The organism is Rhizobium sp. P1_E6, from assembly GCF_056405875.1.
Window position 1 is genome coordinate 1 of record NZ_JBFUBG010000037.1, and the last position, 54,141, is coordinate 54,141.

General features: G+C 60.6%; 44 protein-coding genes. 31 read left to right on the top strand and 13 right to left on the bottom strand.

Features of this window, described 5'->3' with window-relative positions; genetic code table 11:
* Both AC1D35_RS18580 and AC1D35_RS18585 read left to right on the top strand, forming a co-directional pair.
* Nucleotides 1-634, top strand: a 634-nt coding sequence (locus AC1D35_RS18580) for a lyase family protein (protein ID WP_477939429.1), incomplete at its 5' end; no start/stop codon positions are given.
* A gap of 62 nt (nucleotides 635-696) precedes the next feature.
* Complete coding sequence (locus AC1D35_RS18585; protein ID WP_113296859.1) at nucleotides 697-1,464, top strand: SDR family oxidoreductase; 768 nt, start codon at nucleotides 697-699, stop codon at nucleotides 1,462-1,464.
* A 287-nt stretch (nucleotides 1,465-1,751) separates the two neighbouring features.
* Here AC1D35_RS18585 and AC1D35_RS18590 read toward each other — a convergent pair whose 3' ends face one another.
* From AC1D35_RS18590 to AC1D35_RS18600, 3 genes are read right to left on the bottom strand one after another with little or no spacing between them, the layout of a single operon-like run.
* Complete coding sequence (locus AC1D35_RS18590) at nucleotides 1,752-3,431, bottom strand: ABC transporter permease (protein WP_477939431.1); 1,680 nt, start codon at nucleotides 3,429-3,431, stop codon at nucleotides 1,752-1,754.
* A gap of 11 nt (nucleotides 3,432-3,442) precedes the next feature.
* Complete coding sequence (locus tag AC1D35_RS18595) at nucleotides 3,443-4,402, bottom strand: ABC transporter substrate-binding protein (RefSeq protein ID WP_477939434.1); 960 nt, start codon at nucleotides 4,400-4,402, stop codon at nucleotides 3,443-3,445.
* Nucleotides 4,395-5,510: an ABC transporter ATP-binding protein gene (locus AC1D35_RS18600; RefSeq protein ID WP_477939435.1), complete on the bottom strand. Its 1,116-nt coding sequence runs from the start codon at nucleotides 5,508-5,510 to the stop codon at nucleotides 4,395-4,397. Before AC1D35_RS18600 ends, AC1D35_RS18595 begins: the two co-directional genes overlap by 8 nt.
* On the opposite strand from AC1D35_RS18600, the gene AC1D35_RS18605 reads away from it, so the two are divergent.
* Both AC1D35_RS18605 and AC1D35_RS18610 read left to right on the top strand, forming a co-directional pair.
* Nucleotides 5,509-5,916: a hypothetical protein gene (locus AC1D35_RS18605; RefSeq protein ID WP_477939437.1), complete on the top strand. Its 408-nt coding sequence runs from the start codon at nucleotides 5,509-5,511 to the stop codon at nucleotides 5,914-5,916. The two genes, AC1D35_RS18600 and AC1D35_RS18605, sit on opposite strands and share 2 nt — an antisense overlap.
* A gap of 102 nt (nucleotides 5,917-6,018) precedes the next feature.
* On the top strand, nucleotides 6,019-6,849 hold the full coding sequence (locus AC1D35_RS18610) for an MBL fold metallo-hydrolase (RefSeq protein ID WP_113296865.1): 831 nt from the start codon (nucleotides 6,019-6,021) through the stop codon (nucleotides 6,847-6,849).
* Here AC1D35_RS18610 and AC1D35_RS18615 read toward each other — a convergent pair.
* Nucleotides 6,831-7,598, bottom strand: coding sequence for a polysaccharide deacetylase family protein (locus tag AC1D35_RS18615; RefSeq protein ID WP_113296866.1), 768 nt, complete (start codon nucleotides 7,596-7,598; stop codon nucleotides 6,831-6,833). The two genes, AC1D35_RS18610 and AC1D35_RS18615, sit on opposite strands and share 19 nt — an antisense overlap.
* On the bottom strand, nucleotides 7,588-8,682 hold the full coding sequence (locus tag AC1D35_RS18620) for a glycosyltransferase family 4 protein (RefSeq protein WP_477939440.1): 1,095 nt from the start codon (nucleotides 8,680-8,682) through the stop codon (nucleotides 7,588-7,590). Before AC1D35_RS18620 ends, AC1D35_RS18615 begins: the two co-directional genes overlap by 11 nt.
* Before the next feature lie 192 nt (nucleotides 8,683-8,874).
* Here AC1D35_RS18620 and AC1D35_RS18625 point away from each other — a divergent pair, with 192 nt between their 5' ends.
* Together AC1D35_RS18625 and AC1D35_RS18630 are read left to right on the top strand one after the other, a co-directional pair.
* Complete coding sequence (locus AC1D35_RS18625; protein WP_477939442.1) at nucleotides 8,875-10,590, top strand: adenylate/guanylate cyclase domain-containing protein; 1,716 nt, start codon at nucleotides 8,875-8,877, stop codon at nucleotides 10,588-10,590.
* Nucleotides 10,590-11,468 (top strand): FkbM family methyltransferase, encoded by an 879-nt coding sequence (locus tag AC1D35_RS18630; protein WP_477939444.1) that lies wholly within the window; start codon nucleotides 10,590-10,592, stop codon nucleotides 11,466-11,468. The genes AC1D35_RS18625 and AC1D35_RS18630 overlap by 1 nt, the downstream gene beginning before the upstream one ends.
* Here the strand turns inward: AC1D35_RS18630 and AC1D35_RS18635 are convergent.
* Complete coding sequence (locus AC1D35_RS18635; protein WP_477939446.1) at nucleotides 11,465-12,370, bottom strand: NAD(P)/FAD-dependent oxidoreductase; 906 nt, start codon at nucleotides 12,368-12,370, stop codon at nucleotides 11,465-11,467. The two genes, AC1D35_RS18630 and AC1D35_RS18635, sit on opposite strands and share 4 nt — an antisense overlap.
* A gap of 136 nt (nucleotides 12,371-12,506) precedes the next feature.
* Between AC1D35_RS18635 and AC1D35_RS18640 the strand changes: the two genes are divergently transcribed.
* Complete coding sequence (locus AC1D35_RS18640) at nucleotides 12,507-12,962, top strand: Rrf2 family transcriptional regulator (protein WP_113307940.1); 456 nt, start codon at nucleotides 12,507-12,509, stop codon at nucleotides 12,960-12,962.
* 7 nt (nucleotides 12,963-12,969) lie between these two features.
* On the opposite strand, the gene AC1D35_RS18645 is transcribed toward AC1D35_RS18640, so the two are convergent.
* Complete coding sequence (locus AC1D35_RS18645) at nucleotides 12,970-13,449, bottom strand: class I SAM-dependent methyltransferase (protein WP_477939447.1); 480 nt, start codon at nucleotides 13,447-13,449, stop codon at nucleotides 12,970-12,972.
* 120 nt (nucleotides 13,450-13,569) lie between these two features.
* Between AC1D35_RS18645 and AC1D35_RS18650 the strand changes: the two genes are divergently transcribed.
* Nucleotides 13,570-14,745 (top strand): DUF3095 domain-containing protein, encoded by a 1,176-nt coding sequence (locus AC1D35_RS18650; protein WP_477939449.1) that lies wholly within the window; start codon nucleotides 13,570-13,572, stop codon nucleotides 14,743-14,745.
* On the opposite strand, the gene AC1D35_RS18655 is transcribed toward AC1D35_RS18650, so the two are convergent.
* Nucleotides 14,735-16,078, bottom strand: coding sequence for a nucleotide sugar dehydrogenase (locus tag AC1D35_RS18655; RefSeq protein ID WP_477939451.1), 1,344 nt, complete (start codon nucleotides 16,076-16,078; stop codon nucleotides 14,735-14,737). The two genes, AC1D35_RS18650 and AC1D35_RS18655, sit on opposite strands and share 11 nt — an antisense overlap.
* A 426-nt stretch (nucleotides 16,079-16,504) precedes the next feature.
* Here AC1D35_RS18655 and AC1D35_RS18660 point away from each other — a divergent pair, with 426 nt between their 5' ends.
* The 10 genes from AC1D35_RS18660 to AC1D35_RS18705 all read left to right on the top strand — a co-directional run bounded on the left by AC1D35_RS18660 (nucleotide 16,505) and on the right by AC1D35_RS18705 (nucleotide 31,166).
* Entirely contained in the window at nucleotides 16,505-17,845 is a 1,341-nt protein-coding gene (locus AC1D35_RS18660; protein ID WP_477939453.1) for an adenylate/guanylate cyclase domain-containing protein, read from the top strand.
* Between the two features lie 184 nt (nucleotides 17,846-18,029).
* Complete coding sequence (locus tag AC1D35_RS18665) at nucleotides 18,030-19,919, top strand: ABC transporter ATP-binding protein (protein WP_477939455.1); 1,890 nt, start codon at nucleotides 18,030-18,032, stop codon at nucleotides 19,917-19,919.
* The gene (locus AC1D35_RS18670) at nucleotides 19,919-21,823 is read left to right on the top strand and encodes an ABC transporter substrate-binding protein (protein ID WP_113296877.1); all 1,905 of its coding nucleotides are present in this window, start codon (nucleotides 19,919-19,921) and stop codon (nucleotides 21,821-21,823) included. The genes AC1D35_RS18665 and AC1D35_RS18670 overlap by 1 nt, the downstream gene beginning before the upstream one ends.
* Nucleotides 21,824-21,826: 3 nt before the next feature.
* Nucleotides 21,827-22,825, top strand: a complete 999-nt coding sequence (locus AC1D35_RS18675; RefSeq protein WP_477939457.1) for an ABC transporter permease — start codon at nucleotides 21,827-21,829, stop codon at nucleotides 22,823-22,825.
* The gene (locus tag AC1D35_RS18680) at nucleotides 22,825-24,000 is read left to right on the top strand and encodes an ABC transporter permease (RefSeq protein WP_162747080.1); all 1,176 of its coding nucleotides are present in this window, start codon (nucleotides 22,825-22,827) and stop codon (nucleotides 23,998-24,000) included. The genes AC1D35_RS18675 and AC1D35_RS18680 overlap by 1 nt, the downstream gene beginning before the upstream one ends.
* A 95-nt stretch (nucleotides 24,001-24,095) precedes the next feature.
* A complete protein-coding gene (locus AC1D35_RS18685) occupies nucleotides 24,096-25,304 on the top strand; it encodes a glycosyltransferase family protein (RefSeq protein WP_477939459.1) in 1,209 nt (402 codons plus the stop codon).
* 11 nt (nucleotides 25,305-25,315) lie between these two features.
* The gene (locus tag AC1D35_RS18690; RefSeq protein ID WP_477939460.1) at nucleotides 25,316-26,563 is read left to right on the top strand and encodes a glycosyltransferase family 4 protein; all 1,248 of its coding nucleotides are present in this window, start codon (nucleotides 25,316-25,318) and stop codon (nucleotides 26,561-26,563) included.
* Nucleotides 26,560-27,693 (top strand): glycosyltransferase family protein, encoded by a 1,134-nt coding sequence (locus AC1D35_RS18695; protein WP_477939462.1) that lies wholly within the window; start codon nucleotides 26,560-26,562, stop codon nucleotides 27,691-27,693. Before AC1D35_RS18690 ends, AC1D35_RS18695 begins: the two co-directional genes overlap by 4 nt.
* Nucleotides 27,694-27,887: 194 nt before the next feature.
* Nucleotides 27,888-30,602, top strand: a complete 2,715-nt coding sequence (locus tag AC1D35_RS18700; protein ID WP_477939464.1) for an ABC transporter transmembrane domain-containing protein — start codon at nucleotides 27,888-27,890, stop codon at nucleotides 30,600-30,602.
* A 96-nt stretch (nucleotides 30,603-30,698) separates the two neighbouring features.
* Nucleotides 30,699-31,166 carry a Crp/Fnr family transcriptional regulator gene (locus AC1D35_RS18705; protein ID WP_113296884.1) on the top strand — a complete coding sequence of 156 codons (468 nt, stop codon included), beginning with the start codon at nucleotides 30,699-30,701 and terminating at the stop codon, nucleotides 31,164-31,166.
* A gap of 72 nt (nucleotides 31,167-31,238) precedes the next feature.
* Here the strand turns inward: AC1D35_RS18705 and AC1D35_RS18710 are convergent, their stop codons facing one another.
* Nucleotides 31,239-32,570, bottom strand: coding sequence for an MFS transporter (locus AC1D35_RS18710; RefSeq protein ID WP_477939466.1), 1,332 nt, complete (start codon nucleotides 32,568-32,570; stop codon nucleotides 31,239-31,241).
* 374 nt (nucleotides 32,571-32,944) lie between these two features.
* Here AC1D35_RS18710 and cyoA point away from each other — a divergent pair, with 374 nt between their 5' ends.
* Genes cyoA through AC1D35_RS18735 form a run of 5 tightly spaced genes read left to right on the top strand, consistent with a single transcriptional unit; the run spans nucleotide 32,945 to nucleotide 37,980 of the window.
* Nucleotides 32,945-34,105 carry a ubiquinol oxidase subunit II gene (gene cyoA / locus AC1D35_RS18715; protein WP_477939489.1) on the top strand — a complete coding sequence of 387 codons (1,161 nt, stop codon included), beginning with the start codon at nucleotides 32,945-32,947 and terminating at the stop codon, nucleotides 34,103-34,105.
* A gap of 42 nt (nucleotides 34,106-34,147) precedes the next feature.
* A complete protein-coding gene (cyoB, locus tag AC1D35_RS18720; RefSeq protein WP_477939468.1) occupies nucleotides 34,148-36,151 on the top strand; it encodes a cytochrome o ubiquinol oxidase subunit I in 2,004 nt (667 codons plus the stop codon).
* 6 nt (nucleotides 36,152-36,157) lie between these two features.
* On the top strand, nucleotides 36,158-36,778 hold the full coding sequence (gene cyoC / locus AC1D35_RS18725) for a cytochrome o ubiquinol oxidase subunit III (protein WP_113296888.1): 621 nt from the start codon (nucleotides 36,158-36,160) through the stop codon (nucleotides 36,776-36,778).
* On the top strand, nucleotides 36,775-37,176 hold the full coding sequence (gene cyoD / locus AC1D35_RS18730; RefSeq protein ID WP_113296889.1) for a cytochrome o ubiquinol oxidase subunit IV: 402 nt from the start codon (nucleotides 36,775-36,777) through the stop codon (nucleotides 37,174-37,176). The genes cyoC and cyoD overlap by 4 nt, the downstream gene beginning before the upstream one ends.
* Before the next feature lie 45 nt (nucleotides 37,177-37,221).
* Nucleotides 37,222-37,980: an SURF1 family protein gene (locus AC1D35_RS18735; RefSeq protein ID WP_477939470.1), complete on the top strand. Its 759-nt coding sequence runs from the start codon at nucleotides 37,222-37,224 to the stop codon at nucleotides 37,978-37,980.
* Nucleotides 37,981-38,035: 55 nt separating this feature from the next.
* Here AC1D35_RS18735 and AC1D35_RS18740 read toward each other — a convergent pair whose 3' ends face one another.
* The 3 genes from AC1D35_RS18740 to AC1D35_RS18750 all read right to left on the bottom strand — a co-directional run bounded on the left by AC1D35_RS18740 (nucleotide 38,036) and on the right by AC1D35_RS18750 (nucleotide 42,570).
* Complete coding sequence (locus AC1D35_RS18740; protein WP_477939472.1) at nucleotides 38,036-39,961, bottom strand: hybrid sensor histidine kinase/response regulator; 1,926 nt, start codon at nucleotides 39,959-39,961, stop codon at nucleotides 38,036-38,038.
* A 58-nt stretch (nucleotides 39,962-40,019) separates the two neighbouring features.
* A complete protein-coding gene (locus AC1D35_RS18745; protein ID WP_477939474.1) occupies nucleotides 40,020-41,426 on the bottom strand; it encodes an FAD/NAD(P)-binding protein in 1,407 nt (468 codons plus the stop codon).
* A gap of 274 nt (nucleotides 41,427-41,700) precedes the next feature.
* On the bottom strand, nucleotides 41,701-42,570 hold the full coding sequence (locus tag AC1D35_RS18750; protein WP_477939476.1) for an aldose 1-epimerase family protein: 870 nt from the start codon (nucleotides 42,568-42,570) through the stop codon (nucleotides 41,701-41,703).
* Nucleotides 42,571-42,879: 309 nt separating this feature from the next.
* On the opposite strand from AC1D35_RS18750, the gene AC1D35_RS18755 reads away from it, so the two are divergent.
* From AC1D35_RS18755 to AC1D35_RS18775, 5 genes are all read left to right on the top strand, one after another.
* Nucleotides 42,880-44,733 (top strand): ABC transporter ATP-binding protein, encoded by a 1,854-nt coding sequence (locus tag AC1D35_RS18755; protein ID WP_477939477.1) that lies wholly within the window; start codon nucleotides 42,880-42,882, stop codon nucleotides 44,731-44,733.
* Nucleotides 44,734-44,756: 23 nt separating this feature from the next.
* Nucleotides 44,757-46,652: an ABC transporter ATP-binding protein gene (locus AC1D35_RS18760; protein WP_477939479.1), complete on the top strand. Its 1,896-nt coding sequence runs from the start codon at nucleotides 44,757-44,759 to the stop codon at nucleotides 46,650-46,652.
* 190 nt (nucleotides 46,653-46,842) lie between these two features.
* Nucleotides 46,843-47,148, top strand: a complete 306-nt coding sequence (locus AC1D35_RS18765) for a hypothetical protein (protein ID WP_112546130.1) — start codon at nucleotides 46,843-46,845, stop codon at nucleotides 47,146-47,148.
* Nucleotides 47,149-47,642: 494 nt separating this feature from the next.
* Nucleotides 47,643-48,683, top strand: a complete 1,041-nt coding sequence (locus tag AC1D35_RS18770; protein ID WP_477939481.1) for a LacI family DNA-binding transcriptional regulator — start codon at nucleotides 47,643-47,645, stop codon at nucleotides 48,681-48,683.
* A 20-nt stretch (nucleotides 48,684-48,703) separates the two neighbouring features.
* Entirely contained in the window at nucleotides 48,704-49,516 is an 813-nt protein-coding gene (locus AC1D35_RS18775) for an inositol monophosphatase family protein (RefSeq protein ID WP_477939483.1), read from the top strand.
* A 5-nt stretch (nucleotides 49,517-49,521) separates the two neighbouring features.
* On the opposite strand, the gene AC1D35_RS18780 is transcribed toward AC1D35_RS18775, so the two are convergent.
* Nucleotides 49,522-50,454: a LysR substrate-binding domain-containing protein gene (locus AC1D35_RS18780; RefSeq protein ID WP_113296896.1), complete on the bottom strand. Its 933-nt coding sequence runs from the start codon at nucleotides 50,452-50,454 to the stop codon at nucleotides 49,522-49,524.
* A 108-nt stretch (nucleotides 50,455-50,562) separates the two neighbouring features.
* Here AC1D35_RS18780 and AC1D35_RS18785 point away from each other — a divergent pair, with 108 nt between their 5' ends.
* The 3 genes from AC1D35_RS18785 (at nucleotide 50,563) to AC1D35_RS18795 (ending at nucleotide 54,097) form a co-directional block, all read left to right on the top strand.
* Nucleotides 50,563-51,723 (top strand): FAD-dependent monooxygenase, encoded by a 1,161-nt coding sequence (locus AC1D35_RS18785; RefSeq protein WP_113307952.1) that lies wholly within the window; start codon nucleotides 50,563-50,565, stop codon nucleotides 51,721-51,723.
* 13 nt (nucleotides 51,724-51,736) lie between these two features.
* A complete protein-coding gene (locus AC1D35_RS18790; RefSeq protein WP_477939485.1) occupies nucleotides 51,737-52,573 on the top strand; it encodes an alpha/beta fold hydrolase in 837 nt (278 codons plus the stop codon).
* A 63-nt stretch (nucleotides 52,574-52,636) separates the two neighbouring features.
* Entirely contained in the window at nucleotides 52,637-54,097 is a 1,461-nt protein-coding gene (locus tag AC1D35_RS18795; protein ID WP_477939487.1) for an MFS transporter, read from the top strand.
* Nucleotides 54,098-54,141 lie beyond the last annotated feature (44 nt).

Consider the following 54,141-nt stretch of genomic DNA (forward strand, 5'->3'; position numbering starts at 1 on the left):
GGCCGCCCTTGAGCGACAGTTCGGGAGCAATCGCCTGATGGGCCATACCCGTATGCAGGCCGCAATCCCCATCACTGCCACCGACCGTATTGCCGCCTGGCGGAAGCCGCTTGAGACCTATCGCGACCGGCTGACGGAGCAGACCTTCCCCGTCCAGTTCGGCGGCGCTGCCGGCACGCTCGAAAAACTCGGCCCCGAGGCATCCGCCGTGCGCGCCTCGCTGGCACAGGAACTGGGGCTGACCGACGAGCCACAATGGCAGAGCCAGCGGAGCCGCCTTGCCGATCTTGCCAATCTCTATTCACTGATCTCCGGCAGCCTCGGCAAATTCGGACAGGATATCGCGCTGCTCGCCGAAGCCGGCGGCGAGATCGAGCTTGCAGGTGGCGGAGCCTCCTCTGCCATGGCCCACAAGCAGAACCCTATTGCCGCCGAAACGCTGGTGGCGCTTGCCCGCTTCAATGCCACGCAGCTTTCGGCCATCCACCAGTCGCTTGTCCACGAACAGGAGCGCTCGGGGGCGGCCTGGACGCTCGAATGGCTGGTGCTGCCGCAGATGGTGATGGCCACCGCCGCCTCATTGCGTCTGGCGACGGAACTGACAGGCAATATCAAACGTCTAGGAACAGACTGATCGCCTTTGCGTGAAAGCGGTAAAACCGGCTATGCAGGGGCGTTGATTTCAGGAGTGATCCCTTGACCTTTCCGCTCTTCGATCTTTCCGGCCGCCGTGCTCTCGTGACAGGCTCGAGCCAAGGCATCGGCCACGCTCTGGCGCTTGGCCTTGCAGAACACGGGGCTTCCGTCATCATCAACGGCCGCAATGCCCAGAAAGCGGAGGCCGCCGCCAAGGCGATCCGTGAAAATAAGGGCCATGCCGTCAGTGCGGCCTTTGACGTCACCGACGCCGAGGCCTGCCGTTCGGCGATCGACTATATCGAAGCGGAAATCGGCCCGATCGATATCCTCGTCAACAATGCCGGCATGCAGTTTCGCACGCCACTGGAGGACTTCCCTGTCGAAAAGTGGGACGAGCTTTTCCGCACCAACGTTTCCAGTATCTTTTATGTCAGCCAGCCCGTCGCACGAGCAATGATCGGTCGCGGCCGCGGCAAGATCATCAACATCGCCTCGGTACAGGCCGAACTCGCCCGCCCAAATATCGCGCCCTATACGGCGACCAAGGGCGCCGTGCGCAATCTTACCCGTGGCATGGCGACGGACTGGGCAAAACACGGTTTGCAGGTCAATGCCATCGCGCCGGGTTATTTCAAGACGCCGCTCAACCAGGCGCTTGTCGATGATCCGAAATTTTCCGCATGGCTTGAGGCCCGTACGCCGGCCGGCCGCTGGGGGGATGTCAAAGAACTGGTGGGTGCCGCCGTCTTCCTGGCATCCGACGCATCGTCCTTCGTCAACGGTCACATGATGATGGTCGACGGTGGGATCACAGCGTCACTTTGAGGTTAATCGCCTCCGCCGTCACCACCGCCATCGCCGCCGTCAAAACTCGCTTCAAAACCGCCTTCGGCTTGGCCATGAACTGAACGCCCTGAGAAACGAAGGTGCACCCACCTGAGAGGGTTCCAGGACAAGAATGCGGCACCAGCGGAAATGATGAGGAAGACAACGACCGCAAGGCCGATGAAAATCCCTATGACTGGAGCCATGTTCACCCCAAAAGACTGCCTAACGGAGTTATCTCAACAATCTCGGCAAGAAACAAGAACCTGCCTAATTTGGAGTGCGCCTCAATCCGCGACCATATTGCCGCGCCGCATCAGCCCCATCAGGATCACTGGCAGCAACGTCGTGATGCAGATGGCGATGAAGGCCATGGCCATGCCGAGGCCGATCGAGCCCTGTTCGAACTGACGCCAGATGAAGGTCGCGATCGTCTGCATGCCGACCGGTGCGACCACGACAGAGGCAACGAGTTCACGCGAGGCGAGCGCGAAGACAAGTAGCATGGAAGAGGCAAGGCTCGGGAAGACGAGCGGCAGCAGGATGCGCCGGAAGGCGGTCACGCCGCTCGCACCACAGACGCGAGCTGCCGCTTCGAGATTATCGCCGATCTGCTGGAAGGCAGCCGTCGTGTAACGCACCGGCTGCGGCAACAGGATGCAGCAATAGGCAAGCAGCAGGATGAAGCCCGTATTATACGGCGTGAACGGCAGGCCCGGCATGTTCCAGGCGAGGATGAGGCCGACGGCGACGACGATGCCCGGCAGGGCGTTCGGCAGGATGGTCATCACATCGATCGCTGTGCGGCCTGAAATCTTGGTCTTCACGACAGTATAGGCGGCCGTCACGCCAATCAGGCCGGTGATCAGCGCCGTGCCGATGCCGAGTGAGAAACTGTTGATCAGCGCCGTCACTGCACCCGCGCTGTTGCCGAAGACCGCCACGAAATTGTCGAGGCTGATATTGTCGAGGGCAAGACCGCCGGAGATCGTGCGGGCCAGCGCGGTCGCAAGGATCGCGAGCAACGGCACGCCGGTTGCCAGGAAGGCGACGACGGCAAAGGCAATCATGACGGGCACCTTCAGCGCGCCGAGCGGCCGCTTGTCCTTTGCGGTCGGTTTGCCGCCGACCGTCTGGTAGGAGCGGCGCGCCAGAATCCAGCGCTGCAGCAGGAAGGTGACGAGCGACATGGCAACCAGCAGCAGCGACAGGATCGCTGCACCCGGCAGGTCGATCGGCCAGTCGGTGACGCGCAGGTCGATGCCGGTCACCAGCACCTGAAAACCGGCGCGGCGGCCGAGTGCTGCAGGCGTGCCATATTCCTCGATTGCGGCGGCAAAGACCAGCATCAGGCTCGCCGTCAGGCCGGGGGCCGAGAGCGGCAACGTGATCCGCCAGAAGGCGCGCGCCGGCGAGGCGCCGAAGACGCGGCCGACATCGGCATAACGCGCGCCGACGGCTTCGACCGTGCGCGACACGGCGAAATAGACAACCGGGAAGGTGTTGAAGGCCATGACCAGCGTCATGCCGAAAATCGAAAACAGGAAGGGTGCCAGATTGAAGCCGGCGAGCTGCTGCAGATAACCGCGCGGCTGCAGCGTCATGATCCATCCGAGCGTGGCGATATAGGGCGGGATCATGAAGGGGACGAGCAAAARCACGTCCCAGAGGGGCGCAAAGGGAATTCTGTAGAGGGCACGGAAAACGCCGAGCGGTACAGCGACGAGCGCCGAAGCAAACACCACGCAAGCACCCAGCAGGACGGTATTGCCACCCATGCGGATGAGCGAGCTGTCTGCAAGCGTCGCATAAAGCGAGGAGAAAGGGCTCGCAAACGAGCCCTGTCCGAGTTCGGGAAAGATGCCTTGCAAAACCACCGCAATGAAGGGAACGGCAACGACGATAACAAGACCGGCTGTTGCCAGCCAGGCGGCCGGAGCCGTACCGCCGATGCCGTTTCCTCTCATCAATCTGGACCTTACTTGGCGCCGTAGAGATCGGCGAAAGTCTTCAGCGTTTCCTTGCGCTTGCCGTAGACGGCAGCCGTGTCGTACTTCAGGAGCGTCAGGTCGCTGATCAGCGGACGGCTGGCGGCAACGTCGGTGCGCGACGGCATCAGCATTTCACCGGCAACCAGCGCCTGACCTTCGTCTGAGAGCATGTAGTCGATGAACTTCTTGGCGTCGTCCTGGTTCTTGGACGACTTCATGATCATGGCCGGACGCGGCGCGATGACCGTACCGGACTTCGGGAACACGACTTCAATGCTCTCGCCCTTCTTCTGGGCAGCGAGGGCGATATAGTCGACAGCGCCGAAGACGACGGCCTTTGCACCCTGCAGAACCGGGTTCAAAGCGTCGGCATTGGCACCGGCGATGATCGCGCCATTAGCCTGCAGACCCTTGAAGAGCTTCCAGTCGTCCTGCCCGGCAAGAGCAGCCGTCAGTTCGAAGGAGGAGCCGGACTGGGCCGGATCCGGAATGTTGACGAGGTCCTTGTATTCCGGCTTCATCAGGTCAGCCCATTCGGCCGGCTTCGGCGTGCCGCTCTTGGTATTCCAAACGATGCCGAGAGCCGAGATGCCCTGAGCAACGGCGCCTTCGGACTTCAGGAAATCCGGAACCTTGGCAGCGTTCGGGCTAGCATAGTTGACGAGCCAGCCGCGCTTGGCGAAGTCGTTGGCCGTATCCCAGGAAGCCGAGATGACGACGTCGACAACCGGGTTTGCGGCTTCGGCTTCGATACGGGCCATGACCTTGCCAGTCGTTGCCTGGAAAACATTGACCTTGACGCCGGTCTGCTTGGTGAAACCGGCCGACAGCTTGTCGATCAGGCTCTGCGGGCCAGCGGTGTAGACGGTAACGTCGGCATGGGCGACACCGGCCATCATGGCGGCGGCGACGACGCCAAGAGTGATGCTCTTCAATGACTTAAACATGTTCCAACTTCTCCTCTATGGATTGGGATATTTTCTGCTGAAACCAGCGGATCTGTGCTGAGTCGATCGCAAGGCCGATGGTCTCGCCGGCACGAAGCTTGGCGCGGCTCAGAACCTGCAATTCCAGGCCCGGCAGGCCGGAGAGCGAAACGCTCGCCAGATGCCCGTCGCCGCGGAACTGCGAGCGCAGTACGGTGGCGGCAAGGCGATTAGTAGAGGCTTCGCCGGCCGAGATGGAGGCGACGGGGATCAGTACGCGGGCGCTGCCGCCGGCAATGCCTTCAGCTTCGGTGAGCGCGATGTCGCTTCCCTTGAAATGCCAGGAGGGTCCGCGCCGCTCGATATCGGCAAGACAGCCAAGCCGCAGGAAGTCGGCAACCTCAGGCGTCGCCGGCCGCTCGATCAGGTCGTCGGGCGAGGCAAGCTGTTCGATCAGGCCTGACCGCATGACCGCAACCTCGTCGGCAAGCGTCAGCGCCTCGCTATGGTCGTGCGTCACATAGATCGCCGTCAGGCCGAGCGAGGAGATGAGCTCGGCGAGCTCACCCACCATGTTTTCGCGCAACTCGCGATCAAGATTGGAAAGTGGCTCGTCGAAAAGGATGAGCTGCGGCTCGGCGACGATGGCGCGCGCAATTGCGACGCGCTGCTGCTGGCCACCCGAAAGATCGCTCGGCCGCCGGTCGGCATAGGCCCCAAGGCCGACGCGCTCGAGCGCGCGTGTCGTCCGGGTCTGGCGCTCGGCCCTGCCGACACCGCGCATTTCAAGCGGAAAGGAGACGTTGCCGCCGACCGTGAGATGCGGCCAGAGCGCATAGTCCTGGAAGACCATGCCGAGGCCGCGCCGCTCCGGCGGAACGAAGGCGCCGGTCGCACCATCTGCAACGGTGGTCCCGGCAATCGACACGGAACCCCTGGTCGGCGCAAGCAGGCCRGCAACCAGCCTCAAAAGCGTGGTCTTGCCGCAACCCGATGGGCCAAGCAACGCCAGTGTCTTTCCCTTTTCCAGAGAAAAATCAATGCCTTTGAGAATCTGCGTCGGTCCGTAACTCAATGCCAGGCCCGCCGCGGCAACGGCAGAAGACGATCGAATTGAGGGGGCGTTCATGGGCAGACCAAATGTCGCTTTAAAAAAAGTATGGCGACATTTAGGCATCCCGAACGACAGCTTTGTGACGGATTTATTTCAATTTTATGACAATATCCTCCAGGGGATAACGTTAGCGTTTCGCGTCGGAATCCGTGACCGGAACAAGCAGTCCCTCCCGCAACCGCGCCTTGCCGCTGGCCGTCTTCGACGCAGTTTTCATGCCGTCTCGGTGCTTCAGCACCGCCAAAAGCAGGGGATTTGCATTTTCGGTCGCGCGCAACCATTTAAGATGCATGATACCGCGGGAAATGTCGCGACCTCGCATACGCCGGGACGTTTACAGAAAACGAACCATACCGGCTTGCATTCTGAGCCAAAAGCCGATTGCTTAGGAAAATCTACTTCTTCTTCGGCTAGCCGTTAGAAGAGTGCGAGGGGATATAGGCAAACCCGTGGAATTCTGCAGCTTCGCATCGGGATCGATGGTGACTACGATGACGAAGCGGGAAAGCTGGTTTGAAGGAAAATGAGTAACGATCTGTTTCAGGTGAAATTTTGGGGCGTTCGGGGAAGCATTCCCGTGTCAGGCCCGGAATTCGACCGATATGGAGGCAACACCTCCTGCATAGAAATTCGTTGCGACGAGCACCGGATGATCTTCGATGCTGGCTCGGGTCTGCGCGAGGCGGGCCTGTCGCTTCTTGCCGATGAGGTCCACGATGTCGACCTCTTCTTCAGCCACTGCCACTATGACCACATTATTGGCCTGCCCTTCTTCAAAGCGATCTACTACCCGTCGATCAACGTCAACATCTGGTCCGGCCACCTAGACGGCAAGATGAGCACGCGCGAGATGGTCGAACAGTTCATCAGCCCGCCCTGGTTCCCGGTGAAGACAGATATCTGTCAGGCAACGATGAACTTCCGCGATTTCCATGCGGGCCAGACACTGACCCCACACGCAGGCGTGGAGATGCAGACCTATATGCTGAACCATCCGGGCGGCGCGATCGGTTACCGCATTCGCTGGAAAGGCCGCGTGGTATCACTGATCTATGACATCGAGCACATTCCAGGCACGTACGATCCGGTCGTGCTTGAGATGATGAAGGACGCCGACCTCGTCGTCTACGACTGCACTTACAATGAAGACGAGATGCAGCGCTTCAAGGGCTTCGGCCACTCCACATGGCAGCACGGCACCGAACTTGCCACGATGGCCGGCGCCAAGCGCTTCGCCTTGTTTCACCATGCGCCCTCGCGCACCGATGAACAGCTCGCTGTCATGGAAAGCCAGGCGCAGGCCGTCTTTGCCGGCGCATTCGCCGCCCGCGACAATCAGGTCGTCGACATCTGATGCTGCACCAGCGCGCCTGCTGAAACCCATTCCACTGCGGGGTGGCCCGCAGTCGCCTCGAAGAGTTCGGCAAGGAACTCCCAGGCCGCCGCGTCATGCACCAGATGATGCCCGAGCACGCCGATCGGTTCGCTGCTACCCTCGAACCTGTCCTGCAACTCCGTGACCAGTGCGCCGATCAGGTCTGCCATCGGCCGCCCGCCGCGTGTGCCGTGCCAGTCCATGAGGTCGACATGGGAGTTGATGATGGCGATCGGGTTTTCTCCCTTGACGCGCCCGTAGGTCGAAAGGGATTCGAAACCGAGCGCCGGCAGCTTGGGAATGAGACCCTTGTCGATCCGGTTCCAGGGCGGAACCAGCATTGCCAGAAAGCGAGTCGGGTAGAGACCCTTGAGCTTCAGGACGCCTTCGTAGAGTTCACCGAGAATGGTTTCTTGCAGGCGTGATCCGCCGAGCTCCTGCTTCTTGTCGTCAGGGCCGGCATAATTATGATGCGCCCAGCCGTGAACCGCCACGCTGACATGCACCTCTTCCGCAAGCCGCTGAGCGAGCGGCGCGCCCGTAAACGCCGGGATAACCGCAAGCGTGACGGGGATGCCGTAGCTTTTCGTCTCGGACAGCAGTCGCTCCAGCGCCGCCGTCGGCTCGATCGCATCGTCATCCCGCAGCCAGAGCCGCGCCGCGCGGCCGGCGTCGCGCCAGCGCTCCAGCTCCCGATACAACGGTTCGCGGATGGTGCTATCGATCATGTGCTGCTCCTGCATGATTGCGTAGGATCAAATCCAGTTCTTTCGCCGCGCCGGCGAGCGAGCGCTCGCCAATGACGAAGCGGCGCGCGGCTGACGCGATGGCGTCACGGCCCGCGCGGTCATCCAGCAGTCCGGCAATGGCCTGCGCATAGGCTTTCATATCGCCATCAGGCGTCAATAGCCCGGTCACATCGGCCTCCACCACGGCAGGCACGCCTGCGGTCCTCTGCGCCACCACAGGAAGGCCCGCCGCCTGTGCTTCGAGATAGGCAAGCCCATAGGCTTCGCCGCAGCCCGGCCACACATACATGCCGCCCCCTGCCAGCAATCCGGCGACCTCTTCCGGCTCCCTTTGGCCGAGCCAGTCGATACGACCGGGCGCAAAGCCGGCAAACAGCGCCTCCACCTCTGCCCGTAGCGGACCGTCTCCTACGATGCCGAGCGTCCATGGACGCTGCTCGATCACCCGAAGTGCCGCGGCGAGCATCTTGTAGCTCTCCAGCTTGTCGCCGGCCCGCATCATGGCCACGGTCATCAAGCGTTGCGGATCGGGGACAGGCGACACCGCCTCGAAGAGCGCCGTGTCGATGAAAGGCTTTACTCCGGCGATGCGCGCCTCTGGAAAGACCTCTTCCAGTCCTTTCCGGTCGCGTTCGGTGAAGGCGATATTGACCGCCGCTTGGCGGATCGCATCACCCACCGGTTTCTGAAAGAAGGCCCAGCCCAGCCCGTCGCGCTTGCGCGAATAGGAGGCTTCGGCTGTGACATAGGGAATCATGAATTCCGCCGAGATTGCCGGGCCGAAGAGATCGGGGGACTTGTAATAGGGATGGTAGCAGAACCAGAGTTCCGGTTTCGGCTCCTCCCGCCATTTGCTCCGCAGCCGCTCGAGCTCCTCTTCGGCTTTCGCCAGCACATCTGCAGCCGCCTCCGGCGTGCCGGCATGGACACGGAACTCGGACACGACGTCGACCGAATGCCCGGCCATTTCCAGCGCTCGGATCAACAGCTGCGCCATCAGCCGGTCGCCCGAAGGCACCGGATGACCAGGCGATTTCATCGGCGCGTAGAAAGCGATCCGCATCGCGACACTCCGTTTGTGACAATGTGTTTCCAATCGGCGCTCGCGCCGTAGGGGAAAATTTCCGCTATTGTCACTATCCTTGAATGATACAGACAGGCATACCGAAGCGATCGTGATTAGACGAGACGATAATTCCGCCCTTTTTCGTCTTCTCTAGTGCATTTGCGATTTGAGCTTCAAGAACAGGAATTGATGACCACGGTTTGGGCCACAGGGATTTTTTCGAAGCGTACGATCAGGAAGGCCAGGCTCGGTTCCGGCCTTGTGATGTTCATCTTCATCATCCTGCATATGTCAAACCATGCATTGGGGCTCGTTTCGCTGACGGCGGCCGATGATGCGCGCCGGTTGTTTCTGGCGATCTGGCGCAATCCGCTAGGCACCCTGCTCTTCTACGGCTCGGTCCTCGTCCACATGACGCTGGTGCTGCGTGGGCTCTATATGCGCCGCAGCCTCGTCATGCCGAAGAACGAAATGGCACAGATCGTTCTCGGCCTTCTGATTCCGCTGCTGCTCATCGACCATGTCATCGGTACACGCATCGTCCATGCACTCTACAGCTATACCGATAATTACGAGACGATCGTTCGCACGCTCTGGATCAACTCACCGCAGAACGGCGTACGCCAGACTTTCGCACTGCTTGCGGTCTGGATCCACGGCTGTATCGGCGTACATTTCTGGCTGCGCTATCGGCCCTGGTACGAAAATTCCTCATCGCTGCTTCTGGCGATCGCCATCCTCCTGCCAGTGCTGGCGCTGCTCGGTTTCGTCGAGATGGGTCGCACGCTGTCCGATCCCTCCTACATCGCGGCCGAATCCGGACATTATGAAGAAACGATCAATACCCGCTATTACAACGATCCTGAGGCACGCGAGCAAATCGCGACGATCCGCGCCGGGCTCTATGGCAGCTTCTCCGCAGCGCTTGCCCTCGTCATTCTGGCGCGGGCACGCCGCAGGCTGAAAGAGCGGGCGAACCAGGTCGCCGTTCACTATCCCGGCGGCGAGACGGTGCGCGTACCCCGCGGCTTCACGGTGCTGGAAGCAAGTCGGCTCGGCGGCCTGCCGCATTATTCGGTCTGTGGCGGCAAGGGCCAGTGCTCCACCTGCCGTGTGCAGATACTCGGCGACTATTGGACCCTGCCGCCGCCCGACAAGCTGGAGCAAACGACGCTGAAGCGTATAAATGCCGCGCAGGACGTGCGCCTTGCCTGTCAGCTCCGCCCGGATAAGGATTTGACCGTCGCGCCGCTGCTCGTGCCACAGACGGAAGCTGCCCTTCCCGCCAACAGCCAGGAAACCAGCCCCGGCAGCGAGCGCGAGATCGCCGTACTCTTTTGCGACATGCGCCATTTCACGACGCTGACCGAAACCCGCCTGCCCTTCGACGTCGTCTTCCTGCTCAACCGCTATTTTGGGATCGTCGGCAAGGCGGTGGAACAGGCCGGCGGGCGGCTTGACAAATTCATCGGTGACGGCGCCATGGCACTCTTCGGCCTCAACACGACACCCGAGGAAGCCTGCCGACAGGCGATCTCGGCCGCAACCGCGATCATTGCCGAGGTTGAGAAGCTCGCTGCCGAACTCTCCGACGAACTGCCTTTGCCGCTGCAGATCGTCATCGGTATCCACGCCGGCCCGGCGGTCGTCGGTACCATGGGCTATGGGCGCGTGCGCAGCCTGACCGCCGTCGGCGACACGGTCAATGTCGCAAGCCGTCTGGAGACGGCGGCCAAGGAGCTCGATGCGGCGATCGTCATTTCCGAGCCGGTCGCAATGCGTGCCGGCATTGATGCGGAAACGGTAGAAAGCTTCGAAATCAACGTGCGCGGTCGGGCGCTCCCCTTGAAAGTCTATGTCGTTCCGAGAGAGAAAGCGGCTGAACCGCTGAAGGAAAGACAATAATGTCCGGCCAAGCATGGCTTACCGCCAAATATTGGAAACGCCGCATGCGAAAGGCGCGCAATGCGTTGGCCACGCGCTTCTTTGACACCCGCACCGGCCGCCGGCTGCTCATCGAAAATATCGGACTGCGCGTCACCTCCATGACCGTCGACGCCGGCGATCATCTGATGAGTTTTTCGCCCTCCGACTATATCGGCCGCAAGGTCTTCCGGAAGGGCCATTTCGAACGGCAGGCCGTCGACCGGCTGCTCGTGATCCTGCGCCAACGCGGCCTGTTGAAGAAGGACAGCATGCTGCTGGAGATCGGCGGCAATATCGGCACGCAGACCGTCTATTTCGCGCTCGCCCGGGCATTTCAGGGGATTGTCAGCGTCGAGCCAGACCCGCGCAATTTTCGCCTTCTGGAACAGAATATCCGTCAGAACAGCCTTATGGACACGGTGCGTCTCGTCAATTGCGCTGCCGGCGAAGCTGGAGGCGAGATCGACTTCTTCCTGAACAGCGCCAATCACGGCAAAAGCAGTGCGATCCGCCAAAGTGCCACCGACCAGAAGATCAGCGTGCCGGTGCAGCCGGTTACCGGCATCCTCGACGGGCTCGGCATCGACCAGGCTGCCATCGGCCTCGTCTGGATGGATATCGAGGGATACGAGCCCGTTGCCTGCCGCTCAATGCTGCCGCTGCTCTCCCGCCGCACGCCGCTCTATATGGAATTCACGCCGCTTTTCTACGGTCCGGAAGGAACGCGGGATTTCGTTGCCTGGCTCGCCGGCTTCTATGAGGATTGCCTGGTCTTCTTCGAGGATTACGAGCAGCAGATGAAGGTGCGCGACCTGCCTGGAAGCATCGACCAGTACGATGTGCTGTTCCTGCCTTAGGCGGCGGACTGCATTGCCAGCGATTGATGGCAATGCACGCCGGCAAGCACGCCCGAGGCGGACGCGAGTGTGGCGTTATGCATGGCGCTTGCCGCGTCGCCGGCGGCAAAGACACCCTTGACGGTGGTTTCCTTGTTATCGCTGGTCCGGATGAGCGGGCCTAACGGGCCGTCGTCGAAGACACAGCCGAGCCGTTCGGCAATCGGGCTCGCCATCGCCGTTTTCGGAGCGACAAACACAGCATCCAGCGGCACGACCCGGCCATCGGCAAGGCGAACGGCATCAAGTTTGGGATTGCCGCCCAATAATTCCACGACGGGGCTGCGTTCGATCCGAACGCCGCGCGCGGTCAGCCGTACGAGTTGCTCTTCATCGGGCTCGAACAGCGCTTGGGTGAAATAGGTTGTCTCCCCCCAGTCGGGGATCAGGATGGCCGAATGTGCCGAGTGCGGATGGTTTGCGAGAACGCCGAGCTTGCCGCCGCTCACCTCATAACCGTGGCAATAGGGGCAGTGCAGCACGGAACGCCCCCATCGGTCGCGCAGACCGGATATCTCGGGCAGCGTGTCGCTGATGCCGGTTGCCAGGACGATGCGCGCGGCCCTTTCTTCACCACCATCCTTGATGCCAATGACGAATTCGTCGCCATTGGCACGCGCCTGAATAACTTCCCCGTCGCGGATGGTGATGGTCGGATAAAGCGAAAGCTGCCGCTTTCCCTCCCGCATGATCGCCGCCGGCGTCTGCCCGTCCTGGCCTAGGAAGCCATGTGACGCCTGCGAAAACCGATTGCGCGGCGCGCCCGCGTCGATCAGCAGAACGCGGCGTCGCGCCCGTACAAGCTGCATGGCCGCGGACAGGCCGGCGAAATTTCCGCCGATAACGATGACCTCGAATGACATGAAACCCTCCTTTGACGACGCCTCTATCTTGCAGCAACATAAGTTACATGAAACAACGCAGTCAAGCATCATGTTACTTGTCTTGTTACGATCCGCTTGTGATAATGGCCCGTTCGATCGACGGGAATAGAACTTCATGCGCAATGACAGCCGCCTTTCACGCATGCTGCACGTGCTGATCCACATGGATCGGCATGAGCATTCTGCGACCTCCGAGATGATTGCAAAGATGCTGAACACCAATCCCGTGGTCGTCCGCCGCACCATGGCTGGCCTTCGTGAACAGGGCTATGTCCGTTCCGAAAAAGGGCACGGCGGGGGCTGGACGCTGGTGCGGCCTTTGTCGGAAATCACCCTGCTCGATGTCTACCGCGCCATCGGCGAACCACATCTTTTCGCCATCGGCCCGGCCGACGATCAACCGAAGTGCCTTGTGGAACAGGCCGTGAATGCCGCCCTCGAGGATGCGATGAAGGAGGCACAGGCCCTGCTCCTGCGGCGATTGGGCAGCGTGACGCTGGACGAAATCGCGGCCGACTTCGAAGCTAAATTTGCCGCGGTCTCGGCTACGTCCTATTCCTGCGCCTCATAAGCGCGGATCATTTCCTGCGGTAGAGAAAATAGCGCCCCTCTTTGATGCCGCCGGGCAAAGGCAGAGGCAAGAGCTCGGGATGTTCCAGCGGCAGGCCGCTGACGGCAATGCCGTGATGGGTAAGCACGCCGGCCATCAGCTGCGGCAGCCAGGTCAGCGTCACGGCATCGATCTCGTCATGACCGGTGCCGATATCGGCATGGGCGAGCGCGGCATTGATCCCGAGGAACGTCTGGCCGGTATCGCGGATATTGCCTGTCACCATATTTTCGGCCGGCGGCGTGGAGGCGGAATAGGATCGTATTTCCCAATCGAAGGCGATGATGCGCCGGTCAAAAAAATGCTCGCGCAGATGGTCGTAGGTGCGGCCATTGCCGAGGCCGAATTCGAGCACCGGCCCCTCCACCTCTTCCACAAGATCGATGATGGCATTGAGAATATCGCGTTGAGCCGTCAATCGGCGAATGAAGCTATCGAGGCGGCTCATCTTATCCTGTCCGTCATAAAATATGTCAGCGGTGCTACCATATCGATGCGGTGCAAGTCGATTGCCCGAAACGCAAATTGCCGTTGCAGCGGTAACACGGGTCTGTGATAAACTCGGCCCATGAACGAGATGTCCAACGACGCATTCTTCGCCAACGTGCCTGTTTTCAGCGACTTCGAAGGCGTGACCGATGAGAGCAATTACCGGCCGCTGCCCGAAGGGTGGGTGCTGGCTATGGCCGATATCGTCGGCTCGACCAAGGCGATCGCCGGCGGGCGCTACAAGGACGTGAACATGGCCGGCGCCAGCGTCATTTCCGCGGTGCTGAATGCCGTCGGCAAGGGCGACTATCCTTTCGTCTTCGCTGGTGACGGCGCGCTGATCGCCTTGCCCGCTTCGCTTGAGAAGGAGGCGCGCGAAGCGCTTGCCGCGACACAGGCCTGGGTGAAGGAGGATCTTGACCTTGATCTCCGTATCGCCATCGTGCCGATCGCCGATATCCGCGCTGAAGGTCTCGATGTGCGCGTCGCCCGCTATTCGGCAAGCCCCTTTGTCACCTATGCGATGTTTTCCGGCGGTGGCACGATCTGGGCCGAGAAGAACATGAAGATGGGATGGTACGGCGTCGAAAAGGCCGCACCCGGCGCTCGCCCGGATCTGAACGGTCTCTCCTGCCGCTGGAGCCCGATCGAGGCGCGCAATGGCGAGATCGTCTCGATCATCGCCGTGCCCGGCGACGACGGTCCAGGGCCAGAATTTCAGGCTCTTGTCGCCGGCATCGTTTCCATCACGGCAGAACAGAACCGCGGCGGGCATCCGGTGCCCGAAGATGGGCCGGAGCTTGCCTTCTCGATGAAGGGCATCAATCGCGAGGTGAATGCCACCGCACCTGAGGGCAAACGCCTGCGACAAAAGCTCTTCATCCTCCTGCAGATCGGACTGACCGTTTTCCTGCACAAATTCGGCATCACTTTCGCGCATTTCAACGCGCGCCGCTATAAGAAGGACGTCTCCGGCAATTCGGATTTCCGCAAATTCGACGACGGGCTGAAGATGACCATCGATGTCGACGCCGCCCACCTCGCCCGCATCGAGATACTGCTGAAGCAGGCCCAGCAGGAGGGTGTGGCGCGCTACGGCCTGCACCGCCAGTCATCGGCACTGATGACCTGCTTCGTGCCGACGCCACTGTCGCGTGACCACATGCACTTCATCGATGGCGCAGCCGGCGGCTATGCCGTCGCCGCCAGCCAGATCACCGGCAAGCAGCTTTCCGGCGTGCTCGTTACGCCTTGATGACGTGATCGCCCGAGAGGCCGAGCCGGCTTAAGACGTTTCGGGTGTCGACAATCAGTCTGGCGTTTTTCGAAAGAGCCGCATAGTCAATCATGTCGTGATCGGTCGCGATGAGAACCGCGTCGTATCCTGCAATGGCTTCCGGTCTCAGTTCGACGGATTTCCGGCCCTTCAGCGCTTGATATTCGCGCGTCTGTGGAATTTCCGCGACGAAGGGGTCATGATAATCCGCCTTGCCGCCGCGCTCCTCGATGATTTCGATCAGACGCAGCGACGGGCTTTCCCTGATATCGGCAACGTTCTTCTTGTAAGCGAGGCCAAGCACGAGGACGCGTGAGCGGCTGAGCGCCTTACCGGCCCGGATATCCAGCGCCTCGGCCAGTTTGCCGACGACATAGCGCGGCATCGCCGAATTGATCTCGCCGGCAAGCTCGATGAAACGGGTCGGCAGCTCGTATTCGCGCGACTTCCAGGTGAGATAAAAGGGATCGATCGGAATGCAGTGGCCGCCGAGACCGGGACCGGGATAGAAGGGCATATAACCGAACGGCTTGGTCTTGGCAGCGTCGATGACTTCCCAGACATCGATGCCCATTGCCGCGTAGACGGTCTTCAGCTCGTTGACGAGTGCGATATTGACCGAGCGGAAGATGTTTTCGGTTAGCTTGACTGCTTCCGCCGTCGCATTGGAGGAGACCGGAACGACGGTCGAGACGGCTGTCCCGTAGAAGGATTTCATCAGCGACAGGGCTGCCGCACCATCGCCTGCAACGACCTTCGGGATGGTCGCGGTGTGGTAATGCTGGTTACCGGGGTCTTCACGCTCCGGCGAGAAGCCGACAAAGAAGTCGGAACCGGATTTCAGCCCGGTCTCTTCTAGAATGACCTTTACGATATCGTCTGTGGTACCCGGGTAGGTAGTCGATTCCAGCACGATGAGCTGGCCCGGCCGCAGATGGGCGGCAATCGACCGCGACGTGGCTTCCACGAAAGAAAGATCGGGATCGCGATGTTTGGTAAGCGGCGTCGGCACGCAGATGACGATCACATCACAGTCCGAAAGGCTGGCGAAATCGGTCGTCGAGAAAAAACGCCCCGCATCGATCTCGGCCGTCAGCGCCTCGTTCGTCACTGCATCGATGTACGAGCGGCGGGCATCCAGTGCGACGATCTTCTTGGGGTCGATATCGAAGCCGGTCACGGCAAAGCCGCTGCGTGCCACAGCCATCGCCAGCGGCAGGCCGACATAGCCAAGGCCGATAATGCCAGCGCGCGCCGTGCGGGCCTCAATCTTCTTTGAAAGCGTCTCGAAGGTGGAAGAGCGTGCGTCCAAGGCCATGCCTCTTGCGAAAAGTGAATCCGAACGCTGATCTAATGCATGATCGCGGCAAATTAAACCCAGCCCCTTCGCAGTGTCTGACCATGCCGCGCCTTGGATTCATTAGCCGGGTGTGGCGGAAATGACTCGGGACCGCCGGTCCCGGCAACCAGGACGCACAAAAAAATGCGTATCCCATTGTTTCGCACTTCCGGCGTGCCTATTTTGGCAACTGATAATGAACCACTTTGCAAAGATTGCTCGCCCGTTTCCAGGAGGTCGGAAGCCGGCGGGTGTCAGTGCCGGGTCATCGGCACATCGTTGACACGATAATACCGCTCGTACATCCTGAATTCTTTGCGATCTGCTCACCGTGAATGGGCAGGTCCGGGTTGTTTTTGTCTTTGGGGATGGACGTGCGACATGAGGATAATACCAAGAATGAGCACGATCGAATCCAGCGTATCCTCCATTTTGTTGGACCGTGTTGCTGAATGGCTGACGAATTCTTCGCTGGCCGGTGACGACCTTGAAAACATCGTGCGCGGTTTCTGCGAGCGGCTTGCGGCCGCCGGATTGCCACTTGCGCGCGTCCACCTGACCTTCTCGATGCTGCATCCGCTCTACGACGCACTGAGCTTCACCTGGAAGCGCGCCAGCGGTGTCACCATCGAGGGCTTCCGCATGCCGGCCGGCCAGAAGCCGGACCGTTTCCTGCAGAGCCCTTATTTTTATCTTCTCGACAACAATCTGCAGCATATCCGCCGCCGCATCATGGCGGAGGGGCCGAGTGAATTTCCGATCTTCGAGGATTTGCGCCAGGAAAAAATCACTGATTATCTTGCCTTCGTGCAGCCCTTCGGCGATGGATCGGCGCAGGGCATGATGGGTTCCTGGTCGACCGACAGCCCGGCCGGATTTTCAGACGACATGATCGACGCGCTGCTGCGCATGCAGAACCATCTGGCGGTCGCCGCCAAGATGGCTGTGCTTGCCAAGCTCGCCAACAATATGCTGACCACCTATCTCGGCGGCGATRCCGGCAAGCGCGTGCTGAACGGCCAGGTCCGCCGCGGCGATGGCGAGACGATCCGTGCCGCCCTTGTCATGGCGGATATGCGTGAATCCACCATGTATGCCGAAAAGGAAGGCCGGCAGGCCTATATCGATACGCTCAACCAGTTCTTCGATGCGATCGCCGCACCCTTCAACCGCAACGGCGGTGAAATCCTGAGCTTCCTCGGCGACGGCTTCCTGGCCGTCTATCCCTGCGGTCGCCACAAGGACCCGTCGAAGATCGCCTGCGAGGCAGCGCTTTCCGCCGTGCATCATGCGCAGGCGCGTGTTGCCGAACTGAACAAGGATCGCGAGACGAAGGGGCTTCCGAAGATCGGCTACGGTATCGGCCTGCATGTCGGCAACGTCATGTTCGGCAATGTCGGCCTGAAGGATCGGCTTACCTTCTCGGCCTTCGGTTCGGCAGTGAACGAGGTGCAGCGCCTGCAGGTGCTGACGAAGAAATACACTCGGGAGGTCGTCGCGAGCCAGRCCTTTGCCGGCTATTGCGGCGGCGAATGGATCACGCTCGGCGAAGAAAAGCTGCGCGGCATCCGTCAGAAGGTGACGGTGCTCCAGCCGCGGGCCCCGGCATCTGCCATTCACGTCGACGAAGGCTTCCGCGAATCCGTTCAGAACGGCCTTTCGGAAGCCGAACAGGTCATCATGCTTCACCGCGACAAGAAACAGGTAAAACGCCCGCCGATCGAAAAATTCATTCAGTAACCGCGCGCGAACATTGCAGCCGCTTCAGCCGCTGCGCCGCACATCAGAACCTTCGCATCAAGCGCCCTGTAAAATGGGCGCCATGTGCCATTTTTTCCCATGTCTGTCATCAACTGGACACCCCGTTTACGGTACGATAGTGTGCCTTAACGGGAACACATAAGGACTGGGGAATTTCATTGGTATGGCGTCTGCTGCCGATCTGTTGCGTGTTGAGAATCTGGATGTCGCCTTCTCCGTTTTCGGCGACCGGCTGCGCGTCGTAAAGGAAGCCAATCTCCGCATCCTGCCGGGGAAAGTGACTGCCCTCGTAGGCGAAAGCGGCTCTGGCAAATCCGTCATCAGCCAGGCGATCATGGGCATCCTACCGGCACCCGCCCATGCGAGCGGCCGTATTCTATTTACCGATCCGCTGGACGGCAAGGCGACCGATATCCTGTCGCTTTCGCGTGACAGTGCCGAGATGCGTGACCTGCGTGGCCGCCGCATGGCGACCATCTTCCAGGAGCCGATGACGTCGCTCTCACCGCTCCATACGGTCGGCAACCAGATCAGCGAAGTATTGCTGATCCACACGGATGCCGACAAGAAGGAAGCGCGCGAGCGCACCGAGGAAATGCTCGGCCTCGTCGGCTTTTCCAATCCGAAGCGTACTTACGACATGTATCCGTTCGAACTTTCCGGCGGCATGCGCCAGCGCGCCATGATTGCCATGGCGCTGATCTGCAAGCCGGCACTGCTGATCGCCGACGAGCCGACCACGGCGCTCGACGTGACGATCCAGGCGCAGATCCTCGAATTGCTGCGCGACCTGCAGGCCAAGCTCGGCATGGCCATGCTGCTCATCACCCACGACCTCGGTGTCGTCGCCAATATGGCCGACGAGGTGGTGGTGATCTATCACGGCGAGATCATGGAAGCAGGCCCCGTCGAAGCCATCTTCCGCAATCCGCAGCATCCCTATCTCAAGGCCCTGATGGCCGCTGTTCCGCACTTTGACATGAAGCCAGGCGAGCGGCTGAAAGCGCTTCGCGAGGTTCCGGTCAATCTGGAATCGCTGATCGGCAAGAAGAAGCCGGTCGAGAAGGAAGCGCCGGGCGTGCTGCTCTCCGTTGCCAACCTTTCCAAGACCTACAAGACGCGCAAGCGCGGCTTTTTCGGTGGGCAGGAAGCAGTCGTCGTGCATGCTGTCGACGATGTCAGCTTCGATATCCGCCGCGGCGAGTGTCTCGGACTGGTCGGCGAATCCGGCTGCGGCAAGACGACGGTCAGCAAAATCCTGATGCGCGCAATTACCCCGGATAGCGGGGCGGTCGTCTTCAACGACGGCAAGGAGGTCATCGATGTCCTCTCCGTCAAGGGTTCGGAACTGCAGGACCTGCGCACCAAGATCCAGATGGTGTTCCAGGATCCGGTCTCCTCGCTTTCGCCGCGCATGACAGTTCGCAATATCCTGAGCGAACCGCTGGAGATTCATGACCGCGGCAACAGCGCCGAGCGCAAGGCCAAGGTCGAGGGGTTGATGGGCGCAATCGGCCTCGACCGTCGCTATCTCAACCGCTATCCGCACAGTTTCTCCGGCGGCCAGCGCCAGCGCATCGGCATTGCCCGCGCCCTCGCCCTCGGCCCCAAGCTCGTCATCCTCGACGAACCGGTCTCGGCCCTCGACGTCTCGGTGCAGGCGCAGATCCTCAATCTGTTGAAGGACCTGCAGAAGGAGCTGGGGCTCACCTACCTCTTCATCTCGCACAACCTCGCAGTCGTCGATTATATGGCCGACCGCATCGCCGTCATGTGCAGGGGCCGCATCGTCGAAATCGCACCGCGCGAGATCATCCTGCGCAATCCGGTTCACCCCTATACGAAGTCATTGCTTGCCGCCGTTCCCTTCCCGGATCTCGACAGGCCACTCGACTTCAAGGCGCTGCAGGAAAACGGAGCGGCCGACAAGCAGAACTGGGGGCCTGTCTTCCGGGCCGACCACGATGACGCCTCCGAACTCGCTTATGCCGATCTCGGCGGCGGCCATCTGGTGCGCGCCCGCAAGGGCGCCGATGCTAAGGAGCTGGTCTGATGGTAACTCGCCGCATCTTTCTCGGCGGCCTGATCGGTTCGGCCATCGCGCCTTCGGTGCTGCGGGCTCAACCGATCGCCGAGCCAGAATTTTTGAAGGCCAGGGTCGCTGACGGCAGCTTGCCGCCAATGGCAGAGCGCATTCCGACTGAGCCGCGTATCGTCAATCTCAAGGAGATGGGCCGCGTGCCCGGCACCTATGGCGGCAATGTGCGCACCATCATCGGCGGCGTGCGCGATATCCGCTACATGACGGTCTATGGCTATTCGCGGCTGGTCGGCTACGACACGAAGTTGCAGTTGCAGCCCGATATCCTGCGGGACTTCACCTCGGAGAATGACACGGTCTTTACCTTCCGCCTGCGCGAGGGGCACAAATGGTCGGACGGTCACCCCTTCACGGCGGAAGCCTTCCGCTACTGGTGGGAAGAAGTCATCCTCAACAAGGAACTGACGCCCGGCGGCGGCGCTCTGGAGCTGCGTCCTCACGGCTCCCTGCCGCGCTTTGAAGTGCTCGACGAACTGACTGTGCGCTATAGCTGGGACAAGCCTAACCCGGTTTTTCTGTCGGCGCTTGCCGGGCCTCTGCCGCTCGTCATCTATGGCCCGGGCCATTACCTGAAGCAGTTCCACAAGGGCTTTCAGGACAAGGCCAAGCTTGAAGAGCTGATGAAAAAGAACCGCGCCAAGAAGTGGGCCGATCTGCACATCAAGATGGCCCTCGCTTCTCGGCCCAACAATCCCGAGCTGCCGACGCTCGATCCCTGGCAGAACCGCACGGCTCCGCCGGCCGATCAGTTCATCTTCGACCGCAATCCCTTCTTCCACCGCGTCGACGAGAACGGCATGCAGTTGCCCTATCTCGACCGCTTCATCCTCAATGTCTCGTCTTCGTCTATCATCGCCGCCAAGGCGGGTGCTGGCGAATCCGATTTGCAGGCGACCGGCATCGACTTCAACGACTACACTTTCCTGAAAGAAGCAGAAAAGCGCTTCCCGGTGAAGGTCGATCTCTGGAAGATGGCGCGCGGCTCGCGCATCACACTGTTGCCGAACCTCAATGTCGCCGACGAAGCCTGGCGCGCGCTCTTTCGCGACGTGCGCTTCCGCCGGGCCTTGTCGCTGGCGATCGACCGGCACGAGATCAACATGGTCGCTTTCTACGGCCTCGGCAAGGCGAGTGCCGATACGGTGTTGCCCGAAAGCCCGCTCTTCAAGCAGGAATATGCCGACGCCTATGTGAATTTCGACCCTGACACGGCCAACAAGCTGCTCGACGAACTCGGCCTCGACAAGCGCGACAGCGATGGCATCCGMCTGCTGCCTGATGGACGCCGCGCCGAGATCACCGTCGAGACAGCCGGCGAGAGCAATCTCGACACGGATGTTCTGGAACTCGTGCACGATCACTGGGCCAAGATCGGCCTGGCGCTCTTCACCCGCACCTCGCAGCGCGACGTCTTCCGCAATCGCGCCATGAGCGGCTCGATCATGATGTCGATCTGGTACGGGCTGGATAACGGTGTGCCAACCGCCGACATGTCTCCCTATGGACTAGCCCCTACGCTGGATGACCAGCTTCAATGGCCGCTCTGGGGCATGTACTATCTTTCGGCCGGTCAGGAAGGCAAAGCTCCCGATCTGCCGGAGGCGGCCGAGCTTGTGGATCTCCTGAACCAATGGGGCGCAAGTGCTACGACGGAAGAGCGTGAGGTTATCTGGCACAAGATGCTGTCCCTCTATACCCAGCAGGTCTTTTCGATCGGCCTCATCAACAGCACTCTGCAGCCGATCCTCACGTCCGCCAAGATGCAGAACGTGCCGGAGCACGGGCTTTACGGCTTCGATCCGACCTCCTTCCTCGGCGTCTACATGCCGGACACCTTCTGGTTCAAGGAGGCCTGAGCAATGATCCGCTATATCCTCTGGCGTATCGCCGCCATGGTGCCGACCCTGCTCGTGATATCGGCGCTGGTCTTCGTCATCATCGAACTGCCACCGGGTGACTTCTTCGAAAGCCAGATCGCCGAACTGCGCGCCCAGGGCGAGACTGCAAACCTGCAGGAAATCGAGGAACTGCGCCATCAATACGGTTTCGACCAGCCGGAGATCGTGCGTTACTTCTTCTGGGTCGGCGGGATGCTGCATGGCGATTTCGGCTATTCCTTCGAATATCAGCTGCCGGTTTCTGACGTTGTGGGCGACCGCCTGTGGCTGACGATCCTCGTCTCCTTCTCGACCATCCTTCTCACCTGGCTGATCGCCTTCCCGATCGGCATCTATTCGGCGACCCATCAATATAGCTGGGGCGACTACGGACTGACTTTCTTCGGCCTGCTCGGCATCGCCATCCCGAACTTCATGCTGGCGCTGATCCTGATGTATTTCGCCAATGTCTGGTTCGGACTCTCCATCGGCCATCTGATGGATCAGCAATATCTGAACGAGCCGATGAGCTGGGCGAAGGCGAGGTCGATTCTTTCTCACCTCTGGATCCCCGTCGTCATCGTCGGAACGGCCGGCACAGCCGGCATGATCCRTCGCCTTCGCGCCAACCTGCTCGACGAGATGCAGAAGCAATATGTGACGACAGCGCGCGCCAAGGGCCTGCATCCGGTGCGCGCACTCATCAAATATCCGCTGCGCATGGCGCTCAACTTCTTCGTCGCCGATATCGGCTCGATCCTGCCGTCGATCATTTCGGGCGCGGAGATCGTCGCCATCGTTCTGTCGCTGGAAACCACGGGGCCGATGCTCATTAAGGCACTGCAGAGCCAGGATATGTATCTTGCCGGCTCGTTCCTGATGTTCCTCGCCTTCCTGAACGTCATCGGCGTGCTGATTTCCGATATCGCGCTCGGCTTCCTTGATCCCCGCATCCGTCTGCAAGGCAGGAGCACCAAATAATGTCGCCCCTACCCGCTCCCGGTGCACCGCTGCCGCATTATGTTTCCACCGCCCCGTTCGATCCGATCGCAACGGAGACGATGACATCTGCGCAGTCTCGTATCCACCTCGCCTCGCAGAAGCAGCTCATGTGGTGGAAGTTCAAGCGCCACAAGCTGGCGCTTGCATCCGGCATTTTCCTCGCCGCCGTCTACTTCATGATCCTGATCGTCGAGTTCCTGGCACCTTACGGACTGCATACCCGCAACGTCGATTTCATCCATTCGCCGCCGCAGCGCGTCCGTCTTTTCGACAGCCAGGGCAATTTCGTCGGCCCCTTCGTCTATGGCCGGCAGATGACGCTCGATATCGACACCCTGCACCGTCTCTATACCGACAAGCAGAACGACATCCAGCCGATCCGCTTTTTCTGCCGCGGCGATGGCTACAAGTTCTGGGGACTCGTCGCATCCAATTATCATCTCGTCTGCCCTGCGATCGGCGGGCAGATGTTCCTGCTCGGCACCGACCGTCTCGGCCGCGACGTGCTTTCGCGCATTCTCTAYGGCGCCCGTATCTCCCTTACCATCGGGCTGATCGGTATTTCCATCAGCTTTGTGCTCGGCATCGTCATCGGTGGCCTCGCTGGTTATTGGGGTGGCATCTTCGACCTCATCGTCCAGCGCCTGATCGAAGTGCTGCAATCACTGCCCTCCCTGCCGCTCTGGATGGCACTTGCCGCCATCATGCCGGTGACATGGAGCCCAATCGTCATCTATTTCGGCATCACCGTCATTCTTGGCATCATCGACTGGACAGGGCTTGCCCGCGCCGTACGCTCCAAGCTTCTGGCGCTGCGTGAGGAAGATTATGTCCAAGCAGCCCAGCTCATGGGTGCCAGCACGCCCCGTGTCATCGGCCGGCATCTCGTGCCCGGCTTCATGTCGCATCTCATCGCATCCGCCACCATTTCCATTCCGGGTATGATCCTTGGTGAGACGGCGCTCTCCTTCCTCGGCCTCGGCCTGCGGCCGCCCATTACCAGCTGGGGCATTCTTTTGACAGAGGCCAAGAGCGTCAGCGTCATCGCCTTCTATCCGTGGCTGCTGTTTCCGATCGTTCCGGTGGTGCTGGTGATTTTGGCGTTCAATTTTCTGGGAGATGGCTTGCGCGATGCGGCAGATCCCTACAAATAGCGTCGAGTTCGGCCGGGTGCTTCGCGTCCGCCGCCTCGTGGCCTCCGATTTACGGGGGTGGTAGAAGTATGTCGTCCACCTCAGAGGGCACACACATGGCCAGACGCCTCGAAGATGCACGCATCCTCATGTACAGCCACGATACATTCGGCCTCGGCCATTTGCGCCGATGCCGCGCGATCGCCCATGCTCTCGTCGAGGACTATCGCGGCCTGAACATCCTGATCATATCAGGCGCGACGATTGCCGGCGCTTTCGATTATCGTGCCCGCGTCGACTTCGTGAAGATCCCGAGCGTCATCAAGCTTCGCAACGGCGAATATACGTCGCTTGCCAGCCACATCGACCTGCACGAGACGATGAAGATGCGCGAATCCAGCATTCGCCATACGGCGGAGACCTTCCAGCCCGACATCTTCATCGTCGACAAGGAGCCGATGGGTCTGAAGGGCGAGGTCGAGGAAACGCTTGCCTATCTGAAGGCGCGCGGCACCATTCTGGTGCTGGGTCTGCGCGAGATCATGGACGCGCCGCATCTGCTCGAAGCCGAGTGGAAGAAGAACAGCGTGATGCAGAAGATCGATCAATATTACGATAGCATCTGGGTCTACGGACCGCCGGATTTCTACGACCCGCTTGTCGGCCTCGACGTGCCCCCGARTGTTCGCCGCAAGATGGATTTCGTCGGCTTCCTGCAGCGTAGTGTCTCCAAGGGCAAGAACTCGCTGAACGCCCGCAAGGACGACTATATCCTTGTCACGACCGGCGGCGGTGGCGATGGCTCCGATCTCGTTCACGACGTGATGAATGCCTATGAGGCCGACGAGACGCTGACGCAGAAGGCACTTGTCGTACTTGGTCCGTATATGCCGGCGGCCGAACGTGCAAAGCTGGTGAAAAAAGGCGAGCAGATCCCCTATATCGAGGTAATCGAGTTCGACAATCACATGGAAGAGCTGATCGACGGCGCGACCGCCGTCGTCGCCATGGGGGGCTACAACACCTATTGCGAGATCCTCTCCTTCGACAAGCCGGCGCTCATCGTACCGCGCGTTGCCCCGCGCGAGGAGCAGCTACTACGCGCCCGCCGCGCCAGCGAACTCGGTCTCGTCGACATGCTTCTGCCTGAGCAGTCGGGCGACCCCTCCGTCATGGCCGAGACGCTGAAGCGCCTGCCTGCGCGACTTCCGCCATCGAAGAGCGGCTGCAATATGCACCTTGAGGGGCTGGATCATATTTCCCGCACCGTCGGCACATGGCTGGATAGCCGCGGACGCCATCTTTCCCTCGTCGGCGCAGAATAAAGAGCCATCCTTTGCCGCCACGTCGCAAGATTCTCGTCGTGCTGAAAGGCTATCCCCGCCTTTCGGAAACCTTCATTGCCCAGGAATTGCTAGGCCTCGAAAAGGCCGGCTTCGACCTGACGCTGATTTCCATGCGCCGGCCGACCGACAAGAAGCGTCATCCTGTCCATGACGAGATCAAAGCGCGCGTCGTCTATCTCCCAGAATATCTGCACGAAGAGCCGATCCGCGTGCTGAAGGGCCTCCTTGCCGGCTTTTCGAAACCCGGTTTCGGCGCGCTGATGAAGCGTTTCCTTGCCGATCTGCCGCGCGACATTTCCCGCAACCGCTTCCGCCGGCTCGGCCAGGCGCTGGTGCTGGCGCGCGAATGGCCTGACAACGGCGAGTGGCTGCATGCTCATTTCATCCATACGCCAGCTTCGGTGACGGAATATGCGAGCATTCTGACAGACACGCCCTGGACCTGCTCGGCCCATGCCAAGGATATCTGGACTTCACCCGACTGGGATCTCGGCCAGAAGCTCGGAAGCGCCCGCTGGGCGGTCACCTGCACCCGCAGCGGCTACGAGCATATGAAAGCGCTGACGGGGCGCCAGAATGCGGTACATCTGAGCTATCATGGCCTCGACCTCGCCCGCTTCGGCCATTTCGCCGGCGAGCGCTCGAACCGTAACGGCAGCGATCCCGCCGACCCCGCCTTCATCCTCAGCGTTGGTCGGGCGGTGGAAAAAAAGGGCTACGACGTGCTGCTGCGCGCGCTTGCCCTGCTGCCCGGGGAAATCAACTGGCGCATGGACCATATCGGTGGTGGCGAGGAGCTTTCCAAGCTGAAAAAGCTTGCCGCTGAACTCGGCCTTGCCGATCGCATCACCTGGAAGGGTGCACTGGCGCAGGACGACGTGCTCGATCACTATCGCCGCGCCGACCTCTTCGCGCTCGCCTGCCGCATCGCCGCCAATGGCGACCGCGACGGTTTGCCGAACGTGCTGGTCGAGGCTTCCAGCCAGCGGCTCGTCTGTCTCTCTACCAACGTCTCCGGCGTGCCGGAACTGCTGAGCGACGGCGAAAACGGTCTGGTCGTGCCGCCCGAAGATCCGGCAGCCCTTGCAAAGGCGCTCGAGATGGCGATCCGCAATCCCGATCTGCGCGAGCGGCTGGGCGATGCGGCGGAGTCGCGCGTGCGCGACCATTTTGATTATCATTCCAGCATCCGGCAGCTGAGCGGCCTGTTCGAAGCAGAATGGCAGAAGGCGTCATGAGAGCTCCCCGCATCTTCTTTTATGTTCAGCATCTGCTCGGCATCGGTCATATTGCACGCGCCAGCCGCATCGCCAATGCGCTGGTGAAGGATGGCTTCGAGGTCACCGTCGTCACCGGCGGCCTGCCAGTACCTGGCTTTCCAGGCGAGGGTGTCAAGACGATCGAGCTGCCACCCGTCGTTGCCAGCAATATCGGCTTTTCCGGCCTTGCCGATGTCGATGGGCAGGCTGCGGGCGAAGAGTTTCTTTCCAGGCGACGCGACCTGCTTCTCAAAGCCTTTGAGGAAGCAAGGCCTGATGTCGTCATTATCGAGGCCTTCCCGTTCGGCCGTCGGCAGATGCGCTTCGAATTGCTGCCGCTGCTCGATGCGATTGAGACCGTCGAGCCGCGGCCGAAGCTCTTAAGTTCGGTGCGCGACATCCTGCAGGAAAACCGCAAGCCCGGCCGCGACGAGGAAACGGTCAAGCTGATCAAGGACCATTTCGACGCCGTGCTCGTGCATGGCGATCCTGAATTCGTGCGCCTGGAGGACACTTTTCCGTTCACCGTCGAGATCGCCGACCGGCTGCGCTATACCGGTCTCGTTGCTCCGCCGCCGGCACCGGAACCATCCGAGACATTCGACATCATCGCTTCGGCGGGCGGCGGCGCCGTTGGGCTGGAGCTGATGCGCGCCGCGCGCGGTGCGGCCGCACTCCTGCCTGCCGATATCAGCTGGCTGCTGATTACAGGTCCCAACCTTCCCGCAGCCGATTTTTCCGCATTGTCTGAATATGCGCCTGCCAATGTCACCCTGGTGCGGTTCCGCAAGGACTTCCCCTCGCTGCTGCGTGGTGCGAAAGTCTCGATCTCGCAGGCCGGCTACAACACGGTGGGTGATCTCTTACGCACCCGATGCCACTCGATCCTCATCCCCTTCATGGCGGCCGGTGAGACGGAGCAGACCGTGCGCGCCGAACGGCTGCGGGCGCTTGGTCTTGCCGAAATCCTCCCGGAGGACGGGCTGACCGTCGACGATGTCAAGGCTGCGGTCGAACGGGCTCTTGCAGCACCGTTGCGTCCGGCCGTTTCCCTTAATCTCGACGGAGCGGCAAAAAGTGCGGCCATCATTCGCTCAATGATCGGCTGAAACCCTCGCCTATTCTAAAATTCATGTGATATAAGAAAATTTCCGGCGAGAATCGGCGTTTCGACATTAGTCCGCTCCGCCTTGTTTTCGTTGCGATATCGGCGGTCTGACTGCATGGTCCTGTACTCGGAGATTCTCCCTTCCCCAGCATCAGGATCGCTGTACGGACTTTCCCCACAGTCTGACGGTTAGCCATGGAAAAAAGCCTCGCGCGCTACATCTGGAAGAACACGCGGCTGCAGCAGCTCTGGATTCTGCTGGTCGTCGCAGCCTCCATGGTGCCCTACTTTCTATCCTTCGACCTGCCGAAGCAGATCGTCAACGGACCTATTCAGGGTGACGGCTTCGAAGGGCCGGGTGCGCGACAGACATTCATGCACATCGCCTACGACATCCCGCTGATCGGCCATGTCGAATTCTTCAAGGGCCTGGAGCTCAACCGCTTCCAGATGCTGATGGCGCTGAGCCTCGTCTTCCTTGCGCTGGTGGTCCTGAACGGCCTCTTCAAGTTCTATATCAACACCTATAAGGGCCGGCTCGGCGAACGCATGCTGCGCCGCATCCGCTTCGAGCTTATCGATCGCGTGCTGCGCTTCCCGCCCTCCCATTTCAAACGGGTGAAATCGGCCGAAATCGCCACCATGATCAAGGACGAGGTGGAGCCGATGGGCGGCTTCACGGGTGACGCCTTCGTCTCACCCGCCCTGCTTGGCGGTCAGGCGATTACCGCGCTGGCCTTCATCATCATCCAGAATTTCTGGCTGGGCATGATCGCGGCGGGCATCGTCGGCGTGCAGGCCATCGTCATTCCCCGCATGCGCAAGCGTCTCTTGGAACTCGGCCGCCAGCGCCAGCTGACAGCGCGTGAACTTTCGGGACGCGTGGGCGAGATCGTCGACGGCATCGGCACGATCCACGGCAACGACACCTCCAATTTCGAGCGTGCCGATATCGCAACCCGCCTCGGCCGCATCTTCTCGATCCGCTACGACCTTTATCAGTGGAAGTTTCTGGTTAAGTTCATCAACAACTTTCTCGCCCAGGTCACGCCCTTCCTGTTCTACGCAATCGGCGGTTATCTGGCGCTGCAGGGCCGGCTCGACATCGGTCAGCTCATCGCCGTCATTTCCGCCTACAAGGACCTGCCCGGCCCGCTGAAGGAGCTGATCGACTGGGACCAGATGCGCCAGGACGTGCAGGTCAAGTATGCGCAGGTCTACGAGCAGTTCAATGTCGAGCCGCTGATCGACAGCCGCATCCAGGAGCTTGCAACGGCGCCGATCGCGCCGCTGACGAGCGCCTTCGTCGTCACAAACCTCTCTGTCAGCGACGACAGCGGCGCACGCCTCGTCGATCACGTCTCTGTCGAGATCAAACCGAACGAGACAGTTGCGATCGTCGGGCCGAACGGCAGCGGCGCGGAGGCCTTCGCCGAAGCGCTCGGCCGTCTCGTCTGGCCGGATTCCGGCCGCATCACCATCGACGGACAGGATCTACTGGATCTCCCGGAATCGATCACCGGCCGGCGCATCTCCTATGCGGCCGCCGACAGCTATTTCTTCCACGGCACGCTGCGCGACAACCTGGTCTACGGCCTCAAGCATGCGCCGATGAAAGAACCTGAATATGATGACAAGACCGCCCAGGAATACAAATGGCACGTGGCGGAATCGCAGAAGGCCGGCAATCCGACGCTCGACCTCAACAGCGACTGGGTCGACTACGGCGCTGCCGGCGCAAATGGACCTGAAGACCTGCTGAAGGCGATCCGGCCGGTACTCGACGCAGTCATGATGTCGCAAGACATTCTGGATCTGGCGTTGCGCTCGACCGTCAATACCGAGGTTCATACAGCGCTCGGTAGCCATATCGTCGAACTCAGGACGTCGCTGCGTGAGCGGCTTGCCGGGGAAAACCTCGACGCGATCGTCGTGCCCTTCGATTTCGACGCTTACAATACGCAGGCAACCGTCGGCGAAAACCTGCTCTTCGGTACGATGAAGCGGCCGCTGATGAACAACCGACGACTTGCCGGCCATCCCTATTTCCAGCAGCTCTTCCGCGATACAGGGCTCAGCACCGATCTCTATGCTATGGGCCTGGAAATTGCCGAGAACGCGGTGGAACTCTTCCACGACMTGCCGCCGGACCACCCCTTCTTCCAGCAGCTCACCTTCATGACGGCGGATGRCATTCCGACCTACCAGGCGCTGCTGCAGAAGCTGCAGGGCAAGCGCTTCGAGGATGCGACGCCGGAAGACCGGGCAAGCATCATCCGTCTGAGCTTTGCCTATATCGAACCACGGCACCGCTTTGGTCTACTGACCCAGGCGCTGACGGACAAGATCGTCAGTGCCCGCAAGCAGTTCCATCAGAATATCCCCGACGACCTCGCCGAACTGATCGAGCGTTATGACATCAGCCGCTTCACGGCCTCCGCAAGCCTGATGGACAACGTGCTCTTCGGCCGAATCGCCTATCAGCAGGCCGATGCCTCCGACCGCATTCGCCTCATCATGGGTGAGCTCTTCGATGCGCTCGATCTCTATGACGATGTATTGTCTATCGGCCTTGAATTTGACGTCGGTTCCGGCGGCAAGCGCCTGACTGGGGTGCAGCGGCAGAAGCTCAATCTTGCCCGCGCGCTGCTCAAGCGCTCCGACTACTTCATCTTCAACCGGCCGATCCCCGCGCTCGACCAGCGCATCCAGGACCAGATCACCCGCAACATCATCGAAGGCCTGCACGAGGAAGGCAAGCGCCCGGCGATCATCTGGGTGTTGTCAAACGCCAAGCTCGCCGAAATCTTCGATCGGATTCTGCTCTTCGATCGCGGCGATCTTGCCGAGGCGGGCAACTATCCGGAACTTTCCGAGAAAAACGGGATGTTCAAGGAACTGTTATCGTAATATTCTATTGGGGCGGCAGAGACGGCGCCCGCAAGGTGCTTGGAGTTGGTTTTTAGCGCATGATCACGGACCATGCGGCAGGGGATTGTAACGCTCATGCTGTTGAGAGATGAAGTCGAAATGCTGCGGCGGGTGCCGATCTTCTCGAGGATCGCACCAGCGAAACTCAAGCTCTTGGCCTTCACTTCCGACCGCATGACGTACCACGTCGGCCAGAACCTGTTCCGACAGGGCGACGTCGGCGACGCCGCCTATGTCGTACTGTCAGGCACGGCCGATATCATCGTTTCCTCGCCTGCCGGCGAGATCAAGGTTGCCGATGTCGAGGTCAATTCTATCGTCGGCGAAATCGCCATTCTCTGCGACGTCTCGCGTACGGCAACCGTGCGTGCGACCTCTCCGCTCGAAGTCCTGCGCATCAGCAAGGAACATTTCCTCAAGCTTCTGAGTGATTTCCCGGAAATGGCCGTGGAGATCATGCGCGTGCTCGCCGACCGTCTCAACCACACGACCGCCGAACTGACCGCCGCGCGCGCTGCCAAGCAGCCGCAGATGGCGCAATAACGCCCGAAAATAAGATCCCAAACAAAAGGCCCGCCGGGTTTCCCAGGCGGGCCTTTTCGTTATGCCTATGCGCTATTCGCGCTGTTCCAGCGCCCGGCTGAAGGCAAGAGCCGCCAGCGTGCAGATCGCGCCCGAGAGCAGGTAGTAGCCGACGAAGGTCAGGCCGAACTGGCTTGACAGGCTGAGCGCGACCAGCGGTGCGAAGCCGGCACCGATCAGCCAGGCAAGGTCGGAGGTGAAGGCCGCACCGGTGTAGCGATAGCCGCGCCCGAAACGCGACGATRTCGAGCCGGTCGCCTGGCCGAAGGAAAGACCGAGCACGCCGAAGCCTATGATAACGAAGGCGTCATGACCGCTGTTGCCGGCGCCAATCAGGAACGGACCGATGAAGCTGAAGATCGCAATGAGCACAGCGCAGATCGCAAGCTGCGCGCGACGGCCGATGCGGTCGGCGATCATGCCCGAGGCGATGATGGCGACGAAGCCAACCATGGCGCCGATAACCTGCACCACCATGAAGGCGCCGATCGGCTGGTTGCCGTAAAGGCTCATCCAGCCGAGTGGGAAGATGGTGACGAGGTGGAACATGGCAAAGCTTGCCAGCGGCACGAAAGCACCGATCAGGATATCGCGGCCGTGGACGCGCAGCACGTCGAGGATCGGCGCGGCTTCAAGCTCATGCTGCTCAAGAAGCGTGCCGAATTCCTTGGTCATGACAAGGCGAAGGCGGGCGAAGAGTGCGACGACGTTGATCGCAAAGGCGACGAAGAACGGATAACGCCAGCCCCATGAGAGGAAGTCTTCCGGGGAGAGGTTTGCGACGAAGTAACCGAACAGGATGCTCGCCAGCGCAAAGCCGATTGGTGCGCCGAGCTGCGGGATCATTGCGTACCAGCCGCGATGATTCGGGGGCGCATTGAGCGCCAGAAGCGAAGCAAGGCCATCCCATGCGCCGCCAAGCGCGAAGCCCTGGCCAAGTCGGAAGAGTGCCAGCAGGGCGATCGACCAGTAGCCGATTTCATCATAGCCCGGCAGGAAGGCGATCGACGCCGTCGAGCCGCCGAGCAGGAAGAGCGCGATCGTGAGCTTCGTGCCGCGCCCGTACAAACGGTCGATCGTCATGAAGACGACCGATCCGACGGGGCGAGCAAGGAAAGCGAGCGAGAAGATTGCAAAGGAATAGAGCGTGCCTGTCAGCCGATCCGGTGCGAAGGGAAAGACGAGCTGCGGAAAGACGAGTACGGATGCAAGGCCGTAAACGAAGAAATCGAAAAATTCCGACATGCGACCGATCACCACGCCGACCGCGATACTGCCGGGCGAAACCGGCTTGTCGTCGTGAATGCGCCGCGCATCCCTTTCCAGCGATGAAGATGATGGTCCTAAATGTCTGGCAGTAGCCATATGAAACGCCTCCCTCGTTCAAGGTGCCTGTGACAAAGCACCCCAAGCTGATCTTGTTCCATCTTTGCAGCTTATCAAGTCCGATTACGCAAATAGTTTTCCCGAATTCTCAAAAATCAATGCGGCCGAAAAAATCGCCCAATACACCGGCCGACCTATTCCAGAGTTTTATTGGGCAAAGCCTTACATTTCGGATATACAAAAATCGACGCCCGCCAAATTCCTTCTTGATTTCATCAGGATTCAACGGCGTCAGGGAGGCTGACTTCTCCCGCAGTGCAAAATGCGTGTTGCACTGCGACCAAAGACCTCATATCGCTGCGCGTGCCAGTGCTTTAGTCGGCAATCGAACGAAACAAAAAGAGCTTAGAGACGTGCAAAAACTGTCAAAGTTTTCCCGCCTTCTACTGATCTTGCCGCTGTTTTTTTTGGCAGGATGCAACCTGGTGGTCATGTCGCCTTCGGGTGATATCGCCACCCAACAGCGTGACCTCATCATCGTCTCCACGGTGCTGATGTTGCTGATCATCATTCCGGTGATCTTTCTCACGCTGTTTTTCGCCTGGCGCTACCGGCGCTCCAATACGGCCGCGAACTACGCGCCCGAATGGCATCATTCCACGCGCCTCGAAATCGTGATCTGGGCCGCGCCGCTCGCCATCATTATTGCGCTCGGCGCCATCACGTGGATTTCCACGCATAAGCTCGATCCCTACCGCCCGCTTGACCGTATCGATGCGGACCGTGCCATTCCGGCAGATACCAAGCCGCTGACCGTCGAGGTCGTGGCACTCGACTGGAAATGGCTATTCTTCTATCCCGACCTCGGCATTGCGACGGTCAATGAGCTCGCAGCTCCCGTCGACATGCCGATCAGTTTCAAGATCACCGCCTCCTCGGTGATGAWCTCCTTCTTCATTCCTGCCCTTGCTGGCCAGGTCTATGCCATGCCCGGCATGCAAACGAGATTGCACGCCGTCATCAACAAGGAAGGCGAGTATGACGGTTTCTCCGCAAATTACAGCGGTGAAGGCTTCTCGCACATGCGCTTCAAATTCCACGGCCTGAACCAAGAGGGTTTCGACGCCTGGGTGGCGCAGGTCAAGCAGCGCGGCACGATGCTCAATCGCGACACCTATCTGAAGCTCGAAAAGCCGAGCGAGAACGAGCCGGTGCGCTATTATGCCGGTGCCGATGCCGACCTTTACGACGCGATCCTCAACATGTGCGCCACGCCCGGCAAGATGTGTGCAGGCGAGATGATGCACATCGACATGATGGGCGGCGGCGGCAAGGAAAGCCAAGAAAACCGCGAAAAGCTGACCTACGACAACCGCCATGCGGACGAAGGCATCGTTGCACCTGCGGCAACCGTGCCCGCAACCGGGGCTCCCGCGCGAAGCGAGCCGGCCAGGAACAGCGGCGGCGACATGCAGGACATGCCCGGAATGGACATGCAGCATGAGGGTCACTCCATGCCTGGCACGAGCAACGGCGGCGATCCGGCGCCGGCGCAGCTCAACAATAACAATTAACCTGGCGCTTTGCGTCGCAAGACATAATGAACGGGTTGTTCCATGTTTTCCAATCCTGACCTCCTGAAGTTCATCTTCGGCCGGTTGACCCTCGAMKCGATCCCMTATCACGAGCCKATCCTGGTCGTGACCTTCATCGGYGTCGTYATCGGCGCCATCGCGGTGCTSGGCRTCATCACCTATTTCAAGTTCTGGGGTCCGCTCTGGCGCGACTGGRTCWSMAGCGTCGATCACAAGAAGATYGGCATCATGTATGTSATYCTCGCCGTCATCATGCTSTTGCGCGGCTTCTCSGAYGCGMTYCTGATGCGCGKMCAGCAGGCAATYGCCTTCAACGGCAATGAAGGYYMSCTGCCRCCGCACCAYTACGAYCAGATCTTYACCGCCCACGGCGTCATCATGATCTTCTTCGTGGCGATGCCMTTYGTCACCGGCCTCATGAACTTCGTGGTGCCRYTGCAGATCGGCGCSCGCGACGTCTCCTTCCCGTTCCTSAACAAYTTCTCGTTCTGGATGACGACGGCRGGCGCGATCATCATCATGMTCTCGCTCTTCATCGGYGAATTCGCCCAGACCGGMTGGCTYGCYTATCCSCCKCTCTCGGGTGCYGCCTAYAGTCCYGGYGTCGGYGTCGAYTATTATATCTGGGGCCTKCAGGTCGCCGGTGTYGGCACGACRCTSTCWGGCATCAACCTGATCGCKACGATCGTGAAGATGCGTGCKCCGGGYATGACSWTSATGAAGATGCCGGTCTTTACCTGGACGGCGCTCTGCACCAACATCCTGATCGTCGCTTCCTTCCCGATCCTGACCGCAACGCTCGCTCTCCTGTCGCTCGATCGCTACGCTGGCACGAACTTCTTCACGAACGACCTCGGCGGCAATCCGATGATGTACGTCAACCTCATCTGGATCTGGGGCCACCCGGAAGTCTACATCCTGGTTCTGCCGGCCTTCGGCATCTTCTCGGAAGTGGTCGCGACCTTCTCCGGCAAGCGCCTCTTCGGCTACGCTTCGATGGTCTATGCCACCTGCGTGATCATGATTCTCTCCTACCTCGTGTGGCTGCACCACTTCTTCACGATGGGTTCGGGTGCTTCCGTCAATTCCTTCTTCGGCATCACCACGATGATCATCTCGATCCCGACTGGTGCCAAGATGTTCAACTGGCTCTTCACCATGTATCGCGGCCGCATCCGCTACGAGGTGCCGATGCTGTGGACGGTCGGCTTCATGGTGACCTTCGTCATCGGCGGCATGACCGGCGTCATGCTTGCCGTGCCCCCGGCCGACTTCGTACTGCATAACTCGCTGTTCCTGATCGCCCACTTCCACAATGTGATCATCGGCGGCGTTCTCTTCGGCATGTTCGCCGGCGTGAACTACTGGTTCCCAAAGGCCTTCGGATTCAAGCTCGATCCCTTCTGGGGCAAGATGAGCTTCTGGTTCTGGCAGATCGGCTTCTGGTTCGCCTTCATGCCGCTCTACGTCCTCGGTCTGATGGGCGTCACCCGCCGCATGAGCCAGTTCGACGATCCATCGCTGCAGATCTGGTTCATCATCGCCGCCTTCGGCGTCGGCCTGATCGCGCTTGGCATCGCCGCCTTCCTGATCCAGATCGTCGTCTCCTTCAGGAAGCGCGAAGAGCTGCGCGATGACAGCGGCGATCCGTGGGACGGCCGCACGCTCGAGTGGTCGACCTCTTCTCCGCCGCCGGACTACAACTTCGCCTTCACGCCGGTCGTGCACGATCACGACAGCTGGTACGACATGAAGAATCGCGGTTACGAGCGTCCGCTCGGCGGCTTCAAGCCGATCCACATGCCGAAGAATACCGGCACCGGCGCGATCCTGTCTGCGATCAGCATAGCGCTCGCCTTCGGCCTGATCTGGTACATGTGGTGGCTGGTGGTCGTCTCAGCCGTTGCCATGCTCGTCGTCGCGATTGGCCATACGTTCAACTACAACCGCGACTTCTACATTCCCGGAGAAGAAGTCACCGAAACGGAAGGCAAGCGCACTCGGCTGCTTGCCGAGCAGGTGTAAGAGACCATGAGCGATCATACTATCGACACGGCCGAAAAGCCTGAATTCTATCTGACGGAAGACCATCATCCGGAGAACAGCACCAATCTGGGCTTCTGGCTCTATCTGATGAGCGATAGCCTGATCTTCTCGGTGCTGTTTGCCACCCATGCCGTGCTTGGCCGCAGCTATGCGGCCGGCCCGTCGCCAGCCGATCTCTTCGATCTGCCGCTGGTCGCCATCAACACCTCGATGCTGCTGCTCTCCTCCATCACCTACGGTTTTGCGATGCTGCAGATGGAGCGGAACGCCAAGGCGGAAACGCTGTTCTGGCTGGCCGTGACCGGCCTCTTCGGCGCGGTCTTCATCGGCCTCGAGCTTTACGAGTTCGTGCACCTCATCCATGAAGGTGCCGGACCGCAGCGCAGCGCCTTCCTGTCGTCTTTCTTCACGCTGGTCGGTACGCACGGTCTGCACGTCACCTTCGGCATCATCTGGCTGATCACGCTGATGGTGCAGGTCTCCATGCACGGCTTGCATGAAGCCAACCGCCGCCGTCTGATGTGCCTTTCCATGTTCTGGCACTTCCTCGATGTCGTCTGGATCGGCGTCTTTTCCTTCGTTTATCTGATGGGAGTTCTCGGATGAGTTCGCAAGCACCCGCACATGAGGATGCCCACGAGGCTCACCACGGCCACAGCCATGGGCACCAGGCTGGTCACGGCAGTTTCAAGAGCTACGTGACGGGCTTCATTCTGTCCGTCATCCTCACTGCCATCCCCTTCTGGCTGGTCATGGGAGAGGTCTTCGAAAACCATATCGTGACAGCCATCCTGGTGATGGCACTCGGCGCAGTGCAGATCGTCGTTCATATGATCTTCTTCCTGCACATGAACACGAAGTCGGAAGGCGGCTGGACGATCATGGCACTGATCTTCACGATCATCATCGTCGCGATCGCGTTGTCGGGTTCGCTTTGGGTCATGTATCATCTGAATGCGAACATGATGCCGATGAGCCCTGAATTGATGAAGAATATGCCCTAGAGGCTGGGAACGGGCGGCGGCAACGCCGCCCGTTGCGGTTTACCTATGACCGATATTTCTTCCGACCAACAGGACAGGCCGCGTTCGCCCGTCACACTTGCGATCCTTGGGCTCGTCCTTCTGTCCCTCATCGCCGCCTTGCTCGCGCTCGGCACCTGGCAAGTCTACCGACTCTCCTGGAAACTCGATCTCATCGCCCGCGTCGATGCGCGTGTCCACGCCGAGCCCGTCGCACCGCCCGCACAAGCCGACTGGAGCAAAATCAACGCCGCCGATGACGAATACCGCCGGGTTACGGCATCAGGTACCTTCGAACACGACAAGGAAACGCTGGTCACGGCATCGACAGCGCTCGGCTCCGGCTATTGGGTGCTGACGCCGCTCAGGCTCGCGGATGGCAGCGCGATAACAATCAATCGCGGCTTCGTGCCGACCGACCACCGCGACCCGGCCTCGCGGCCTGAAAGCGAGATCAGCGGACCGGTTGACGTCACTGGGCTGATGCGCATGACCGAGCCGAAGGGCATGCTGCTGCGCTCCAACGATCCGGCTGGCGACCGCTGGTATTCGCGCGATGTCGCAGCCATTGCCGAGAAGCGTGGCATTGCGGACGTTGCCCCCTTCTTCATCGACGCGGACGCGACACCCAATGCCGGCGGCTTTCCGCTCGGAGGGTTGACGGTCCTCGACTTCCCGAACAGCCACCTTGTCTATGCGATTACCTGGTATGTGCTGGCGATCATGGTGGCGGGGCTGCTCGTCTATATCGTGCGGAACGAGATCAGGCTTCGTCGTAGAGCCTAAGCGGTCACAGGATAGAGACGCAGCCTGCCCTCGCGGTCAGTCGTCAATCTTAACATCAAACCACCGCCCGACCGATCGCCTCAGCAAGCTGAGCCTGCGAGAACGGTTTGCCCAGCCGCGGTACGTCGGCGATACCAGCACCTTCCGGAATCTCGGCAAAGCCGGTCGCCAGGATGATCGGTATGTCCGGCCACTCCGTGCGGATCGCTGCGGCAAGCTGCGAGCCGGTCATGCGCGGCATGGCGTGGTCGGAGATGACGAGATCTACGCTTTCCCGTCGAAGGATGTCGAGCGCGTCGGCGCCAGCCGTCGCCTCGAACACGGTATGACCGAGATCCTCCAGCATCAGCGCCGTGTTCATCAAGACCAGTCCGTCATCATCGACAGCAAGGATGCGCAACGGCCGCAGGCCGATCACCGCTTCAGCCAAGGGCAGTTCGGACGGCTCGAAGAGTTTTTCGGCTTCCGTGACTGGAAACCACAGCTCGGCTGTCGTGCCTTCACCGAGCCGGCTTTTCAGCACGAGCCTGCCGCCAGACTGGCCTGCAAGCCCCTGCACCATGGAAAGGCCGAGACCTGTGCCTTTGCCGACACCCTTGGTGGTGAAGAAGGGGGTCACCGCCTGTTTCAACGTCTCTTCGGCCATGCCTTCGCCCTCATCGGTAACGGCGACGCGCACATAATGGCCGGCCGGCAGAGTGCCGCCGTCGGGCACGACCTCTTCAGTGGCTTTGATCTTGATAGACCCGCCGTCGGGCATCGCGTCGCGGGCATTGACGACGAGGTTGAGCACCGCCGTCTCGAGCTGATTCGGATCGGTGGCGATCGCCGGCAGGCTCTCGGGAAATACGGTTTCGAGCGAGGCGACCGGACCGAGGGAGCGCGAGACCATGTCCATCATGCCCCGCAAAAGTTCGGAAACATCAATCCTCTCCACCTGCAGCTCCTGGCGGCGCGCAAAGGCGAGCATGCGCTGGGTCAGAGCCGCACCGCGCTGCGCGCCGAGCATGGCGTTGTCGACAAGCGGCGACAAAGCCGGATCCTGCGGCATGCGCTTCTTGAGGATTTCGAGGCTGCCCAGCACCGCCATCAGCAGATTGTTGAAGTCGTGGGCGATACCGCCGGTCAGTTGGCCGATCGCTTCCATCTTCTGCGCCTGGAAAAGCTCTTCGCGGGTCTGCTCCAGAGCACGCTGCGTTTCCATCTTCTCGGTGATGTCACGGGTGATCTTGGCAAAGCCTATAATGTCGCCGAAATCGTCTCTGATCGCGTCGATTACGATACTGGCCCAAAAGCGGGAGCCGTCCTTGCGCTGGCGCCAGCCTTCCCTTTCGAACCGTCCGTCGCGGCTGGCGGTGGCCAGCGCCTGCTCAGGCAATCCGTTAAGGYGATCCTCATCCGTATAGAAAGTGGAAAAGTGTCGGCCGATGATTTCTTGCGACCGATAACCCTTGATGCGTTCGGCACCGGCATTCCAGCTCGTCACGTTGCCTTCGGGGTCGAGCATATAGATCGCATAATCGGAGACGCCCTGAACGAGAAGGCGAAACTGCTCTTCGCTGCGCTTTAACGCGTTCTCTGCCGCCTTGCGTTCCGTCAGGTCACGAGTAATCTTGGCAAACCCGATCAGCTCGCCCGAGGAATGGCGGATCGGATCAATGATGACATGGGCCCAGAAGCGCGTACCATCCTTGCGCTGGCGCCAGCCCTCCCCCTCGAAGCGTCCCTCATTCGTAGCAATCGAGAGCGCGCGGGCTGGCAGGCCGGCTTCCCGGTCGGCATCCAGATAAAAGCGGGAAAAATGCTGGCCGATGATTTCGGAGGCACGATACCCTTTGAAACGCTGGGCGCCGGAATTCCAGCTCGTCACATAGCCTTCGGGGCTCAGCATGTAGATCGCGTAGTCGGTGATTGCATCAACGAGCAACCGGAAACGCCCCTCGTCCTGAAGAGACGTATCATATCGATCCACGGCTTCCATCTGCCCCTCTAAACGATCCACCAGCGCACTATAACGCCGGCTCGGGCCGATGGTTCCCTCAGACGGCTTGGCTTTGCGGATAAAAGCGTTCGGCAATTCGTTCCGACGCCGAATAGGCCTGCGTGACGATCTCAGGCACGAGATCGATGTCTGGCAGGCTGCCGAGGCCAAGCGGGCCGACCGCAAAAAGCCCATCGATTGACGAGCCGTCGTCCAGGAACGTTTCGCCGCGGGCATTGACCGCCAGTCCAAGCGCAAGCTCGTCGGGCATGGCGAGATGCGCCGCGAGCAAGCTCTCGATCAGAGGAGCGGAAAGATCAGGCGCATGGCAACGGCAATCGATGATGCGTTCGGCATGGATGACCTCCTCGCTCGACGAACCGACCGGCGTGAAGAACAGGCCGCTAAGACCTCGACGCCCGGCGCGACCGCGCCTGAGCACCGTGCGGCCCTCGGCAAGCTCCCGCTTGAGGCGCAGATGCATGGTCTCCGGCAGGCGATTGCGGTGGCTGTCGTAGATCGCTCGCAGATGCCTGTTAAACTGGCGCTTCTCGCGCGCCGGCAGCGACTGCCAAAGCGAACGAGCGTGTCTGCGAAGGCCGTTCATGACCGACTGCCAGCTTCGCCCCTCCTCCTCCGCCTCGCGGCAGGCCTGGCGGATGAAGCTGACGATGTCAGGCAAGCTTTGGGGTAGCGCCTCGACCGGGAAAACCGGATCGGCAGAATTCGGCGTGTGGCTCTGCGGCAGGAAACCGTGCCGTGAAATGATCGTTACCTGGCCGGTATAACCGGCGTCGCGAAGCTGCAGCAGCTGGTCCACGACGCGAATGCCGCTGCCGAGAAGCACCGTATGCGGCCGGGCGACGAGGCGCTGCGCCCTGACCGGTGAAACCTCTTGCTCCCCGGCCTCGGGTCGAGGCAGCCCGTAACCTGTCGCCAGGATCACGGTATCGAAAAGTGGATTGGACGGATTGGCGCTTTCCAAGAGGAAGCGGCTGCCATGGCTTCTGCGGATCGCCACGACCGGATCATGGCAGACCTGAACGGTGATATCCCTGCGAGCGGCGAGCGCTTCGGAAAAGCGCTGGTAGACATAGTCGCTGAAGATTTCCCTGGGTACGAAAATCTGCCGGAAGCCGGGGATCGCTGCCGGAACGGCGGCGCGGAATTCGGCGTTGCTACAGAGCCAGTCGTTGAAATCGTCGGTGTCGCCGAGCGAGACGGAGAGGTCGCGAACGCGCGTATTCAGAATGGTGGACGACCGCGCCGCGGAGAGAGCCTGACCACCGCTGACAGTAGAATTCGGATCGAAAAGCTGGAGGTGGAATGGCGTGCGCACGGTGCGCATCAGCGCGACCGCCATCATCATGCCGGAAAAACCGCGGCCGACGATCGCAATGCGCGGCATGGCGGAAATCTGCGCCGCCGCATTCGCCTTGCCGGAAAAAAGTCCCTGAACCGTCATCTCAACTCCCTTGCGGCTCATCCGCATGTGTCTCGATCAAGGTTTCAACGCAGGACGTCTGAGGCCATGCGTTGGGCAGGTTCATGCGGCCATGCAAAACGTTCGCCGCCAAATCGGGTTCCGTTTGGAACCATTCCAGGCTGGAGAAGGCATTCTCATGCCGACCCATAGTCTATTAAACTAGTCGTGTATGAAAGCGTGAAAAGCGCGAGGTGGCAAGAAGTTTATTTTACCACCTGCACAACACGCTGATCCAAAACGGAAATTGGTCGGCCTATGTCAGGATTTCAGCAGTGAACGAAAAGCGCGCCGTTTCGCCCGGAGCAAGTACCTTCGTGTAGGGGCGCCCCTCCAGTTCGTCCGAACCGCCATTTTCGGCGGCCGTTCCGTGCCAGGGCTCGACGCAGAGGAAGGGAGCGCCAGGCTTGGTCCAGAGCGCCAAATTAGGAAGGTTCTCGAAGCTGAAATGCATGGCCGGACCGCCTTCAGCCTCATAGCGCAGGCCAGCGCCTGTGCCTTCGGGGAAGATCATCGCATCCTGCTCGAACATCGAATGATCGAGCACCAGGCTGCCCGTCTTGAAGGGCGAGGCAAGCTTCGTCGGCGAGATCAGCCCACCTTCGAGCCGGACAAGCGCAGGTTCGGCGCCATTGTCGAGCGTGACTGTATGCGGCTTGTTGACAGCACCGGGCAACGGCCAGAGGAAAGCCGTATGAAAGCCGAGACCGAAAGGCATCTGCCTGATATCGCGGTTGGTGACTTCTCCAGCAACGGTCAGCGCCCGGCCTTCGACGCTATGGATGACGGCCAGCAGGAAATCGAAGGGATAGACCGCCCTTGTCGATTCGGAAGCGGAAAGCTCGTAGCGGCAGCTCGTTTCGGACGAGGATGCCAGTATGAATTCGCTGCGGCGGGCAAAACCGTGCTGGCCCATYGGCGCGCTATGGCCATCGACTTTAAGAATATCGTTCGGCGCCTTGCCAACGATCGGAAACAGGATCGGCGAACGGCCGGTCCAGAAGGCGGCGTCGCCGTTCCAGACCCAGGAGCGCCCATCACTCGATGTCAGCGCCTGCATTTCCGCACCGAGCGAGGAAACGTCGACGGTAAGAAACTGATTTGAGATCCGGACCGTGGATGACATCGAACGCCCCTTCGTGCTGCTTGGCGAGCGGACCATACATGCCCGGCAAGCGGATTTCCACTGGTGATGCTACGCTCTGAGACTTTCAGTTTCAGGCAGAACAATGCGCCTGCTGCGTGTGGTCGGCAGGCCTCGACATAACGTTACCGTCCAATCCGAGAAAGGCTCACGTAAAAATAACCGGTTGGTGAATTCTTTACTTGAACCCCCTGCCGGAATCGGCAAAACTGAATGTGCTATCAATCCCYTCATGGATTTGCCGTCCTTCCGGGCCACTTGGTCCGAGCACACATTTATTGGAAAAATACCGTGAGCAGCGATGCGTCCACACGCGCGACGAAGCCTTCGGCTTCGCTGGCGCTTGCAACCGCGGCAGGGTGGGGCAAGGGCCTCTACACACTGTTCCGCATCACCGTCATGGCCTTCCGCCATCCCTGGCAAGCAGGCCTCGCCATCGGCGCTACCCTGATCGCCTCAACCTTCCAACTTCTGATCCCCCGCCTGCTCGGCCAGGCGGTCGACCATACGCAGGTGGCGCTTCATGGCGGCACGGTCGGACAGCAGGCGCAGGATGCGCTTTTGACGACGGCGCTGCTTCTGCTCGGCGCCAGCGTGCTGCGAGGCCTCTTCACGATGGTCCAGAACTATTACAGCGAGGCGGTCGGCCACCATATGGGCTACGAGCTGCGCCTTGCCTGCTACGAGAAGATCCAGCGCCTCTCCTTCTCCTTCCATGACAGCGTGCATTCGGGTGACCTGATCACGGTCGGCCTGCTCGATCTGGAAGGCGTGAGGATGTATTTTTCCACCGCGCTCGTGCGGGTTTTTCTGCTGACCATGCTGATCGGCATCGGCGCCTATATGCTGCTCTCGACCGACGTGGTGCTCGGTCTGCTGGCGCTCTCCTTCGTGCCCTTCGTCGGCTGGCGCTCTTCTGCGACCCAGCTTCGCCTGCGCGCCACCTGGCTCGACCTGCAGCAGCGGCTTTCGGTGCTGACGCGCATCATGGAAGAAAATCTTGGCGGCATTCGTGTCGTGCGCGCTTTCGCAGCCCAGGACCACGAACTCTCGAAGTTCGACGAGGCCTCGAAGAATGCACTGGAACTTGCCCATCAGCGTGTAGGCATTCGTGTCATCAATACCAGCGCCATGACCTTTTCCTTCTTTGTGGCCATGGGGCTGGTGCTGTGGGTCGGTGGCGGCAAGGTGCATTCTGGCGAGATCACCGTCGGTACGCTCGCCTCGTTCCTCACCTTCATGACCATCCTGCAGATGCCAGTGCGTCAGCTCGGTCTGATGGTCAACGCCTTCGCACGTGCTTCGACCTGCGGYACGCGCCTGTTCGAGTTGCTCGACCTTGAGATCGCCGTGCGCGATGCACCCGATGCCAAGGAATTGACGATCACCGACGGCACGCTGCGCTTTGAAAATGTCAGCTTCGCCTACCCGAGCTCACCCATGCACGAGGTACTGCATGATGTCAGCTTCGAGGCAAAGCGCGGTGAGACGATCGGCATMGTCGGCCCGCCCGGCAGCGGCAAGTCGACGCTCGCACATTTGATCCCGCGTTTTTATGACCCGACAGGCGGCAAGGTCACCATCGACGGTCAAGATATCCGCAGGGCGACGCTGCAATCGCTTCGCCGGTCCGTTGCCGTCGTCCAGCAGGATTCCTTCCTGTTCACCACGACGATCGAAAACAACATCGCTTACGGCGATCCCTGGGCTAAGGAAGGCAGGATCGAGCGCGCCAGCGAAAGCGCGCAGTTGCATAATTATGTGCTCGGCCTGCCGACCGGCTACGACACGGTCGTCGGCGAGCGCGGCGTCTCACTTTCGGGCGGCCAGCGCCAGAGGCTTTCGATCGCCCGCGCGCTGATGCTCAAACCCGCCGTGATGGTGTTCGACGATTCGACGGCTGCGATCGACGCAGCCACCGAACAGCGCATCCGCAGCGCCATGCGCCGCTACGCCGCTGATCGGGTGACGATCATTGTCGCCCACCGTCTGAGTTCGCTGATGCATGCCGACAGGATCTTTTTCATTGAGGGCGGCCGCATCGTCGAGCAGGGCACGCATGACGAGCTCTTGGCGCTCGGCGGACGATATAAGGCACTTTACGATTTGCAGGTGCGACCGGGCGACGACGCTTTGAGCGCGTAAGAAACCGGCGCTGGAGGAAATACATGGCCGAGGAACTGGAAACCGAACGTCCCGATGTTCGCGAGGATGGCAGACGCCCGCCGCGGGCGGTCGTCGGGTCGCAGCGCGTCGAAGAGGAAATTTTCGGCAAGGTCTTCGATTCCAACATCGTCAAACGCATCTGGGCTTTTGTGCATCCCTACCGGCGCGACGTCATTCTGTCGGTTATTTCAGTGCTGGTCTTCACCGGCATGCAGCTGATGATCCCGCTGATCATCCGCTACGCCATCGACCATGGGATGCAGCCAGACACCAACAGCTCGGCTTTGACATGGGCGATCGTTGCCTTCCTGATCGCCATCCTCATCAACTACGGCGCCAGCTACTTTCAGGAAACACTGGTTGGCGGCGTGGCGGAAAACGTGCTCTTCGATATCCGCAGGGCCATGTTCTCGCATCTCCAGCGCGTTTCACTGTCCTTCATGGACAAGACGGAAGTCGGCCGGCTGATGTCGCGCCTGCAGGGCGACGTAAATTCGATGCAGGAATTCCTTGAGACCTGCGTGCTATCGGTCGGCGATATCTTCCTGCTGTTCGGCATCGTCTTCGTGATGCTCTATCTGGATTTCAAGCTCGGCCTGCTGACACTTTCCGTGCTGCCGGTGCTCTTCATCGTGCGGCTCTTCTGGCTGCCGCTTGCGCGCAAATCCTTCATGGCCGCGCATGAGACGAATTCGGTGGCGAACGGCGCCTTGGCGGAAGCTATTCACGGCGTGCGCGCGGTCCAGAGCATGGACCGGCAGGATGTCAACTTCACGCTCTATGACGACAAGGCGCATGCCAACCTGCTGACGCATCTGACGGCGGCGCGGTACGCCCAGGTCATGGTCCCGATCGTCGATTCACTGACCGGTATCGCCATGGCGCTCGTCATCGTTGTCGGCGGTTCGCGCGTATTGAACCAGGCGCTCGACGTCGGCGTGCTTGTCGCCTTCCTCTTCTACATTCAGCGTTTCTTCGACCCAATCCGCTCACTGACCCTGCAATATTCGGTCATGCAGCGCGCCATGGCGTCTGGCCAGCGGTTGACCGATGTGCTTGACGTGCCCGTCGATATCAAGGACGCACCCGACGCCAAGGTGCTGTCGCCCGATATGGACGGATCGGTCGAGTTCCGCGACGTCGTCTTCGGCTACAATCCGAAGCATCCGGTGCTCAAACATGTGAGCTTCAGGGTAAATCCCGGCGAGACGGTCGCTCTCGTCGGCCCGACGGGATCGGGCAAATCGAGCTGTATGTCGCTGATCCACCGCTTCTATGAAGTGCAGCAGGGACAGGTCGTGGTCGGCGGGCACGACGTGCGCGAGCTGACACAGGATTCTCTCGGCCAGCAGATCGCCATGGTGCTGCAGGAACCCTTCCTCTTCACAGGCACCGTCTTCGAAAATATCCGCTACCACAAGGCTGAAGCGACACGGGAACAGGTCATCATGGCCGCCAAGGCCGTCGGCGCGCATGACTTCATCATGCGCCTGCCGCTCGGCTATGACAGCATGCTTGGAGAGCGCGGCGGCAATCTTTCGCTCGGCCAGCGCCAGCTGCTCTCCTTTGCCCGCGCGCTGGTGGCCGATGCCAAGATCCTCGTGCTCGATGAGGCAACGGCCAATATTGACAGCTATACCGAAATGCTGATCCAGAAGGCGCTGGTAAAGCTGCTCGAAAACCGGACCGGCCTCGTCATCGCCCACCGGTTGGCAACGATCCGGGAAGCTGACCGCATCATCGTGCTGCAGAATGGCGAAATCGTCGAGAGCGGCAATCACCACCAACTCATGAAGAACGGCAAGCTTTATTCGAAGCTCTATAATCTCAACTATGCATCCTTCGACGATATTCCCGAGGATGTGCTGGAAGAGACGGCGACGGAATCGGCTACCTGATGCCGGCAGTTGCGATTGCGCGTTTGACCCGGCCGAATTCGCCCTGAGGATTTCAGTGCAAAACATAAATTGAGGCCCTACGCGCCGTTTCCGGGGGGCTTGCCTCAAAAGGTGCAAGATTTGAACGAACAAACGCCCCCGTGGAGCATTTTATGTTCTATAGGGGCGATTTGCGACTAAGGAGAATGTTATGAAGAGAATTGTTAGCAGTCTGTTGATTGCGACGGCCCTTGTGGGCTCGGCTATTCAGCCTGCTGCCGCACGCGACCATCATCACCACGACAACACCGGCCGTGCCATTGCCGGCGGACTGGCAGCGGGTGTCGTCGGTGGTCTGATCGGCGGCGCCATCGTCAACAGCGGTCCCCGCTATGTCGACGGCCCCCGTTATTATGATGCAGGCCCACCGCCGCCGAGGTGCTGGTACGAGGATCGTGACGTCCGCAACCGCTATGATGGCGGCTATCATACCGAAACCGTACGGGTCTGCGACTAGTGGCTTCGAGAAGCGCCTGATGCATTAAAGCGGCGTTGACCTGATCCTTGGTTATCGCCGCTGCCTCTCGCCCCTTCGGCCGGGATTGCAGCTGCAATCCCGGCCGTACTTTTCCAGCAATTGACAAGAGCTGCCAGCGACATCAGCTGCGAACCATTCCAGCCAAGCGGAAAATCCTCATCTGTCATTTGCCTGCAAAGAACCGCCGTTAGGTGTCGGCCTGGGCAATTGCATGGCTGTGCGACATGATTGCACCAATGCAACGGGCAGAGAAATGAACCGGGACGATTTCCTGAAACGGCAGAACGTTGCAACCCGCTCCGCGACCCATGTCAACTTGCTACCATCGCTCTCTATATATGTGCCGGCGGGGATTGCCGAATCTCATCACCCGTCCTTCGGCGGCTCATCCAGCGCTGGTTTTCAATGCTGACCGTTGTCGAGCGGTTTCAGAAGACGGAAGTTGTCGTGCGTGAGACATTGAGGGAAAACCGATGACTGATGGTCCGGTGAACGACGTCAAGACGCCGAAGAAGGAGCGTATGCGCTTCGTGAGCGCCGAACAGGTGGCGCAACTTGCCGGCGTTTCCCGTTCGGCCGTATCGCGCACCTTTACGCCGGGAGCAAGCGTTGCGCCGGCGACGCGCGAGAAGGTGCTGCGCGCGGCTGAGGAACTCGGCTACCACGTCAACGATCTTGCGCGCGGCGTGCTGGCCAATCAGAGCCGCCTCGTCGGTATCGTCGCCACCAAGCCGGAAGTCGGCTTCCGCGCGCATCTCGCCGCCGCCCTCGCCAAATTCCTGATCCAGCGCGGCAGCATTCCGATCCTCATCAATACCGGCCAGACGGAGGACGAACTGCTGGCCGCTCAGAAGATGCTGATCGGTCACCGTGCCGAAGCGATCATCATCCTCTCCGGTTCGCCGCCAGCAAGCTTCTTCGAACTTGCCCAGCGCAACGGCCAGCCGCTTGTGGTCATCGGCCGTTCCGAACCGGATGCCGACCACGTGCGCGCGGGTAACTCGGAAGCCTCCCGCAAGGCAGCAGCGGTTTTCTTCGAAACCGGACGACGACGCCTGGCAGTCGCCGGCTCCAACACCGGCACACCGAGCATCATCGAGCGCGAAAGCGCCTTCCTGTCGACGGCAGAAGGTCTGGGTGCGGACGTGTTCATCGGTCGCGGCGCGGATTCGGATTATGAGAGCGGCATTACCGCCGGCCGCGCCCTGTTTTCGAAATCCGTGCACCCTGATGCCGTCTACTGCGCCAACGACCAGATCGCCTTCGGGCTTATGGACTACGTGCGGCAGGAGATGAAACTGCGCATTCCCGAGGATGTCGCCATCATCGGCTTCGACGATGTTCCAGAGGCATCCTGGCTGAGCTACCAGCTGACGACCTTCCGCCAGGATCCGCTCGTCATGGCGCTGCGTGCCGTCGAACTGATGGAGCGCCGCCTCGAAAATCCGGACTTGCCGCCGGGGTATGAACGCGTCATTCCTGAGCTCGTCATCCGCCAGAGCTTCAGACCCTGATTCCTGTCCGAAAGATTCCCATGCATTGCGAATTTCCTGATGATGCCCGCTTCGTGCTTGCCAAAGACGTGATCCTCGATGCGGCCGGAAAGGYGCTCTCCTACTTCTCCGATCTCGCCTCGCTCGAAACCGGCCATAAGCTGAACGGCCAGGATGTGGTGAGCCAGGCCGATAAGGCCGTAGAGGCGATGATCCGCGACGGCATAACCGCCGCCTTCCCGGATGACGGCGTGCTCGGTGAAGAGGAAGGGCTGGCGGACGGTCCCTCCGGCTATCTCTGGGTCGTCGATCCGATCGACGGCACGAGCTGCTTCGTGCATGGCATCGACCAGTGGTGCATCTCGATTGCCGTCATGAAGGCTGATGAGACTGTGCTCGGCCTTATCTGCCAGCCGACGACAGGCGATCTCTTCGTGGCGAAGAAAGGCGAAGGCGCCTTCCTGAATGGTAATGCGATCAGCATCGACAAGGCGACGGTGATTGGTACCGGCCTTCTCGGCGTCGGCGCCAATTTCCGCATCCCGCTGAAGCAGGTCTCGATCTTCATCCACCTGCTGCTGGAAGCCGGTGGCATGTTCATCCGCAATGGCTCCGGCGCACTGATGCTGGCACAGGTCGCCTGCGGCCGGCTCGCCGGCTATTACGAACCGCATATCAACGCCTGGGACTGCATGGCCGGGCTATTGATGATCCGTGAAGCCGGCGGCTGGACCGAAGCCTTCCCCGGCAAGGGAACACTTTTGACCGGCGGCCCGGTCATCGCCGCAGCGCCCGGGGTAAGGGACGATCTCCTGACGCTCGTCGGCCGTTCTCTGCAGGATGAATTGGCCTAAACCTACTAGGTTGTTCGCCCAGCCTCGCTGGTCGGGGATGAACTTGATGCGATCCTCTCCGTCAGATCGACGAAATTGCGGATGAGCGCAAGGCGCGCGTCGGCGCGGTGGGCGACATAGAGCGGTAGCGGCGGCAGATCGCCCGGAAAGAGCGGCCGATAGACGACCGATTCCCGATGCAGCACCCGCATCGATGCCGGCACGACAGTCAGACCGCGCCCGCCGGCCACCAGATTGATGGCAGCGATGATTCGCGAGACCTCATCGACGATCCGCGGTGTAACACCGGCTGTGCGGAAAGTTTCCATCAGGCGCTCGAAGATCCCGGGTCCATCCGTGCGTCGATAGACGACCATATCAACATCGTGGAGCATACCGAGCGTCAGCGGTTCACCCTCCGCCTCGGCGTAGGGGTGGCCGCGCGGGATAGCGACCAGCATGTCCTCTTCCGAGAGAGCCCGTGCCGTCAGCTCCGGAAAGCGCTTCGCATCGATATGCAGCAGCGCGACATCGACGCGCTGCTGCTGAAGGGCAAGGATTAGCTCATAGGTCTCGCTCTCCTCGACCACAATCTCGGCAAGCGGAAAGGCGCGGCGGAACTGCTGGAGGAATTGCGGCGCAAGCACATGCAGCGAGGCCGAGCTGGTGAAGCCGACCGACAGCCGGCCGCTTTCGCCTTTGCTGAAGCGGCGCACATTGTCGACCGCCAACTGCGACCGCCGAAGGATATCGCGTGCCTCCTGCAGGAACAGTTCGCCCGCACTGTTCAGGGCGACCCGGCGGGGAGACCGGTCGAACAGCGAGACGCCGAGCTCATATTCGAGATCCCTGATCTGCTGGCCGAGAGGCGGCTGCTGGATATGCAGGCGCTCGGCGGCGCGGTTGAAGCTCCCCTCCTCCGCGACGGCCACGAAATATCTGAGATGCCTGAGTTCCATCGGTAACCTAGAACTTTTTGAGTTTAAGTGTTGAACAATATAAATATTTTACATGCACATGTCACGCCTCTAGGCTCGTCCCAACTTGACCGACACGGAGGAGACGACATGGCCAAGAGCAAACCGAAAATCGCGATCATTGGTGCCGGAATGGGCGGCCTTGCCGCAGCGGCGACACTGCGCAAGGTCGGCATAGATGTCCAGGTTTACGAGCAGGCGCCGAAATTTGCGCGCGTCGGCGCCGGCATTCAGATGCTGCCGAATTCGTCGCATGTCCTGCGCGGCATCGGCGTGCTGGATCGCCTCAAGAAGATTGCCTTCGAACCCTATTCCCACCTCAACCGCGTCTGGGACACCGGCGAGATCAAGCGCGAGCTGCCGATGCCGGAAGATCTTTATGGCGCGCCGTTCCTCTGCATGCATCGCGCCGACTTGCATGAGGCGCTTTATTCAGTGCTTCCGCCCGAGATCGTTCATCTCGGCAAGAAGCTTATCGGCCTCGATCAGAAAAACGGGGGCGTCAGCCTTTCCTTCGCCGACGGCACGAAGGTCGAAGCGGATGCGGTCATTGCCGCAGATGGCGTTCACTCGCTGGTGCGCGAGACCATCGTCGGTCCCGACGCGCCGCTCCACAAGGGACGCATCGCCTATCGCGCAGTCTTCGATGCCAGCCTGATGAACGGTGGCACGATTGCACCCTCCAGAACAAAGTGGTGGGGCCTCGACCGGCACATCGTCATCTACTATACGGCAGCAGACCGGAGCTCGCTCTACTTCGTCACCAGTGTTCCCGAGTCGGCCGACTGGATGACAACCGAATCCTGGTCGTCAAAGGGCGACGTCAAGGAGTTGCGCGCCGCCTATGAAGGCTTCCATCCGGAAGTTCAGATGGTGCTCAACGCCTGCCCGGATTGCCATAAATGGGCAATTCTCGAACGCGAACCGCTGCCACGCTGGAGCGATGGCCGCGTTGCGCTTCTGGGCGACGCCTGCCATCCGATGACGCCCTATATGGCCCAGGGTGCCGCAACCTCCATCGAGGATGCCGCCGTGCTGGCACGCTGCCTCGAGGCCGTCGACAATGACGACATCGAAGGCGCCTTCCGCCGCTACGAGGCAAACCGCAAGCCGCGCACGTCTCGCATCCAGGCGATCTCCAGCGCCAATACATGGATGTCGGGTGGCAACGAAGATACGACATGGCTCTACGGCTATGACGCCTGGAACGTGCCGCTGGTCGGCGAAAATGACCTGGCAATGGCCGGCTGAGCGGAACGGCAAGATGCTGAAGCAAGAAACCCGCGCAATGGACGGTCACTATGAATTCGTGACCGTCTCGGATGGCGCAACCATCGCCTTCCGGCGGTACGGCACGCCGGGAAAGCCGCGCCTGCTGCTGATCCATTCGCTTGCCCTTGATGGCAGCATCTGGACGGATGTCGTCTCCAGACTGGAAGGACAGGCCGAGATAATCTGTATCGACTGCCGGGGGCATGGCTGGAGTAGCCGTGCCCCCCTTTCCAACGCAATCGAGCGCTTCGCCGACGACGCTGCCGAGGTTCTCGACAAGGCCGGCTGGGACCAAGTGGTGGTTGCGGGCTGTTCCATGGGCGGCTGTATCACGCAGGCCTTCGCCGCCCATCACCCGGAACGGGTTTCTGCGATGATCCTCATCGATACTACCGCTTGGTATGGAGAAAAGGCCCCGCAAGAATGGCGGACGCGGGCTCAAAAAGCGAGGACCGAAGGCCTCGCCTCGATGGCGGCCTTCCAGGCGACCCGCTGGTTCGGAGACGGATTCAGGGCGGAAAACCCCGTCAAGATCCGGGAGATGATGGAGATCTTTGTCCGCAACGATCTCGATGCCTATGAAGCGACCTGCATCATGCTCGGCAATGCCGATCTTCGCAGCGCCCTTCCCGGCTTCCATTTCCCGGTCTCCGTCATTGTCGGCGAAGAGGACTATGCAACCCCTGTCGAGAGTGCGCGCCAGCTTGCAGAGGCGATCCCGGGGGCGTCCCTGACGATCCTGCCAGGCGCCCGGCATCTGACGCCGATAGAATGCAGCAATGTCATCGCGGATGCGATCGGCATGATGATTGAAGCTGCCGCCAAATAGGGCGAAGCTGGCGGCAAGGAGGCGCCGCCAGCCTGTTTAACCGTGCCGATCTGGGAGGATGATATGCACGATAACAATAGCATACTGGTCGCTGGCTCGGCTGCAGGTGAAGTCTCGCAAGACGGCCCGCAGCAGATGCGATTGCCAGGCCGCGCAGCGGTCTTGACCGCGCGTTTCGAAGCGATCCCCTTTACGTCCTGGCATCGCCGGGCGCGTATCGTCATGGGCAGCGCCACTTTTCTCGATGCCTTCGATGCGCTTTCGCTTGCCTTTGTCCTGCCGATCCYGATCAAGCTTTGGGCGTTGACGCCGGCCGAGATCGGCTGGATGATCGCGGCAAGTTATATCGGCCAGCTCGTCGGCGCGCTGCTCTTCAGCCGGCTTGCAGAGACGTTCGGCCGCGTTCACATGGCTGCATCCGCGACCGCGCTCATGTCGGTCATGAGTCTGGCCTGCATATTGGTCGGCGATTTCCGGATGCTGTTCATTTGCCGACTGATCCAGGGTATCGGGGTTGGCGGCGAAATGYCCGTCGCTGCGACCTATATCAGCGAGCTTTTGCGCGCCAAGGGTCGCGGACGCAACTTCATGCTCTACGAGTTGATCTTCCCGATCGGGTTGATGGTGACGGGTCAGGTCGGCACGTTGATCGTGCCGGTCTTCGGCTGGAAATCGCTCTTCCTGCTTGGCGGGATTCCCGGCCTGCTGATTGCCTATCTGCTGTACCGCCTGCCGGAATCGCCGCGCTGGCTGATCGGCCAGGGCCGGCTCGACGAAGCCGAAAAGGTGATCCGCCAGGCCGAGGAAAGTGCGCGGCGCAAGGATCCCGGCTATTCCTTCGACGACCGCGCCTATAACGAAGCCACACTGGCGCTCGGCGGTCAGAGCCAGGCCGCCGCACCGCGGCCACGCAGCCGCTGGCGGGAACTGTTGTCACCGACCTTCCGTGTGCGCACTATCGTCGCCTGGATCCTCTGGGCAAGTTCGTTCTTTGTCGCCAACAGCCTGAACAACTGGATGCCGACACTCTATCACACCGTCTATTCGCTGGAACTCGGGAGTGCGCTGCGAGCAGCCTCGATGACCAATGTCGCCCAGGTCGTCATCCTGCTTGCCTGCGCCTTCTGCATCGACCGCATCGGAAGGCGCACCTGGGCCGTCGCTTCCTTCCTCGTCGGCGCGGTTCTGCTGGCGGCGCTCGCCGCCGGCGGGGCAAACAGTCTCTGGTCACTCATTCTACTTGCAACGCTTGCTTACGGCGTCGTCGGTTCCGTCAATGCCGTGCTCTATCTCTATACGCCGGAAATCTATCCGACGCGCATGCGTGCGGTCGGAACGGGCCTTGCCACATCATGGCTGCGCATCGCCTCGGCCGTCGGTCCGATGACGGTCGGCTACATGGTCGGCGCCCAAGGCATCAATTCGGTCTTCATCATGTTCGGGATCGTCGCCGTCATCGGCGCGCTGGCCGCAACGCAGATGATCGAGACCGGTGGACGCAAGCTCGAGGAAATATCCTCCTAGGTGCCGTCACCCCGTGCCCTGCACGCTCCATGGAGAGAAGTGCC

Coding starts and splice junctions, on each gene's coding strand:
- AC1D35_RS18595 (WP_477939434.1), bottom strand. CDS start 4,402: ATGTTTAAGTCATTGAAGAGCATCACTCTTGGCGTCGTCGCCGCCGCC.
- AC1D35_RS18605 (WP_477939437.1), top strand. CDS start 5,509: ATGGGCAGACCAAATGTCGCTTTAAAAAAAGTATGGCGACATTTAGGC.
- AC1D35_RS18610 (WP_113296865.1), top strand. CDS start 6,019: ATGAGTAACGATCTGTTTCAGGTGAAATTTTGGGGCGTTCGGGGAAGC.
- AC1D35_RS18615 (WP_113296866.1), bottom strand. CDS start 7,598: ATGATCGATAGCACCATCCGCGAACCGTTGTATCGGGAGCTGGAGCGC.
- AC1D35_RS18620 (WP_477939440.1), bottom strand. CDS start 8,682: ATGCGGATCGCTTTCTACGCGCCGATGAAATCGCCTGGTCATCCGGTG.
- AC1D35_RS18625 (WP_477939442.1), top strand. CDS start 8,875: ATGACCACGGTTTGGGCCACAGGGATTTTTTCGAAGCGTACGATCAGG.
- AC1D35_RS18630 (WP_477939444.1), top strand. CDS start 10,590: ATGTCCGGCCAAGCATGGCTTACCGCCAAATATTGGAAACGCCGCATG.
- AC1D35_RS18635 (WP_477939446.1), bottom strand. CDS start 12,370: ATGTCATTCGAGGTCATCGTTATCGGCGGAAATTTCGCCGGCCTGTCC.
- AC1D35_RS18640 (WP_113307940.1), top strand. CDS start 12,507: ATGCGCAATGACAGCCGCCTTTCACGCATGCTGCACGTGCTGATCCAC.
- AC1D35_RS18645 (WP_477939447.1), bottom strand. CDS start 13,449: ATGAGCCGCCTCGATAGCTTCATTCGCCGATTGACGGCTCAACGCGAT.
- AC1D35_RS18650 (WP_477939449.1), top strand. CDS start 13,570: ATGAACGAGATGTCCAACGACGCATTCTTCGCCAACGTGCCTGTTTTC.
- AC1D35_RS18665 (WP_477939455.1), top strand. CDS start 18,030: ATGGCGTCTGCTGCCGATCTGTTGCGTGTTGAGAATCTGGATGTCGCC.
- AC1D35_RS18695 (WP_477939462.1), top strand. CDS start 26,560: ATGAGAGCTCCCCGCATCTTCTTTTATGTTCAGCATCTGCTCGGCATC.
- AC1D35_RS18705 (WP_113296884.1), top strand. CDS start 30,699: ATGCTGTTGAGAGATGAAGTCGAAATGCTGCGGCGGGTGCCGATCTTC.
- cyoC (WP_113296888.1), top strand. CDS start 36,158: ATGAGCGATCATACTATCGACACGGCCGAAAAGCCTGAATTCTATCTG.
- cyoD (WP_113296889.1), top strand. CDS start 36,775: ATGAGTTCGCAAGCACCCGCACATGAGGATGCCCACGAGGCTCACCAC.
- AC1D35_RS18735 (WP_477939470.1), top strand. CDS start 37,222: ATGACCGATATTTCTTCCGACCAACAGGACAGGCCGCGTTCGCCCGTC.
- AC1D35_RS18745 (WP_477939474.1), bottom strand. CDS start 41,426: ATGACGGTTCAGGGACTTTTTTCCGGCAAGGCGAATGCGGCGGCGCAG.
- AC1D35_RS18760 (WP_477939479.1), top strand. CDS start 44,757: ATGGCCGAGGAACTGGAAACCGAACGTCCCGATGTTCGCGAGGATGGC.
- AC1D35_RS18765 (WP_112546130.1), top strand. CDS start 46,843: ATGAAGAGAATTGTTAGCAGTCTGTTGATTGCGACGGCCCTTGTGGGC.
- AC1D35_RS18770 (WP_477939481.1), top strand. CDS start 47,643: ATGACTGATGGTCCGGTGAACGACGTCAAGACGCCGAAGAAGGAGCGT.
- AC1D35_RS18780 (WP_113296896.1), bottom strand. CDS start 50,454: ATGGAACTCAGGCATCTCAGATATTTCGTGGCCGTCGCGGAGGAGGGG.
- AC1D35_RS18785 (WP_113307952.1), top strand. CDS start 50,563: ATGGCCAAGAGCAAACCGAAAATCGCGATCATTGGTGCCGGAATGGGC.
- AC1D35_RS18790 (WP_477939485.1), top strand. CDS start 51,737: ATGCTGAAGCAAGAAACCCGCGCAATGGACGGTCACTATGAATTCGTG.